Source organism: Nostoc sp. (assembly GCF_036917465.1).
Lineage (GTDB): Bacteria > Cyanobacteriota > Cyanobacteriia > Cyanobacteriales > Nostocaceae > Nostoc.
Genome location: NZ_JBALDL010000088.1, coordinates 1 through 56,729 on the forward strand (window position 1 = coordinate 1; position 56,729 = coordinate 56,729).

Consider the following 56,729-nt stretch of genomic DNA (forward strand, 5'->3'; position numbering starts at 1 on the left):
ATAGTGTTAAATTAGGGGGCATCGAACCCCCTAATTTAACCGTGCTTACATCCCCGCCCACGAGGGGACGGGGTTTTACACACGTTCAATAAAGTAGAAGTTGCCCGTAGCAGCCCTTGCCATCCCAATCAGTAAGTCTTCATTGAAACCCTGAGCAAAACCTAATGTAGTTGTGGTGATGCCTTCCTCTGCTTTTTGCGCTGATGTCGCCGTTAGTACCTTGGGGTCTTGAATGCCCATATTGGCGTGACCATCGGTAAGCAAAAGAACACGATTGATTTTTTGCGGATCTAGTCCTGCTTTGACGTGTTCGCAGCCTTTGAGCCATCCCCCCGATAAGTTGGTAATACCGCCTGCTCTGACTTTGCGGATTGAATTTTTTAGTGTGGCTTTGTTAGTCACAGCTTGCGGTGGTACAACGCTGTCCACTTCATCGTCGTAAACAACTACTGAGAGAATGTCATCAGGCTCAAGTTGATCTACCACAGACTCAGCAGCTTTGAGTGCATGATGTAAAGAAGCGCCTGCCATTGAGCCGGAACGGTCAATTACAAGAGAAAGGTTAAGGTTGCGTCGGGGAGATTCAGCTATGTCAGCACGAAAACGTAGCAGAATATTAGTCTTTAATGAAGATCCTGCGGGGAGAATAGCCTGGTCAAATTCGTAACTTGTCTTAATCATTTTTGATATTTCTCAAAATTGGTTGTTATAGGCTACAAGCCTTATGATGCTGGGATAAGAAGTACTTTCTTTAGTTTACCCAAAATTCATTTTATTCAGTACCGAAATAGAATTTAATGTAATATTTTATAGCTTTAATATTTCACTAGTGTTGGCAAAGCCCGTCATAGACATCGCTCTTTCGGGAAAAATTTGCGATCTACTGATTTTTCGCCAGTATTCAAAGGCGATCGCACTGGTCACAATTGCGAGAAACTGAAAGCAGATCAATTAGGAGAGGAGAACCTAATGAGTTGGACTAAAGTTCTTGCAGTTGAAGCGCTTTCCCCAGGTACGCGAGAAGTGGTGAAAGTTGGCAACCGGAAAATTCTACTTTTGAATCACGAAAATCAGCTTTATGCTGTAGATAATACCTGTCCCCACTTAAAATTACCTCTGAAAAGTGGCAAAATCAAAGATGGGGCAATTGTTTGTACCTTCCATCACAGTGCTTTTGACCTGCGAACTGGTGAGGTACAAGACTGGTGTTCTTGGCCACCTGGGGTAGGTAAAGTACTCTCATTGGTTTCACAACCAAAGGCGTTGCCAGTGTTTCCTCTTCGTGTGGAAAAAGGTAGTATCTGGGTTGATGTGCAAGAGGAATAGCACCATCTGTTGATTTAGTTATCAGTAGGCTACAAAATGTTACCTAAACTTTTTGCAGCATTTTGCCAATTCATTTTTGAGTGACAATGAAAAAATCGGAAACGGAGGATTGACAAAAAACAACCTCCGCTTCCATAGCCTTCTCAATGCCCCAATTAAATCTCAAGAATTTTATTACACCTTCATCAGATAGTTGTATCTGGCTCATTAGTCAGAAAAGCCCTAAATAATCAAAAATAAAGCAGCTTTGGCCTCTTCGTGCGAGATAATAAATATAAAATATGGCGATCGCAATCGATTTTGGTACTAGCAACACAGTCATTGCTCGTTGGAACCCTGTAACCCAGCAGCCAGAAACCCTGACTCTACCAGGTTTATCAATTAAACAAAGTCTCAATCCGCCACTGATTCCCAGCTTGGTTTATGTTGAAGACGCAAGCCAAAATAAAGTCTTAGTAGGGCAACAAGTACGCGATCGCGGTCTTGACCTCAAGGGCGAAACGCGATTTTTCCGCAGCTTCAAGCGGGGTATTGGTGCAGATATCCAAGGTTTCTTACCCGAACTCGATGGCAAAATTATCACCTTTGAGCAAGTAGGGCAATGGTTCCTCACCCAGGTGATTGAAGAACTAGCACCCCTGCAAGGTGGGTTAGATTCTCTCGTGTTAACCGTACCCGTAGACAGTTTTGAAGCCTATCGTCACTGGTTGGGAAAAGTTTGTCAAGCCCTCCCCGTTGAACAAGTGCGGATGCTGGATGAACCCACAGCCGCCGCCTTGGGTTATGGTTTAGCAGATCGAGAAAATCTCTTGGTGATTGACTTCGGCGGCGGTACTTTAGATTTGTCCCTTGTGCGGTTGGATCAAAGCGTGCAAGCAACCACAAAGCCCTTGGGATTTCTCCTTAAGTGGGGTAATAAGTCTTTGGCTGAAGATTCAAAACAAAAAGTCAAAACTGCCCGTGTGTTGGCGAAAGCTGGGCAAAATTTGGGTGGCACTGATATTGATAATTGGTTGGTAGATTACTTTGCCAAAACTCAAGAACTGGCAGTGAGTCCCTTGACAACACGATTAGCAGAACGGGTGAAAATTCAGCTATCAAGCCAAAACCAAGCTAGTGAAGTTTATTTTGATGATGAGACATTTGAAAGCTATGAATTAGAATTAAACCGCGATACTTTTGAAAATATCCTCAAAGAACACGCATTTTTTGAGTTATTGGATGAGTCAATGACGACACTGTTGCAGCAAGCAAAACGCCAAGGGATAGAACTTGCAGATATTAATGCAGTTTTGTTAGTTGGTGGGACAGTGCAATTACCAGCAGTGCAGACATGGATAAAACAGTATTTTGAGCCAGAAAAAATTCGTTGCGAACGTCCCTTTGAAGCGATCGCTCAAGGTGCATTACAGCTAGCTCAAGGCGTGCAAATCAAAGACTTTCTATACCATAGTTATGGTATCCGCTACTGGGATCGCCGCAACCAGCGTCACAAATGGCATTCTCTGATTAAAGCGGGACAAGCATACCCGATGAGTCAGCCAGTAGAATTAGTCTTAGGTGCTTCTTTAGAAAATCAGCCCAGTATTGAATTAATTATGGGAGAATTGGGAGCAGATACGGGTAGTACCGAAGTTTATTTTGATGGCGATCGCTTAATTACCCGTCGTCTAGATGGTAACGAAACCACCGTTAAACCTCTCAACGATCAAGAAGGTGCGAGGACAATTGCCCAACTGACACCAGCCGGATATCCTGGAAGCGATCGCATCAAAATTCTCTTTCAAGTTGATGAGCAACGCTTTTTACGAATTACCGTTGAAGACTTGTTAACCAATGACACGCTTTTGGAAAATCAACTCGTGGCACAATTGAGTTAGATACAATGCACATTATCAGTCGTAAAAAGCTGCGCAAATTTTGCCAAAAATATGCTGACTCTTGTGATGCGCTTAACAACTGGTACAAAGCTGCCAATAAAAGTACATGGAATAATCTTACCGAAGTGCAAGCCGTTTATCCTGAAGCAGAAGCTGTTGGGAATTTCACTGTTTTTAATATCAAAGGCAATAAATATCGTCTGATAGTTGATTTGGTTTACAGCGACCAAATAATTTATCTTAAATACATTTTTACGCAAGCAGAATACGATAAGGATAAATGGAAAAATGACCCTTACTTTTGACCGTGAAACTTATGCTAGTTTGCTTGCTCAATATCAACCCAAGGTTATAAAAACAGATGAGGAAAACGAGCAAGCTATTACCCTAGCAGAGGAACTGTCTCATCAAGTTAACCGAACTTTGGAAGAGTCGGCATTATTAGACCTCTTGATTGCTCTAATAGAAAAGTATGAGGATAAAAATTATCCAATGGGAGAATCAACCGCACACTCAATGCTGCTCCATCTAATCGAGGCTCAGAGCGTTAAAGAAGCTGACTTGGTAATAGTTCTCGGTTCAAGAGAGGTTGTTTTTCAAGTTATGAGTGGAAAACAAGAAATCACCCAGGAGATGGCCAAGATATTAGGTGACTTTTTTCACGTTGATAGTAGTTTGTTTGAGAATTAGGCTATGTCTACGACGGGCTACGCCTACGCAATCCTTCTCATTCCAGCCGAGTTATTTCTAGCCACCCATCTTTAACCATCCAAAAACTTGATTGACGGTTAATGCAAGTTCAATTTCTGGTAATACAGGCAAAAAATCTTCTCCCTGAAATAGCACTGGCTGTTGCTCTGGTAGAAATACCAAAATACTCAGATCATCAGGATCGAGGAACCATCCCAGACGACTACCATACTTTAAACAGTAGAGAATGTTCCCAATTACTTTGTTGGGTTTTTGTTCTGGCGAAAGAATCTCAATCGTCCAGTCTGGTGGAAGTTCAAAATTATCAGGTACTTCATTATCAACGGTGAACGGTATGCGTCCCCACTGAAATACAGCCACATCTGGTACTATTGAGCGTTCTCCAAAACTACAGCGTAATTCGGGAAACGCATAGGCAATCTTCTGATTCTCCGCAACTTCATTAACAACAGCACCAAGTTTGCCTTGCAAGCGGCTGTGTCTCCCTTTCGGCATTGGCTTAGGAATAATCTTACCGTTAACATATTCACTCGCAGGCTTTGTTTCTGGAAGCTTCAGAAACTCTTCCAGGGTAAGTAGTTGAGTAGTTGAGTAGCTCATGACTCCTGAATCCCTCGAAGATGTGTTTTTAGTCTAGCAGTATCTAGGGACAGGTGCATTCACAGAGTTAAAGCACCTATCCATAGATCAACGAAAGAATTGAGCAGTGATTAATTCATCATCACCATAATTCTTAATTACGTAAAGCCTGCGGCATGGCTTCTCTACGAGACGCTCCGCGAACGCTTAACGCGGAGCGTGCCGGAGGCTCTATTACGAATTATTTATGTATCACTACTAAAGTTCCATAGCTAGCCCAGTTGTAAACATTGTGTGCTTGCTTAACAGGTAAATTCACGCAACCGTGGCTAACTGGAGTGCCAAAACGATTATGCCAGTAAGCACCGTGGATGGCATAGCCTTCGTAAAAATACATTGTGTAAGGAACATCAGGAATATTGTAGCCCTTGCCTCGCATTCGGTGAGTGCGATACTTAGAATTAATCCGAAATCTACCTATGGGTGTGGGAGTCGATCGCTTCCCTCCAGAAATGCGGTATGAATAAACAAGTTTTTTACCTTCCCATGCACGTAAGCGTTGCTCTGACAGGTCAATTTCAATCCAGCGAGGTTGGGATGTTTGCCTGAGATTAGATTGAGTGATGCCATTTTCATCGACTGACGCAGCGATCGCTGTAGTAGAATGGCGATCGCCTGCTAACGGTGCTGACCACGAAAATAAAGTCACTACCACCAACGCCACGCTTGTACAAAAAGTTTTTGAAGAACGAATCCCACCACTGCGAATCCAGAATTGCATTATGCCTGACCTTCTAAAGTACGCAAAAATCATGAAGTGAAGGATTTACGCAATTCATCCGCTAATACTTTTCAAAACAAGTCCTAAACTAATCCGCATCTAATTAGTCATTGGTTATTTGTCATTCTTTAATGACTAAGAACAACCTTTACAAAAAAATCTGTAATTTAAATGCGTCAATGCAAATTTTTCCCTAATTAATATTTGCATTTGTAGTTTCACACAGGAATTGTCAGGATTTACGCTTATTTATTTGGGGCAAAGCGGATAATATCAAATTAGGAAAAGACTTTTCATCCTCAATCCCAAATCTAAAATCCAAACTTGGGATAAATACCCTCTTATATATTTTATTTCAAATCTATTAATTCCGACTCCGAAGATTCCCAGCATAAAATATTGCTGGGAGTCACTCAATTGTCTTGATTTCTTGTTATTAATGATTTTATCTAATTTGCCTTATGGTTGCTCCACCTACTATTTCTGGATGACTACTGGTGTTCCTATGGATGCCCACTCGAATAGCCATTTTGCATGTTTAGGTGAGAGATTCACACAGCCGTGGCTGACTGGAGTACCAAATCTTTTATGCCAGAAAGCACCGTGAATACCATAGTTACCTTGGTAATACATCACATAAGGAACCTTGTCAACGTTGTAGTCTTCTCCGCGCATCCGCGTAGTTTTGAACTTAGATTGAATTTTAAAAGTACCAACAAGAGTGGGAGTGGCCTTTTTACCAGAGGAAATTGCACTTCCATAAACCACTCTGTCACCTTCCCAAGCTATTAAGCGTTGCTTTGAAAGATCAATTTGAATCCAACGCTGATCTGATTGTTGTAATGTCTGGATTGTTTGTGCAATCACTTGCTCTTTGGAATTCGCCCAAACTTCACTTGTTCCAGTAGTAGTAAAAACACTTAAAGACAGTGCTGTACCAGTAAGGAGTATTTTTAAGCGACGCACCCATTCAGAATAAATAAGTCTGTTCATTTTAGATACACTCACACTCAAATCATCAGGTATTGAGAAACTTATCAGGTTTCACTTTTATTTCCTTATCCATTACTTTAATAGACGTTGATTTTTGATGATTTGATTCTAATTTAACCTAACTGTTGCATGAGTTTTTTTGCCCTAGATGCGATCGCTTGCCAATTTCCTTCTGTGACAAGCTTTTTGGGAAATAATTCACCGCTCAAACCGACAGCGATCGCTCCAGCTTGCAAAAATTCTTTGGCATTTTCTAGAGTCACGCCGCCAGTAGGAATTAAGGGAATCTGACTTAGCGGCCCTTGCAAACTTTTGATATAATCAGCCCCTCCCACTGCTTGTACGGGAAACACTTTTACACAACTAGCGCCCTGACTCCAAGCGGTAACAATTTCTGTAGGAGTCATAGCTCCTGGGATAATGGGTACATTTTTTTCTTGTGCTGCTTGAATCATTGCTGAGTCAACATGGGGTGTAAAGAGGAATTGCGCCCCAGATGCGATCGCTTCTTGTAGCTGTTCCACATTGAATAGCGTACCAGTACCAATAGTACAGGCTGGTAATTGTGAGCGTAGTTGACTGATTAGTTCCCCAGCGCGATCGCTATTCCAGGTAATCTCAACGATCTGCATTCCCCCAGATGCTACAGCTATTGCCATTTGATGCCCCACTTCAATTTTAGAAGCGCGGATAACTGCGATCGCTCTATGTCTTTGCAACTGTGATAACCAAATTTCATTAGGCATTTTAACTGGGAATTAGGGATTGAGGACAAGAGATTGAGGACTAGGGAATGAGAACTAGAGAATAGTGAAAATAAAGTTGCAGCAACTACGCCCATCGTAGACATCGGCTGATTTTACTTGTTTTACATTACTTTAGAGACAGTCTCTGAAAACTCAGCTTAATTCTTCTAGTAGAGGAGAGAGCTAATTAAAAAGACATATACTCCAACTACCAAGCAATAGTTTGATAGGCTCCTAGTTAAAGACCTACTAGGAGCTTTTTTTAACTGATTATCGTAAATATCAATAAACCTAGTTGCAATTAAACTATTCCTCATGGATATTAATGATTAATTCTGATGGTAGATGGAATTAAAAGATTAAGATTGGTAATATGTAGTTGTGAGTGAAAAACGTTTACCCAATTAATAACAATGAATATTCTTGCTTGGATTGTTTTAGGTCTAATTGCTGGTGCGATCGCTAAGGCTATCTACCCCGGTCATCAAGGCGGCGGAATCCTAGGAACTATCGTATTAGGAATCATCGGTGCTTTTGTTGGCGGTAGCTTAGGAGTATTTTTTAGTACAGGAACATTAAGTCTAGCAGCACCGAGTCTCAGCATTCCAGGTATTGCAGTAGCAGTCCTTGGTGCAATTGTTGCAGTTTTCTTGTGGAACTTAATAACCAACCGCAGTGCTGTATAAAAGCAAAATCGCGGATAATGACTGAAGGATATTTAGGAAATTGTTTTAACTATAGTGAATTAAATAAAAAATAGCGTTTGCCTTTTATTAAGGTGGCGCTATTTTTTTTATTATTTATAAAAATGGGTGGGGTTTTAATAGTGTAGTGTGCCATCGTTAAGTGTACATTTTATTACAAGTCTTAATTAGCTCTAAGAATTCCTATACCAGCTTCTCTTTCAATATAATCTGCTAAGTTGATAAAATCTTCACGCGGGTAACATCTTCCGCCAACCAAATCAAAAGCTAATCTACTTGCAGGATTTTCTGGGTTTTCAAGGATATGTATACCCCAGTAATAAAGGAGGTCGCTAGCGCGAATACAAACTTCTTCTGGATCTATACAATGAAACTTGTTATCTATTTTACTAATTTCTTTATAAGCATTATTATAAACTTCTTTCAGAAGTCTTAAACGTTTAATTCCAGGGTCTTTAAAATTGTTAACTAACACAAATAAATGAGCTAAATTATTTATTTCGCGTATCTCTCTAACAGTTTCTTGAATAACTTTACCATGTTTGCTTATCCCTAGTGGATTAAAAGTTGTTGGGATAATACAATAATCTAATCGCTGAACTAGATTTTTAGGATTACGTTCTAGTGCTGGTGAGCAATCACAAATTACTATTTGACAGTCACGGGCAGCATCTTCATTCCAATCATCTCCATCAAATACTTGAATAGTTGTACCTACACCTTTAGGATTAGGAACAAAAACACCATCACCTACTAATTTGTGCAGATTTTGTTCTGGATCTAAGTCCACAAGTGCCACATTAAATCCTTGCAGTGCTAATGCTCCTGCTAAATGCCCTGCTACCGTTGTTTTACCTACTCCACCTTTACAGGTAAAAACTCCAAAATAAACTTTTTTTGGCGTGTCTTCAGTAGTATCCTGATTATCTCCGTTAGCAATCACAGAACCGCCATCAATCGCAACCAGTTTATTTTCATGGGCAATCCCACAGCGAACTTTAGTATCTTTACCCCAGGTTCTGATTAATGCCAATGCTGGGCCGCCAAATCCTTTTGTAGTTATGAACCAACCAAAATTAAATTTTTTGCCTTCATCAGAATCTAAAAAGTCAGCAAACTTTAAAAGCTGGGGCGCTGTTACATTACCTTTTAGCCATTTAACCTGAATAACACCAACTAGGTTTCCTTTTTTGACCACTAAATCGTAGCCAGGTTGATTGGTTTTTGCAGTTTCAACTGTCCAACCTGCTTTATGGATCAGTTTTGCTACGTGCTGCTCAAATTCGGGAAAACTCTGGATGAATTGTGGCTCTAATAGTGATGACATAAACAGTTTTAAGTGTTTTTGTTCGATCCGGTAGTATCTAATACAGTATAATCTACCAAAATAAATCCTGTCCGTATAGTTAATTTAGTAACATCAATCACTATAGCAATCCTATCTGATTTCTGAAAATTCGCAGTGTCCAGATCCCCGACTTCTCAAAGAAGTCGGGGATCTAACTTTCACGAGTGATTTAGGACTGCTATATCTTCCCGTGTATCAAAGAAATGCAACATACTCTGAAATAAAATAACAACAAAGCTGCCTCTGATTTAAGTGAGTATAAATACGCTACGATATAGAGCTTTCATGAAATTTTAAAAAAGTTGCCCTAGTAGCTACATACAAAGCAACGATGTTTGGTTAAGCTGTAAGCGCTATCATATAGATTTATTGAACGTCTTATGCATTGGTTGTTATCTGGGCCGTTGAGTACAGAAAAATTGACGGTTAACATTGCAGGTTTACCTGTATCGTTACAAGGTAAGAAGCTGGTGCAGTTATCAGATTTTCACTACGATGGTTTGCGGCTGTCGGAAGAAATGCTAGAAAAAGCGATCGCAGTTACTAACGAAGCTAAACCAGATTTAATTTTATTAACTGGCGACTACGTAACTGACGATCCGACACCGATTCATCAACTGATACTTCGACTCAAACATTTGCAAAGTCGCAGTGGTATCTATGCGGCTCTTGGCAATCATGATATACATTACAAAAATGCAAAATCAGAAATTACAGATGCCCTTACTAGCATTGGCATCCACGTCCTTTGGAACGAAATTGCCTACCCACTAGGAAAAGAATTGCCACTCGTTGGACTGGCGGATAGTTGGTCACGGGAATTCAATCCTTTACCAGTCATGAATCAACTAAACCCCGACACACCCTGTATTGTATTATCCCACAACCCAGATACTGCGGAGACGCTGCAAGCATGGCGAGTTGATTTACAATTATCTGGTCATACTCACGGTGGTCAAATCGTGATTCCTGGACTTGGCCCGGCGGCGTTGATTTACAGCAAGATTGCAAAAAACATACCCTTAGCAGTGCGCCGTCGAGTGCCATTTTTGGAAGTAAATGTTTCTGTAGTCAAGCATTGGGAATGGGCACAGGGTTTTCATCGGATCGGAAAAAATCAGATGTATGTCAATCGTGGTTTGGGAACTTATCTCCCCGGACGGTTATTTTGCCGTCCAGAAGTTACTATAATTACGCTACAAAGTGAGTAAGTGATTCAAATTTAAAAATAAAAAACTGAATCACAGCAGGTATTCTGGCTAACGAGTACCTGCAAACTAAAGCAAAGTCTTCTTTGTTTATCTTTAGGATTTAAGCTAATTAATTTTTTTGGAGCTTATGACATAAATTATTGCACTTTAACAAGTTACATTTTTATTTTTGGTAAGCTGTAAGCGCTGGTATGAGGAGTATTGCTTGCCTTATGCATTGGTTGTTTACAGGACATTTAAGAGTAGATAAAATCACGGTTAAGATTGCAGAACTTCCAGCATCTTTACAAGGTACAACGCTAGTGCAGTTGTCAGATTTTCACTACGATGGTTTGCGGTTGTCGGAAGAGATGTTAGAAAAAGCGATCGCACTTACTAACGAAGCTGAACCGGATTTAATTCTATTAACTGGTGACTACGTAACTGACGATCCGACACCGATTCACCAATTGGTGCATCGACTCAAACATCTGCAAAGTCGCTGTGGTATCTACGCTGTACTGGGTAATCACGATATCTATTACAGCCATTCAAAAGCAGAAGTTACACAGGCGTTAACTAGCATTGGGGTGCATGTACTTTGGAATGAAATCGCCTATCCATTCGGAAAAGAATTACCATTGGTAGGACTAGCTGATTATTGGTCACAGGAATTTTACCCTGCACCAGTCATGAATCAACTAGATTCTGTTACACCCCGCATTGTTTTATCCCATAACCCAGATACAGCGAAGATACTACAACAATGGCGCGTAGATTTGCAATTATCTGGTCATACCCACGGCGGCCACATTGTAATTCCTGGCATTGGCCCTGTAGTTTTCTATTATAAAAAGTTACTCAAACAAATTCCCAAAAAATTACGGCGTTGGGTAACATTTTTTCTAGGAGACTGTTCTAAAGTTGTGCGATATTGGGAGTGGGCGCAAGGGTTTCACAAGGTGCAAGAAAATCAACTATATGTCAACCGGGGTTTAGGAACTTATAAGCCAGGACGTTTATTTTGCCCGCCAGAAGTGACTGTAATTACCTTAATTGGTCATTAGTTATTAGTCATTGGTCATTGGTCATTGGTCTAAATAAATGACAAATGACACTCAAAGCAGAAACCGCCAGAAGCTACGATGGATAAATATCAGCAGCTTGAGGCGGTTTATTGAAGATTGGAGAATTCAGAAGTAAGTAACTCAACTAAGGTGGATAGTATTCGCAATCGCTCTACTCAGAATTGCACATCCCAACATTCTAACTAGGCAGGCATTTTCTGGCTGTGCGTCTTAAAACCTCCAAAACAACTCATTGAACTAAAGGCAAAATTCATTGAATGGATGCCACAATTAAAAGAGCGATCGCAATATTATTAGAGCAGAAGGCACAGGCTCTAATATGAAAGTTTTTGTTAACTTTTAACCTATTTGTACCTTGCTCTTAATCTAGCATCATGTTTATTCAGTTCAATCCATCTTTACGAAACTTAAACTTTTTCGACCTGGTGTTCTAGTAGAAGGGAAAACTCTTTGTGCCAGTGACGATACAATAAAATTCATTGTCTTGCTGCCAACTTTTTTCGTCCTATGCTGCCAGTCATCTATTCCGACGAATTTTTAGATCACAAGACTGGAAAATACCATCCCGAAAAACCAGAACGTTTAAGTGCGATCGCTACTGCCCTAAAAGCAGCTACATTTGCAGATAAAATTGATTGGCGATCGCCCACACCAACATCAGAACAGCCAGCGCTGATGTCTATGTTGGTTAAAGCCCATAGCCCAGCCTACATCAAAAAAATTTGGCAAATCGCTTCTAGTGGCGGCGGCCCTTTGGATGGAGATACGCCAGTTTCCCCGCGTAGTTATGATGTGGCATTGCTAGCAGTCAGTGCATGGTTGGACGGTGTTGAGGCTGTATTAGAGTCGGCTAATCCAGCTTTTGTACTAGCACGTCCCCCAGGGCACCATGCAGAAAGTGATGCTGGGATGGGCTTTTGTCTATTTTCTAATGCTGCGATCGCCGCTTTCTTTGCCCTCGAACAACCCGGAATTAATCGTGTCGCCATCCTCGATTGGGATGTACATCACGGTAATGGTACACAAGCGATCGTTGAAAGTGAAGCACGCATCGCCTACTGTTCCCTACATCAATATCCATGCTACCCCGGTACTGGGAGAGCAACAGAACGCGGCTTTCATAATAATGTATTAAATTTACCAGTACGCCCTGGTAGCGATATTGCCGAATATCAGCCACTTTTTGAAAAACAGGTAGTACCGTTTTTAGCTAACTTTCAGGCGGATTTGCTGATTGTGAGTGCTGGTTATGATGGCAATGCCGCAGATCCTTTAGCAAGTATCAATTTACAGCCAGAAGACTACGCTTTATTTACTGATTATTGTTTAGGACTAACTCGGAAAATTCTGTTTGGCTTAGAAGGTGGTTACGATTTTCACACTCTTTCTCAATCAGTTGTAGGAACCATTGAGCGCTGTTTACTTTAACAATTGAAACTCAAAAACAGGTTTAATCATTGTTTATGCCCTTGTTTTTTATTTTTCTTTAGACTTGTATCGATACTAGGACTAGCCCTTTCAAGGTGGGTAAAATTTTTGGACAATAATTACTCTTTTCTCTGTGTTGCGCCAGGTGCTACAACGGGGGAAACCCCCGCAACGCACTGGCGGTTCCCCGACTTGTTCGCGCAGCGTCTCCGACAGGAGAAGCAACTGGCGCAACACAGAGAGGAAAGCAGAGATTTTATGAGTCACCTTGAAAGGGCTAGTCTTAGATACTTGACTATATTTATCATTACTGGATAAAAATAGAAATAGAAGAGGCAAATATTTAGTGAGCAGAGGGAAAGTTGCATAAGTCTTTCCACTCTACCAAATGTCCAATGACATTTTTTATCAAGTTCATCGAATCTTCAGAAATAAAAATTTTGAACAGTGTTCTGAAAGAGCTAAAGTTTTGTTAAGATGCAATTGCTAGTAGTTTCTCAGCGAAATTCACCTATCTGGGTGTGGAGAAATAAAAAGCACTAGCAGCACAAAATTCAAAAGGTGAAGCAATGACCACCTACATTTTTTTCGATGAAGCCCTAAGGATGCTAACTAACGCCTATTTGATATCAGTAGTATTGTTAATAGCAGCTTCTGGTATAGGTTTGGCGGTAATTGAAACAATAGAAAAGACAGGAGAACGCTGAGTTTACAAATGGCATTATAGTTTTTGCCAAAAACCATTGGGTGCAGGTGTTCGCTGTTGAGAAATCCTGGGAATACTAAAGCATGAAAGTTTCATAACGTTACAGTCTTACCTGTAAATTTACCAAACACACAGGTAACAGTAACGCTATTGAGACTCTAACCAAGGAGTCACTATAATGAGTCTACTCGACGCTGTTTTGGGTACAGAAAACCAAACCCAAGCGGCACTCAATCCAGCAGAAGCGTTTGCTGTCATTGTTTTGATGGCAACAGCGTCAGACGGTTATCTTTGTGTTGAGCAGGAAAATTATATCACTCTTGTGCTGTCTGGGATGAAACTTTTTCAAGGTTATCCCCATGAGATGATTCATAGACTGTTTGACAAAATCTTAGGCATTCTCCAGGGAGATGGTTTTAATGCCTTATTCGATGCAGCAAAAGATTCTCTATCTCAAGATTTGCGGGAAGCTGCCTTTGCAGTAGCCACTGATTTCGTCTTAGCTGAAGGTATCATAACTGAAGAAGAAAAAAACTTCTTAAACGATCTATATCAAGCTTTAGGCATTTCTAGTGAGAAGGCAATGCAAATTCTGCAAGTAATCTTAATTAAAAATCAGGCATAGGGCGATAAAATATATGCTTAATTAAACTATACAAATAGCTTATAAAGAAATCATGCCAAAGGAGTTAAGCTTCTTTGGCACTATTTTTAGTGTTGTTATAACTAGGCTTTGATTGGTAACTTTTTCGAGAAGTCGCAAATTTAGGACTTATAGTATTTTAGATTGAGAATTATTTGTGTTAAGGATTCTGTGATTCTATCTGTCGCAATTATTTTTCAAATTGGGATTACGCGCAAAATATCCACTAAGCGCTTAAAAAGTTGGGTTTTAATTTTCAGGTTTTTAGTGCATAAATCATGAAATTTTGTTGTTCAATGCAGTATTATGTCAGAAATTTAAATTGTAAATTACTTATGCATTGTTCTGCTACCCTAACCCAACTAGTTGAAGTTCTTTTGGCTAGTCCGATAAACTTATCTGAAACTGCTTTAATACAAGTAAGTAGTGGTATACAAACAGATAGCCGTAGCCTAAAACCGGGTGAAGTATTTTTAGCTTTGCGAGGCGATAAATTTGATGGACATGAATTTGTGCCAATTGCGATCGCAAAGGGTGCAATAGCTGCAATTGTAGATTTTGAATACGAAAATCCCGGTTTACCGGTATTACAGGTAAAAGACACCCTCAAGGCATATCAGCAAATTGCTAGATGGTGGCGCGATCGCTTTAATATTCCTGTAATTGGCGTAACTGGTTCGGTGGGTAAAACTACAACCAAAGAATTGATCGCCGCAGTTTTAGGAACAAAGGGACGAGTTCACAAAACTTATGGAAATTACAACAACGAAATTGGTGTCCCGAAAACTCTCCTAGAACTTGGTGCAGAAAATGACTATGCCGTGATTGAAATGGCGATGCGGGGTAGGGGACAAATTGCCGAACTAACCCAAATAGCGCGTCCAACAATTGGAGTAATTACCAATGTGGGGACGGCACATATTGAATTACTGGGTTCGGAAGAAGCGATCGCTGAGGCAAAATGTGAGTTATTAGTCGAAATGTCTGCCGATAGTGTGGCAATTCTCAACCACGACAATCCTTTATTAATGGCCACGGCAGCGAAAGTGTGGCACGGAGAAGTTTTAACTTACGGCTTTTCTGGTGGAGATATTCAAGGACAGTTAATTGATAACGAAAGGGTGGAAGTTGCAGGAATCCAACTGCCTTTACCTTTAGCCGGTCGTCACAATGCGACTAATTTTTTGGCAGCTTTAGCAGTAGCAAAGGTGTTGGGGATCGATTGGGCAAGCCTCAAAGCAGGTGTGATGGTGGATATGCCCACAGGAAGATCGCAGCGATTTAACTTAGCTAATGATGTGGTAATCTTAGATGAAACTTATAATGCTGCACCAGAAGCTATGATGGCAGCGTTGCAATTATTGGCAGATACACCCGGAAAGCGGAAGATTGCCGTATTGGGTGCGATGAAAGAATTAGGGGAGCGATCGCAGCAGTTGCACCAGCGAGTGGGAGAAACAGTACGAAAGTTGAATTTAGACGGTTTGTTGGTTTTGGTAGATGGAGAAGATGCCGAAGCGATCGCTCAAAGTGCCGAAGGTATCCCATCAGAGTGCTTTGCAACTCATACCGATTTGGTGGCTAGGTTAAAGACATTTGTGCAAACAGGCGATCGTTTATTGTTCAAAGCCGCCCATTCTGTGGGGCTAGATCGGGTTGTCAATCAGTTACGTGCAGAATTTCCTAAATGAATCTACCGCTAGAAACCGAACGTCTCATATTGCGAGACTTTGTAGAATCAGATTGGCCAACAGTTCATCAATATGCTAGCGATCGTGAAGTTGTGCGTTATTTGACTTTTGGCCTTAATAGCAAAGAGGATACCAAAAACTTTTTGCAAAGGGAGATTTAATTGCAAGGAGAAGAACCCCGTCAACATTTTGCCTTACCAGTGACTTTAAAAGCCCAAAAACAATTAATTGGTATCTGTCGCATATCCGTTAAGAATGCTGATAATAAAACAGGCTCTATTGGATACTGTTTTACTAAGAAATATTGGGGATACGGATATGCAACAGAAGCTGTAAAAGCGTTTGTATCATTTGGTTTTAAGGAGTCAGGCTTACATCGCATCTTTGCAACTTGTCACCCAGAAAACATTGCTTCAGTGCGAGTTTTGCAAAAAATCGGAATGCAGCAGGAAGGATATTTGCGAAAACACCATTGGATAAAGGGAGAATGGCGAGATTCTTGGCTATATGCCATCCTTGAGCATGAATGGAGAAGTCTAGATTTCAGACGTTGTTGGAAAAAGTAGGGCTGTTACTGTAACGTCTTTGAAAAAGAATTGCTGCCAAATTAGTCACCAAACACGTGATTGCTAACCACAGCAAGATGTAAGTAGGAGCCATCACCACGCCAATCATGAACCAAGTGTATACGTGCAATATCATTATAGAAGCGAAAAAGCTAGCAATTCCAGCAGATTGCCACACTTGATCCGATGGGCGACGCAAGGCTACCAGACCAATTGTTAAAATTGTGACAAGTAAATTTGCTGGTACGAGAAACGCACAAATACCTATGCAGTTGCCACGAGAAAACTCTACTAAGGTGTTAAAATCGAGCATTAATTTTGTGGGATAGATGTTAGCTTTTTAAGAATTTAATTTATTTTAAAATAACTAAATTTACATTAACAGATGAGTGAGTACTCACATTGCAAACATAACATAAATTAAAATATTGAGTCGCGTTTTGATACTACTCAATAGTTAGTTAATTATAAAGATTTTGGATAAGTAGGGTGGAAAACATCCACCCTGGCTGAATTAACCGGGTAAAATCACGGTATCGATAACGTGTACTACGCCATTATCAGCTTCGATATCTGCTGCTAAAACTGTGGCATTTTTAACTTCAAAACCATCTGAAGAATGAATTTTTATAGGTGAACCTTCTACAGAATTAACCGTGCCGAGTTCTGCTAAATCAGCCTGTAGCAGCTTACCTGGAACGACATGATACTTTAAAATCCGCGTTAGCTGGGGAATATTCTGTAACAAAGTTTGGATAGTTCCCGGTGGTAACTTGGCAAAAGCATCGTCATTTGGTGCAAAGACAGTAAAGGGGCCAGGACTTTTTAATGTTTCTACTAAACCAGCAGCTTGTACAGCCGCTACTAGTGTTTTGAAAGATTCAGATGTAACAGCAATATCGACAATATCAGACATATATTTTACCTAAATTTCTGCAAAAGATTTTAAAGGATGATAAACCTATTTGAAGTTTTATTAAACAAAATAAATTTAAAATCAGGCGTTGAATAAACTTGACGTAGACGCATACTTCATAGTCAGACATCACCTTAGAGGTTGTTTGAACAAGTATTTCACTGTGATTTTAGGCACTTTTAGATCCCCCCTAACCCCCCTTTTTAAGGGGGGAACCGGAATCGAAGTCCCCCTTTATAAGGGGAGCCACTGCTCCACTTGGGGTCTCCCCAAGTGGAGCATGTGGCGTGGATTTAGAGGGATCTAGAACTTTTTATACCGATAATACGACTTTTCAAACATCCTCTTATGATGTTTATATAAAAATTCCTATTTGGTTAAACACCTGATCCATGAAGTGGCAGCAGGGGATTATTAGCGATCGCTGCATTCAAACAATGCTCGATTATCCTAACCAGATGAAGCCTTACCGCCCAGCATAAAAATTGACTATACGAAGTAGTCTAGGATAAAACTCATCACTTCGCAAGTCAAGTACGGATGTTTGACAAACACGCCTTTGCTAGCCCTCTATCAAGGAAACTGAGCTTCTAACTCTAACTGTTTTCTATCTCTTCATCAGCAGTACTAAGTAAATTTGGGTAGTATAAATAATAAAAGTTTGCCTTTCCTTGTTATTCAATGTGAAGCGAATAATCTTACTAAATCCTTGCCTACAGTAAGTTTCATACAAAATAACAAAATAGTATTTATCCCATTCTAGTGTAGCTGATGACACCATTACGAAAATGAGTTACAACTGAGCAGTTATTGACTTGGAAAGTGAACATCTAGTCAAAACACACGAGAACTATTTGTTGGGAAAAATTCTTTTCATCCAAAGGCAGTACTTGCAGCCGGGGTTATTCAAGCCCTGGGTACTCTGTGATTTTCATATCCGCATCAACAAACAGTAATATTTTTAGGAGACACTAACTCATGGACTATCAAAGCCTTTTAAACAAAAATTCCTCTCGCCGTGCGCTAATAGTGAGTGGGGCAGTCGGTGGTATGGCGACTGCATTGGGTTTGCCGATGATTGCCCAAAAAGCTGAGGCTCGGACAACAACTTCTGGGCGAAACGATGCAAAAGTTCTGAACCATGCTCTTTATTACGAACATCAGGCGATTTGGGCTTATGGCGCTGCTGCTGGCAAGCTAACTAGTAGTGAGGTTGGTAAAACTGTTTTGGCTTTAGCGCTCCGCAACCAAGCCGATCATAAAAACCATCGGGATGCTCTAGCAGCTACTATCACCAGTTTGGGTGGAACTCCAGTAAAAGCACAATCTAGCTATGATCTTTCATCATACATCAAAAAGGGTGAGGGAAACTTGGATAGCGATGTGAATATTGCCAAGCTGGCTTTAGCTTTGGAGACTGATGCTGCGATCGCCTATAGCCAAGAAATTGCTAAGTTGAAAACTCCAAAATTGATTACTATCGGGGCGAGTATCGGCTCTACTGAAACTGCTCATGCTGCGGCTATTCGTGCTACTTTCAAAGCCCTTGGAGTAAATGTCGAAATTGTACCAGCGCCTTTTCTTAGCATTGAAAATCGTGAAGCCTGGGTGTTGAAAGTATAGATGGGGAGCAGAGGGGAAATTGCAGTAAATCTTTCCCTTTTGCCCCTCTGCCTCTTATGCCCAATACCGATTAATTACGATCGCCTTTCCAGTTTGCTAGATCGGTTAAAGAGCGATCGCGGTAACGTCCATAACGCTCCGGTTTACTTTTGATTTTCATTCCTAAATCAGGAAAAATCCCAAAATTGGGCGGCATTGGTTGGAAATGCTTCGGCGAAGCAGAACTAATAAATTCCAATAACGCACCCATCATGGTTGTTGGTGGTAAAACCAAAGTTTCTTTACCCAAAGCTAGCCGTGCTGCATTAATTCCCGCCAAGCAGCCACCCGCAGCCGCAGCAGTGTAGCCTTCAGTACCAATCAACTGTCCAGCAGCTAACAATGTCGGACGTTCTTTAAATTGCAGAGTTGGATGCATTAGCTGAGGAGCATTAATAAAAGTATTCCGGTGCATCACTCCCAGGCGGACAAACTCCGCCTTTTCTAAACTAGGAATTAGCTGAAATATCCGCTTTTGCTCACCCCAACGCAGATTAGTTTGAAATCCTACCATATTCCACAGTTGACCGGCTTTGTCTTCTTGTCGCAACTGCACCACAGCGTAAGGACGTTCCTCTGTGCGAGTATCTGACAATCCCACTGGCTTTAGGGGGCCGTAGCGCATGGTATCTTCCCCGCGCTGTGCTAATTCTTCAATAGGTAAACAGGCTTCAAAAAATTTCGCCGTTTCCCGTTCAAAACCTTTGAGTTCTGTTTGTTCCGCTTTGCAAAGTTCTTCCCGAAAGTGCAAATACTGCTCTTTATTCATTGGGCAGTTGAGATAAGCGGCTTCACCTTTGTCATAACGTGATGCCATAAAAGCAACATCCCGATTAATCGATTCTCCCACAATAATCGGACTAGCTGCATCGAAAAAGCTGAGGTATTCCATCCCCGTAAAGCGCTGCAAATCTTCGGCTAAGTCGGGACTCGTTAAAGGCCCAGTTGCCAAAACCACAATTCCTTCGGGAATGGCAGATACTTCACCCCGACGAAATTCAATTAAAGGATGGCTGGCTAAAGTTTGAGTCAAGTCTTGGCCAAATTGTCCCCTATCGACCGCTAGCGCCCCACCCGCAGGTACGGCGTGTTCATCAGCTTTGGAAATGACGATAGAACCAAGTTGACGTAATTCTTCGTGCAATAAACCCGCCGCGCGATCGCTTGCCATTGCTCCAAAGGAATTACTACACACTAATTCTGCCAAATGTTCTGTATGATGAGCAGGGCTGAAGCGTTTTGGACGCATTTCATGGAGAATTACCGGCACTCCAGCTTGGGCTATTTGCCAAGCTGCTTCAGTTCCAGCTAGTCCACCTCCAATTACTTGTATCGGTTGTTGTTCCATAGTTCAATTTTTAGTTCCTAATATTATAAGTATTTATCAGATCGTAGAAGTAAAAATAAATAAAAGAGATAAACTTATGATTACTTCTATAAATAGAACATCAGCGATTATAAAATATCTGTATCAATTCCTTTTGTTTTGAGTTTAGCTAGCAATTCTTGATAGCGATCGCGCTCTTTTTCTAATTCTTCTAAAGCCGCTTCCTTTGCTTGGCGTTCCTGTTCTGCACGTTGGCGCTCTTGTTTCCGCAATTGGTCAATTTCTACAGGACTCAAAAACTTTTGCCCAGAAGGGGAAAAAATTTCCAGCGTATCTGATGTTAGTTGAAAACGGATTCCCAAACGCGGACTTACCCAGCCATTCATCTCTTCGATAACTTCAAAACTATCCCCAGAAAGGAGCAAGCCATTTAAATCGTTTTTTTCTGGATCGTAAATATAATATTCTTCTACACCGTAACGCTGGTAAAACTGCAATTAAACCTAGTGCTAGCAGTTTAGGTACAGCTTCTAACTTTGCCTCAAAACGACCTTCTTGTTTACCTTCTTGTTTAGCTTCTTGATAAACCCGTGTTTGCTTCAACTCACTTAATCCAAACATCGCCTCTATCTCCTCTCGACTTATGTTAGGCAATTTATAAACTAGGATTGTCTCTATTAATTCTAGTAATTGTTTTTGTGGCAGTTGCAAATTTACCGCTTGTTTTGTACGGTTAATTAGTTCTCTTGCGGTAGTAATAGTTGTATCTTCATTTTCAATTACTAATTTGATGGTAGCAATACCTATTGGTAGTGATGCAGCTTCGCCTAGTTCGTCCAAGTAAATTATACTAATACGTTCGCTGTTGAAGAATTCGTGGCAATCTTGTCGTTCACCAGTATCTATATTTCTTCTGGGATAAATCACCACTCCCCGCCAAGAATTTTTTGATTTATTTTGGCGCAAATAGAGAAATGTTTCTGAAACTAGGCGCAAATAAATATCTGAGTCTGGTTGAAATTGAACTTCAACGAAATAAATCGGATCTGCTTCGTCTTGAGTGGGAAGAAATACACCATCTATTCTAAAGGCAGTTTGTTTGATTTCAACTGAAGAGAATTGATAAGTATTTGCAGTCTCAGGAGGATTGCCAATTAGTTCAAAGAAGATACTGGGGAATTCTTGAAATAACCGATAAAAGATGCTGTCAGTTTTCACTCGGGATGTTGTAGCACAATTTTGAACTTCAGCAATTTTATAATGTGCTGCTCTCTGATTGCATAAATTATCCCCGATGGAAACTAGCTATTCGGCAACTTCTTGCATTTTTTGATAATAAATTCCATGCTTAGGGAAATTTGCGATCGCGCACTTCCACGGCATAATCTTGCACAGCTTTGGTAATCGTCTCTCGCAAGTTGGTGTAAACCTTGGCAAATGGTGGATGCTTTTCGGCAAGTCCGAGTACATCAGAGGTAACTAAAACTTGTCCATCGCAGTGGGTTCCTGCACCGATACCAATTGTCGGAATCGTAAGTTTTTGTGTAATCTGCATTGCCAAATCTGCGGGAATATGCTCTAAAACTAGAGAAAATACACCTGCTTGTTCAAGAGCGATCGCTTCAAGTAAAATCCTCTCACCAGCTTCTTGAGTTTTCCCTTGTTGTCGCAAACCCAGTTGATGTACTGATTGTGGTGTCAAACCTACATGACCCATTACTGGAATTCCAGCTTGAACCAGACGAGCAATAGTTTCTGCGATCGCAGGATAACCACCTTCCAATTTTACCGCTTGAGCGCCCGTTTCTTTCAGTACCCGCCCAGCTGAGTGCATTGCTTGCTGGAGACTCTCTTGATACGTCAAAAATGGTAAATCTACAACTACTAATGCTCGTTTCACCCCACGACGCACAGATTTGGCGTGGTAGATCATCTCATCTAAAGTTATTGGCAGTGTTGTTTCATACCCTAAAACTACTGCCATAGAGTCACCCACAAGGATTAAGTCTACACCAGCTGCATCGATGAGTTGAGCGATCGCATAATCCCAGGCGGTCAATGCCACAATTGAACGTCCCTGTTGTTTCCATTGAATTAATTGCTGGGTAGTGATTGCCATTGCCAATTTTAGATTTTGGATTTTGGATTTTGGATTTTTTGTCCTTTGTCATTAGTCATTTGCTAAGGACAGAAGACAAAGGACAAATGACTAATTATTTAACAGCGCGACTGAAAGCAATATGGGTTTTTGCACTGTCCGTTTTAGGCATTAACCAAGCTAGACCTTCACTAGTGCCAATCCATAGTTTATTGCTGATGTCAGGTACAAGGGCAAGAACCCGACTAGAAGGAAGTCCAGCAACTTCTGCATCTAACACAGCGCCTGTATTTGGATTTAATCGTAACAAACCATTGCTAGTCCCGACCCAGACACTACCATCTTTAGCAAAACGTATTGCTGTCACATCACGCCCACGCAAACGAGTTACAGACCGTAACACGACACCAGTTTTTGGGTTAATAACTAGTAAATTATTCGGCATTCCCGCCCAAATTAATCCTTCTGGACTGATAGCTAAAGCTTGGACAGTTGTCCCTGGCAAATCGACAATCCGCTTCATAATGCCAGCACTAGCCGTATTTACCCGCACCAATCCATCAAGAGTACCAACCCACAGTTGACCTTCAGCATCTAAAGTTAGGGTGTTGGCGCTGACACCAGGCAGATTTTTTACTGTTGTCATAATCAAACCTTGGTCGGGACTAATTAGGGCTAAACCACTATCAGTTCCAGTCCACAAATAACCCCGTTTGTCAAGTAACAATGACAAAACCCGTTTAGAAGGCAAAAATAAATTCTGCGCCGTAATTTCGCTGGTGCGAGGGTCTACTCGAACTAGTCCGCCATAACTTCCCACCCACACACGTCCTACTTTGTCTTGGGCTAAAGCACCAATGGCAACATTCGGTAAGCTAACGCGAGAAATAATCTTGCCAGTTTTAGGATCAATTCGTGATAATCCCCGCCAAGAACCTACCCAAAGATTGCCTGTAAAATCTGCCAGTAAGTTACCGACACGATAATCGGTTTCTGGTGAATTTTCTTGCACTCTCCGCTCATCGGGCAAAGATTCTACTCGCTTTGGCGGTGCAGAAGGTGGGTAAGCGGGGGTTAAATCAGATGATTTAATATCAGGAGTTTTTTGTGCCCATCCCTTACCTGGCACAGCTATCAACCCCAGCAACATAGAAGTAATCAATAAACTAGTACGCTTGCAAAACAATACCACGGTGACATTTCCTTTAGAGACATTACCCATAGCCGTTACCTAAACTGGCTTTGGGTTAATTTCAGTGTTCCCCTAGCTGAGATTTTTTAAACATTGGGAATTGGAAATTGGGCATTGAGAATTTATACTGAGCGTTCGCGTAGCGTCTCTACGAGAAGCCGTTGGCGCAGCCTCTTGTAGAGAAGTGAAGTATTGAGGATAGGGCATCGGGAGTACTGAGTCAGGAATTCTCTCCTCTCTCTTCTCCTGATCTCCCCATGCCCCATGCCCAATCTCCCATTAATGACACTTTGTAAAGCATTTGTAACAAAAAGTTTAAATCTTTATGTAATAACAAAATTAAATAGATAAGTTAAAAACTTTCAAAGAATAACTTATCGAATTCTTGATATATTGTGAAACAAGTTACAAATTACGTGGTGTGCAATTTTTTATCTTTCGCTCACCACTCTGCTAAATCTCTGTCAAGTAAATTCTTTTATGGTATCTTTTCCATCAACGGAGAAGATAAAAGGAGTGTAGAGGCGGGAATGCGTGCCAGCCAGCCCAATTCCCTGAATACCTCCATTTGTAGGGAAATTATCTAAATGCTAACCGCGAAAAGCGGAAGTTTTGGTGAAATTGAGAAGGTTTAGTTGGGTGCAAAGAAGAGGTAAAAAATAATTTTGATTTGTAACAAGAGGAAACAGTAGAAGCGCTAGGTCGTGTACCCCTAGAAGAGGATAACACTGGTGACGAGCGCTACCACCGCTACCAAAGTGTCCGCCGCAAAAAAACTGCTACCTTTTGCCAAAGACAACCCCTAACAAAAATTTTTCCTGAATCTTCCTCTCACTTAAGGGAGGAAAGAACCAGGTGGGGGGAAGTTGCACAAAACATGATTTGATAATTAACAAGAGTGATTTCAGGGAAGGATAAAATATGTCTTACGCTCAAACGAAGACTCAGAGCAAATCTGGGTATAAAGCCGGGGTTCAAGATTACAGACTAACTTATTACACACCCGATTACACACCAAAAGATACCGATCTTCTAGCTGCGTTCCGCATGACACCCCAGCCTGGTGTTCCTCCCGAAGAAGCTGGTGCGGCTGTAGCGGCTGAATCTTCCACAGGTACTTGGACAACTGTGTGGACAGATTTGCTCACCGACCTCGATCGCTACAAGGGTCGTTGCTACGATATCGAACCAGTTCCCGGTGAAGACAACCAGTACATCTGCTACGTTGCCTATCCTTTGGACTTGTTTGAAGAAGGCTCTGTAACCAACGTATTGACCTCAATTGTTGGTAACGTATTTGGTTTCAAAGCTCTACGGGCACTGCGTCTAGAAGACATCCGTTTCCCAGTAGCTTACATCAAGACCTTCCAAGGGCCTCCTCACGGTATCCAAGTTGAGCGTGACAAGTTAAACAAATACGGTCGTCCTTTACTGGGTTGTACCATTAAGCCCAAATTGGGTCTTTCCGCTAAGAACTACGGACGCGCTGTATACGAGTGCTTACGCGGTGGTTTAGACTTCACCAAAGACGACGAAAACATCAACTCCGCACCATTCCAAAGATGGCGCGATCGCTTCTTGTTCGTTTCTGAAGCTATCAGCAAAGCCCAAGCTGAAACAGGTGAAATCAAAGGTCACTACCTCAACGTCACCGCCCCCACCTGTGAACAAATGTTGCAACGGGCTGAGTTCGCTAAAGAACTCAAACAGCCCATCATCATGCATGACTACCTCACCGCAGGCTTCACGGCGAACACAACATTGTCTCGTTGGTGCCGCGACAACGGTATCTTGCTCCACATTCACCGGGCTATGCACGCTGTAATTGACCGTCAAAAGAACCACGGTATCCACTTCCGTGTATTGGCTAAAGCCCTGCGGTTGTCTGGTGGCGACCACATCCACACCGGCACCGTAGTTGGTAAGTTGGAAGGTGAGCGTGGCATCACAATGGGCTTCGTTGACCTATTGCGTGAAAACTACATTGAGCAAGACAAGTCTCGTGGTATTTATTTTACCCAAGACTGGGCTTCTCTACCTGGTGTAATGGCAGTTGCTTCTGGTGGTATCCACGTATGGCACATGCCCGCGCTGGTAGAAATCTTTGGTGATGACTCCGTACTACAATTCGGTGGTGGTACTCTAGGACACCCTTGGGGTAACGCTCCTGGTGCTACAGCGAACCGTGTCGCCTTGGAAGCTGTTATTCAAGCTCGTAACGAAGGCCGCAACTTGGCTCGTGAAGGTAACGATATCATCCGCGAAGCAGCCAAGTGGTCTCCTGAACTAGCTGTTGCTTGCGAACTGTGGAAAGAAATCAAGTTCGAGTTTGAAGCAATGGATACCGTCTGATCTTGAAGTTAAAAGTTAAAAGGTAAAAGGTACTTTTTACTTTTTACTTTTTACTTTTTACTTATTTGGGGCTGGGGTCAAGCATGAATCTTAAGCAAATTGCGAAGGACACAGCCAAGACTCTCCAAAGCTACCTGACTTATCAGGCTCTGAGGACGGTATTGGCACAGCTAGGCGAAACGAATCCTCCATTAGAACTTTGGTTGCATAATTTTTCGTCTGGCAAAATTCAAGATGGTGAGTCATACATTGAGCAACTGTTGCGAGAAAAACCAGATTTGGCTTTGCGAATCATGACTGTCAGAGAACATATTGCGGAAGAAATAATCGAATTTTTACCGGAAATGGTTTGCACTGGCATTCAGCAAGCCAACATGGAACAGCGTCGCCAGCATTTAGAACGCATCACACGAATAGACACATCTAACCCCAGTCTACAACCAGAACAGCAAGCAACTTCAGATCCGAATTTGGATAACTTATCCAATTAGTTCGGTCAACCTAGTAGTAAAAATCGCAACCCATTATCAAAAGCTATGCAAACTTTACCAAAAGAGCGTCGTTACGAAACCCTTTCTTATCTGCCCCCCCTGACTGATGCTCAAATTGCCAAGCAGATTCAGTACATTTTGAATCAAGGTTACATTCCAGCAATCGAGTTCAATGAAACTTCTGAGCCAACAGAATTATATTGGACAATGTGGAAGTTGCCTTTGTTCGGTGCTAAATCCACTCAAGAAGTACTGAGCGAAGTTCAAGGATGCCGTTCTCAATTCAACACCAGCTATATCCGTGTTGTGGGTTTTGATAACATCAAGCAGTGCCAAATTCTCAGCTTTCTTGTTCACAAACCTAACAAAGCTAACAGATACTAAAGCAAGCGTTGCTCTAAGTAATTAGTTTAACCGCATAGGAGAGGTGGAATTATCTGCCTCTCCTATTTACTAGGTTTGTTTTGAAACGCAGAGGGACGCAAAGGGAAACGCAGAGAATAACTCAGCGCCCCTTTGTGTAAACCTCTGCTTTTTTTAAAATATAATAAATGGAATTACAGCATCTGCCGGAAGTAAGAATTTGTTTTGTTGGTGATTCTTTTGTTAATGGTACTGGCGATTCAGAATGTCTTGGTTGGACAGGGAGAGTATGTGCTAATGCTAATAAAAGAGGTTATGACATTACTTACTATAATTTAGGAATTAGGCGCGATACTAGTACTGATATAGCAAACCGTTGGTTACAAGAAGTATCACTGCGATCGCCCAATGAATATGATGGCAGAGTTGTGTTTTCTTTTGGATTGAATGACACAACACTAGAAAATGGTAAAACTCGCGTGGATTTGGCAGATTCACTCAAAAATGCCTATGAAATTTTAAGTGAAGCTCAAAAGTTATATCCTGTTTTGATGGTTGGGCCAGCACCATACGCAGAACAACAAGATAGTCAAAGAAGAAACAGAAATACTGATTTATCTAAGCAGTTTGCTTTAATTTGCAATGAATTGAATATACCTTATTTAGACGTTTTTCCAATATTAGAAAAATCAAACATTTGGATAGATGAAGCAAGAGCTAATGATGGCGTTCATCCTCAAGCAGGCGGTTATGCAGAATTTGCCCAAATAGTAGAAAATTGGGACGGTTGGTTAAATTGGTTTATTCTGACTTAATCAAGCATTCAAAGTTAGGATAGTAGTGACACCTAATTTTTATATCCAAAGGTGGTAATTATGCAACAAATTACTCTAACGGAAGCATCTCAAAATTTACCCGGCTTAATTGAAGCAGCACTTAGTGGTGAGGAAATCATTATTATCAAAGATAATCAACCTTTGGTGAAGTTAACTCCTGTGTCACCAGTTCAACATCGCCGTCAACCTGGAACCGCAAAGGGTTTAATTACAATCTCTGAGGGCTTTGATGAACCACTCGAAGATTTTAAGGAATATATGGAATGATATTGCTGCTCGATACACATACTTTTATTTGGTATGTGACGGATAATTCAAGACTGAGTAATCAAGTACTAGAGTTAATCAATGATGAGAATAATGAAATCTTGCTAAGTATAGCTAGTCTATGGGAAATCGCTATTAAGCAGAATTTAGGAAAGCTTAGTTTTAATCAGCCATTGGAAATATTCATTACACAGCAACTCAAACTCAACGATTTTAGGTTACTCGATATCAAAATTAGCCACGTTGCTGTTGTTGCCACACTACCTTTACATCACCGCGATCCATTCGACCGAATTTTAATTGCACAATCGATAGTTGGAAATATACCTATACTGAGTGCTGATAAAATTTTTGATGCATATCCAATTGAGCGTTTGTGGTAAGTAGCGCTCCTTTTCTACCAAAAGATAAATAAACAGTCATCACCAAAAAAACTTAACATTACTTTAAGCAGTGCTAGGCAAAGATAATTATTATGGGTTACTACATCGCTCCCCGCTTTCTGGACAAACTGGCTGTTCACATCACTAAAAACTTTCTAAAGCTTCCTGGCGTGCGAGTTCCCGTGATTTTAGGTATTCACGGACGCAAAGGTGAAGGTAAAACATTTCAATGTCAATTAGTCTTCGAGAAAATGGGTATCGAAGTGACTAACATCTCTGGCGGCGAATTGGAAAGTCCAGATGCGGGAGATCCGGCGCGGTTGATTCGGTTGCGCTATCGGGAAACAGCAGAACTGATCAAAGTACGCGGCAAAATGTGTGTACTGATGATTAACGATTTAGATGCGGGTGCTGGACGCTTTGATGAAGGCACTCAATATACTGTAAATACGCAGTTGGTGAATGCCACACTGATGAATATTGCTGATAATCCCACAGATGTGCAGTTGCCTGGAAGCTATGATTCCACGCCTTTACATCGTGTGCCGATTATTGTCACAGGTAATGATTTTTCTACTCTCTATGCACCGTTAATTCGGGATGGACGGATGGAGAAATTTTACTGGGAGCCAGACAGAGACGACAAAGTGGGAATTGTCAAGGGAATTTTTGAAGCGGATGGACTGTCACAGAAAGAAGTTGAACAGCTAGTTGATACTTTTGTCAATCAGTCAATTGACTTTTTTAGCGCTTTGCGATCGCGCATTTATGACGAACAAATCCGCAACTACATCCATAAAGTCGGTTTTGAGCGGGTATCTTTGAGTGTGGTTAACAGCACTGAAGGGCCACCAGAATTTAAAAAGCCAGATTTCAGACTGTCTCACTTAATTGAGTCTGGTAACTTCCTGGTTGGTGAACAAAAACGGGTGGAAAATTCCCACTTGGTTGATGATTACAATCGACTCAATCGAGGTAGAAATTCTCAATCTGCACCACCTGCTGCTGTAACACCAATTAATCAGCCGTCAAGCAATAGTGCAACTCAAGAAGCAAAAACTAATGGATTCCAGAAACAGGAAGCATTAAGTAGCCATTTAACCATAGATACACAAGCTCAAATTAGGCAATTATTGTCTCAAGGTTACAAAATTAGCATTGAACACGTGGATGAGCGCCGCTTCCGCATGGGTTCATGGCAAACCTGTGTTCATAGCCACATAGATGCAGAGTCTGATGCAATATCAAATTTGGAAGCAACTTTGGCAGAATATAGCGGCGAGTATGTGCGCTTGGTAGGTATCGATCCGAAAGCCAAGCGACGGGTGGTGGAGACGATTATTCAGCGTCCAGATGGGAAAAATTAGGGATAGATAAGTAAACAACCCTCACCTGCCTAGCGGCTGAGGTGGGGGCTTTCAGAAGCCCTAGAAATATCAAATAAATTTAGCTGCACGGACTCAGGATTTTTCCTAACACGCACATCTAACTTACAAGACAGTCCCGAACCACGAGGCTGGTTTACAACAGCCCCAATTGCAGAAATATTCTTCGCCTCGTTCAAATCAGCATCACCAGCCCATCCACAATGACCGCACACAAAGTTTTTGCCACAACTGCTTGCATATTCACCTCTAACCGGATGAATATGCAAGCAGTTGTGGCACGTTAATTTGATAGCTGAATCCTTACCTTTTAACTACAGGTAGCAGCTGAAGCCGAGTTAACCTTTGTTAAATCGCCAGTGAATACTGCTGTGTATATATAAGGTGATGAACCAGTGCAAGTCATGGAATTTGTATTAGCGCGTCGAGGAGTCCACCATGACTTTGCTTGCACAGTCAAATTTGTGCCATTCCATGATAAGGTTTGGACAACTAAAGAGTTTGTATTTCCATTATCTGCCTTTTTAGCAGATAGAAATGTGGCATAGTTAACCTCACCATTGGCTGGATTAATCCGGGCTATAACTGCGACTTTTGGCCCGCCTCCGCTACCATAGCTAGACAACCAACGCCCAGTTGCAAAGCGGCGAAAATCACTACCAGTTTGACTGCCGGTGGAAGAGTAAACGCCATATAAAACATCATCCCCATTCCAATACAATCCGTAACCTGTACCGTCATCATTCGTTGTTTCGTAATCAGTCCGACACCAGGATTTGATACCACTATTGAAACGAATTGTTACAGGGTTTTTGTTATTAGATGAAACTTGCTGATAACCAATGTAAAAGGCTGTATTCCCATTAACTACTCTAGGGCCATTTTTAGCTTTGATTGTCGCTTCACTATCATTGCAACTGAATGTCACACCACTACCAATAGATGAATTTACCGTTTGGGCAAAAGCTGGAGGGGTTTTTTGTGTGATGATTAAATCAGTCGCTAGTAATGCAGAGAAGGAGAAAACTGCCAAATACTTCTGCAATTTTGGAGAATAAATCATGGTATAAACTTGCCGATAAACTGTAAGGGAAAAACACCGTATTACTATAAACTCTAACGAGAGTTTATACAAGCAAAATTATTGAAAGTCGCAGATTGCAACATTTTTAATATCACGAAAAAGGATATTAGGCTACAAAATGCATAAGCTAATATGCATGGCATTGCATGGTATTAACTGTATAAAAACCTTTCTTATCAAAGAATATCCAGTGAATAGATTGATTCTGAATTCAGGAAGACGTTGGCGGACTCGCTTACGCTATTAAAATCAAGATGCTCTCTACGAAAAGCTACGCGAGTGTCTTATTCGCACTTGCGTTACGTAATGAAAACCAACAAACCTATGACTTACGAAGAGTGCAAAAACTCAGTTTATTCAAGCGATTTTTCGATCAGAATTAATTATGAATTTTGACGAATAACACCAATATTGCTGTTTAATAAATTGCGATGTCTACGAGGGGCTACGCCTATGCACCAGTTAGCAACAAATAGTTGTAATGAACAAATTGTTAGAAGCTTGAATGCATATTTTAATCAATTGTTTTCTTTGCTTCGGATCTCAATTAATACGGTTCAGTTAAGGTTAAAACTCTGTTACCAAAGTCAACTTTTTAACGTAGACGCAAAGCGGCTTCCCGCAGGTACCGCCTTCTCTGCAAGACACTACGTGAACGCGCAGCGTCTCCGACAGAAGAAGCAACTGGCGCGACGCAGAGAGAAGAAAGAGATGTTTAAGTAAACCGTATTGGGATCTCAATTCAGCTTTTCCTAGAACATAGATATATTTCTTAGAGAGGGTTCTAGAGTTAGTCTGGCTTAGTAAAGCTGTTTTTTGGTTCAGTAAAATTCGTGAATAATTTTATTTTTATGAAACTAATACATACATCTAAGTAATTTATCTTAATTCAGATGCAGCATCTGGTTTTTTGGATGATTCCCTTAACGTTAGTGATTCATCATAATGGCTTCTAATGTAGGCGTATAGACGCATAGTGGTTTGTCATCATCATCTACGAGATGGAACTTCAATATGGAAGAAAACCAGCGTTAAAGGCAGTATTTATACTGAATGAGATAGTATTTTAATGATAAGTCTTAAAAATAAGACTTACGCGTTGACATAAAATACTAAATATGAATCTTTTGAAAAGCTTCTCTTAATTAGATTTTTTTAGCAAATAAATGCTGCTTTACCACATCTAAACGTGAACAATTCCAATAATCGATATGGGAGACAATCAAACCATCAGAATTAAGACCTAATTCACTCCAACCAGGAATAGAAATTCGTGGCTTCCAGGGAAGAGGAGTATTCCAACTGAGTGTCCACTCAGTTTTTATTGTGTCTTCTAAACGTTGAATATTATGTAAGTCCATCTTGGTATCTAAAAACCAAGTTTTGATAAAATTAATCATTTCTTTGTAACGTTTAACGCCACTAAATTTATTCAGTGGATCTTGAAAATAAACATCTGGAGCGTAAATAGTGTAAGTTTGATTTACTGGGAATCTTTGATAGTCTTCTTTGAGGATTTCAATGATATCCATAATAAATAGATATATATGTAAATTATTTTAATATCTAAACGAGCCTGGAGCGATGTCTACGACGGGCTGCGCCAACGCAGCAACAGCCGATGTGCCAAATAATTCTGTTAAGGTATGCGCAATTTATTCAAGTGTCATAAGCCTTTGTTTATAACATATAGCTTCTAGATTAGCGCCGAGATGCATCAGCTTATTCACAAAAACTCTGTGGTGCTGCTGCAAAACTTCCGGTTGTCAAAAAGTTTCATTTCCCTTGAACACGCAGTGAGGGCATACAGCTAAGTGTACGCCCCCACAAATAATGTATTCCACTAAATTGAAATATTTTATTTAGATCATCGAATTGCTCAAAAACACGATACCGATCGCACAGAAAGCGAAGCCAGCAATGGTAATTTTCCAGGGTAAAGTTTGGTTGATTTCTCCCATACCCATTGCACCACCAATTTCTCTAGCACTCATGGCAACCGCAAACAGAGTCAATGTCATACCTAGTATATAGGCAACGAGTGGCAGCATTCCTGCCCCAATAATAGATTCAGCAACAGTGTAACCCTGAAATAAACCAGCACTGATGCCCATGAGAGCAAGTACTACAAAGTTTGGTTGATTTGGCATCATCAACATAGTACTAAAAACGATGGTAGAAATGGCGATCGCTATTTCTGCACCTGGGAAATTTAACTTGAATATATGAATTACAATGCCCAAGATTGCTGCTAAGACAAAACATCCAGCGATCGCAGCGCCACGAACAAACATCGATGAGAGTAAGCCAATAGCAATAATACCCACTAAACAATTCAAGCCAATTACTGGATCTGCTAATCCCCAGATAAAGCCTTCCCAGCAGTTAGAGATGGTATGGTTAAGTGGTGTTCCACTCAATGAACTCAGTAAGCTAATTATAATTAAGGCTGCGATCGCTCCAATATGGCGATCCATTAACTTCGAGGTATAAAATTCTGGTGAAGCACGGAATTGCGATAATTTAGTTTTGAACATCACTATATGCCAAATTAGTTTTTTCGGTAATTTATACTACCCACCTACCCCAAAAAACTAACGTGGTAATTACACCATCTTGTACTAGCTTTATGAAGTTATACAAAGCCACGGTTACTGAAAAGTATAACGGGCGGCGTAGCCTCTTGTAGAAAAGCTCGTCCTGATATCGCTACTAAAATTATCAACATTTGATATTCAATGAAGGTATCTAATCGACTGCAAATGTAGTTTCAAAATATAGCTGTAATTTCCTTTTGTTTTAGTATTTTCTCTCAGATATAATGCTCTCGTTTACCTAACCTAAAACTTATCTTAATTGAACTTTCTTAAAAAGAAGATTAATCTATAAAGTACCTTCATTGGAAGAGAGAATGAAATTCATTAAATTTCAACTACTTAGTGTTGCTCTCATCTTCTTTGTATGGATTAGTCCACTACACGCTAGTCCAATAGCTCAATTACCAACCTCTTTACTTCCAGTTTCACAACAGGAAACAACATCTCTAAAAAATTCACAGGATGTATTGACTGTTGCAACTTTTAATGTCGAGAATTTAGACCCGAAAGATCAACGCTTTGATAATATTGCCAAAATTATTGGCAATAATTTGAACGCACCAGATGTCATCAGTTTGGTTGAAGTTCAAGATAACAACGGGCCAGTTGATGATGACGTTGTGGATGCAAACGAGACTTACCAAAAACTGATTGCTGCGCTCAAAAATATTGATAGTCCAGCATACGACTTTGTTGAGATTGCGCCCAGCGACGACCAAGATGGTGGAGAACCTGGAGGTAATATCCGTGTCGGTTTATTGTTTCAACCCAGCCGGATAACTCTAGCCAAAGCGCCCCAAAAAGGCGGTTCATCAGATGCTGTGGCTATTACTCAAGGTGCAAATGGTCTTGACCTCTCGCTCAACCCAGGTCGGATCGATCCTACGAATAGTGCTTTTGAGGCAAGCCGTAAACCACTGGCGACAGAATTTATTTTTAATGGTCAAAAAGTGTTTATCATTGCTAATCACTTTGTTTCTAAAAAAGGAGGTTCGCCTACCGATGTGAAACGAGTGAAACAAGCCGAAATCGTTAATGAATTCGTAGGACAAATACTAGAAGCTGACCCGCAAGCCAAAGTAATTGTACTGGGTGACTTAAACGATTTACCAGATTCTCTACCTCTGAAAACTTTGAAAGGTAACATTCTTGAGAATCTGACAGATAGTTTACCTGCTAGCGATCGCTTTAGTTTCAAATTCAAGGGAAATCTTGAACTCATTGACCATTTGTTGATCAGTCAAAATCTTTCTCGTGTTGCTCAACCGAAAGTTGACATTGTGCATGTCAACGTTGGCTTTAGTAAGCCTGTCAGCGACCACGATCCTGTGATTGCAGCATTTACATTACCTGCTAACCAGTCCACCTCTAACACAACTCCTCCCGTTACCCAATCCACTCCCGGAAGTGATTCGGCAATTATATTGCCTCAATTATCCAAAGTCGCTCTAGTTGAAGAACTAGCTAAAGAGTATACGCCTAGCAAAACTTTGAACTACGATCGCGCCAGAGACGAAATGTTTGGCATTGTTGACAATAAAGCAGGGATTGTGACAGATATCTATGCTAGTTACCAAATTCGTCTAAATGGTAATGGCGATCCTAGTCAGGAAGCTGACAAGTTAGGACTGAATACCGAACACGTTTGGCCACAAAGTAAAGGGGCTGACAACGGTAATGCCAAAAGTGACCTGCACCATTTATTTCCGGCACGCGAAGATATTAATAGTGAGCGAGGAAATAAACCCTTCGACGATATAGCCGACACCAAGACTAAAAAATGGTATCGAAATGATAGCGTTCAATCTACAATTCCTAGTAGGGCAATTGACGAGTTTAGCGAATTAGGATCTGCTAAATTTGAGCCTAGAGAAAAAGTAAAAGGGGATATAGCTAGAGCAGTGTTCTACTTTTACACTATTTATCGGAATCAAGCTGAGAAAGTAGACCGAAATTACTTTCAGAATCAGCGTCAGACTTTGTGTAAATGGAATCAGCAAGACCTACCTGATATTACTGAAATAGAACGCAGTCGTGCGATCGCTAAATTTCAAGGTAATGATAATCCATTTGTGCTAGATGTCACATTAGCAGAACGGGCATACTGTAATTCTTAAAACAGTAATGTTTGAGATACCCGCAGATCCCCGACTTCTTTAAGAAGTCGGGGATCTTATTTCTTGGCGTTAAACAGACTTTATCTGAATTGGAATCTGGATGATGAACTCTGTCCCTTGAAGCGGTGCAGAAATACACTTTATTTGACCACCATGCTTGTTGATAATTTGGTAGCTAATCGACATCCCTAAACCTGTACCTGAACCAATAGGTTTAGTTGTAAAAAATGGATTAAAAATTTTTTGCTTTATTTCTTCTGTCATTCCACAGCCATTATCAGCAATCGTAATTATTACTTGATTCGTGTCTGAAACCTCAGTGCAAATACGAATCTGAGGAGCGTAAACTTTCAGTTCTTGGTTGCCAGTTATTTTTACATTTGCCACTGATAGATTACACCCAGTTTTTGATTCTTTCAAAGTATCAATAGAATTATTCAAGATATTCAAAAATACTTGATTGAGTTGTCCAGGATAACACTCGACTTTAGGTAAATTGCCGTATTGTTTTATAATTTTAATATCTGGATAATTTCCTTCGGCTTCCAAGCGATTTTGCAAAATTAAGAGAGTGCTATCAATACCTTCGTGAATATCAACTTCTTTTTTTTCCGCTTCATCTAGCCGTGAGAAGTTACGCAAGGATAAAACTAGCTTGGAAATGCGCTTGGCTCCCATTTTTATGGAAGACAATATTTTCGGTAAGTCTTCTTGAATAAAATTAATGTCAATTTCTTCAATATAATCTTTAATTTTTAATTGTAGATGGCAATCGCATTCTTGATAAAGTGTAATCAAATTGAATAAATTTTTAGTATATTCATTGACAATAAGGATATTTCCGTCAATAACATTCATCGGATTATTAATTTCATGGGCAATACCCGCAACTAATTGCCCCAATGAAGACATTTTTTCAGTTTGAATCAGTTGAGCTTGCGTATTTTCAAGTTCCTTTAAAGTCAGTTTTAGTTGAGAATTAGCTGCTTCTAGTTGTGCTGGACTTGGCAAAGCTATAGCCTGGGGGATGATGGGTAAAAGTGCGATCGCTGTATATAGTGAAATAATCGCCGTAATAAATTTAATGAAAGTGGACAGCCAGTAAGTTGGATGCCAAAGCGTCCATACATCCATCAGATGGGTTGTACCACAAGAGACGATAAAAGCTCCAAATAATAAAAGTATCCATTTAAAGGGGAAATCCTTTCGCTTGTGGACAAAGTAAACAAGGGCAATGGGAATAGAATAATACACCAAAGCAATCAAAGAATCTGAGATGATATTAAGCCAAACTAAGCTCGGCTTCCAGAGGTAACAATGTCCATGTGGAATAAATGAGCTATCAGTCAAAAAATTTTGCAAAAATTCCAGCATAAATCATCAAGCGTGTATATTTTGTCAAGTATTAAATGAAAAATTATACACGTTTGATAAAAAATTGTCCTTAACAAAAAAGAATTCAGGAGTCGTGAGAATGTTGCACTAAGCTAAAAATCTTTTAATTTACATTCTCAAAAAAGTGAATCTCTTGTGGGGTGGGCATCTTGCCCGCCCTAGTTGTGCAAATAAAATGCGCGACAGCTTAGTGCAGTAATTCCTCAACTTGATGCTGACTCCACAAAGTTCTGTATAAACCCTGTTGTTGTAAAAGTTCTAAGTGATTTCCAATCTGAACAATTTTTCCCTTTTCCATCACAAAAATTCTGTCTGCTGCTGCCGCCGCCGATAATTGATGGGTAATAAAAATTACTGTTTTGCGTTCAGTACCACCGGAAAGATTTTTGAGGATTTGTGTGGCTGTTTGATTATCTACACTAGAGAGAGCATCATCCAAAATTAACACTGGAGCATTAACCAGCATCGCCCTAGCCAAAGCAGTCCGTTGTCGTTGACCGCCAGAAAGAGTAATACCGCGTTCACCAACAAGAGTCTCATATTGCAGGGGAAAATTATGAATTTCTGATTCAATTTGGGCAAGTTTAGCAACAGATTCTATCTGTTCTTGTTCGCTAATTGGATCGCCATAGCGGATATTATTTTTGATTGTAGTGCTAAATAGAAAACTATCTTGAGGAACATAGGCGATCGCACCTCGTAAAGAAGCCAAAGCTATTTTAGTAATATCCAGTCCATCTAAAAACAATTGTCCTGATTCAATATCCAACAAGCGCGGTAAAGCATTGGCTAAAGTGGATTTACCTGAACCAATTGCCCCAACAATGGCCACGGTTTCTCCCGGAGCAATTGTAAAGTTAACGTTTTCTAAAGCTGGCGTATTGGAACCAGGGTAAATGTAGGTGAGATTTTTAGCTGTCACTTCCCCTTGAAGTTCAGCCACTGGTAGACGTATGGCATCATCTGCATCTTGAATTTTTGGTGTGACAGAGAGAATAGATTCTAGACGATCTATACTAACTTCACCCCGTTGGTAGGCGGTAATTGTGAATCCCAAAAGGGCTGTGGGGAAAACTAGACGCTCTACATAAATTAACAGTGCTAAAAAGTCGCCAACCTGAAGCGTTCCAGAAGACATCCGCGCCGCCCCTAGCCAGATAATTACTAGCGAACTGACATTAGCTAGCCCACCAATTAATGGAAAAAGTGTATTTCGGAGTTTTGCTAGTTCCAGGTTAGCAGTCAATAATTGTTGATTTTTCTTAGAGAAGGCTCGACGCTCGTTAGCTTCTTGAGCATAGATTTTAATTAAAGCAATGCCACTAATATCTTCCTGGATGAGTTCGCTGATGTCAGAAAGTTGCTCTTGGACTTCTGCTTGTTGTTTGCGTAAGCGATTGCTAAATAAACTCACCAACAAGAGCATAAAAGGGTAAACTGCCAGAGATGCTAGTGTCATATCCACACTAATCGTCAGCATTACTGGCAGTGTCAGGGCGTAGGCAAACACCGTATTTGCCAAACTCAAAACGGCAAAACCCAATAACCGTTTGATATTGTCCACATCACTGGTAGCCCGATTAATTAAATCGCCAGCAGTATTACTGGCAAAATAAGCCGGCTCCAGCTTGAGTAAATGTTCAAAAATCCGTTGTTTAAGATCAAATTCTACCTGACGACCGACTCCAAATAACCAAATGCGTGATGCCATCCGCATTAGCCACATCGCCGAACTGAGCAGTACAATTACTACTACATAATGTATTATTTCGTTCCAGTTGAAGGTTGTCGAGAGTTTATCAACACCAGCACGAATCAACCAAGGGATATAAACGCCCAGTGCATTCACAGACAACAAAGCCAGAATGCCTAATGATGCTTCCCGCCAATGGGGTCGTAGGTAAGCAATGAGTTTACCGATTCGTCGAGATTTTGCCATTAAAGCAATTTTGCAACTTTATCATCCTAGATTAACTGCTAGTCGAAGCAGGCAGCTATGTAGAGGGAATATCGCTTGTGAAATTAACAACAAAGAATTCAGGAGTCAGGAGCCAGAATACCCTTTCAAGGAAGCAACCTACAGAATTTAATTCTGTGCAACTGCCGTTAGCGCTGCGCTTAGGGACGAGCATCACCCGTTCGCTCTTAGCTTTCCCATAGAGTAGAGTGATGAATAAACGGCTTTAAGTCCCCACTAATAGCGCAGCGTAAAGCCTGCGGCATAACTGCGCTTAGAACAAGTCAGAGGCTTGTTCTTCGCTATCGAGCGTCTTGCATTTTGAATCCTGTATTCTGACTTCTGACTTCTCTCTTACTTTATTACCGTTGAACACGCATGAACCTATAAATTTCAACGAGATAACTTTCCCAAGTTTTTGTTGTAAATTGCAACGTTTCCGAATTTGGTACAAAGTCTTCAAGCCGTAAACCTCGGCTGCGAATATCTTGAAGATTTCCTTGTAATAGGTAGGGAGGCACTCTCAGATTATAAGAAAGAATGCCATCCCCCCTGACATCTGAAATGTTTGCCGTGGTAGTTGGTTGCCCTAATGCCACCAGTGTCCCGGATGTTGGTGCAGCAGTTGCTACATAAGTTCCACCTGTCATTGCTAGAGGTGCCCTATAGAGGAAATAGGCTACTGCTGGTGTACTTGCCAACAGCAAAATCGTTAATGCCCAACCTATCAAGTATCCTCCCGGTTTTTCTATTCCGCCTCCTTTTATTTTTTGAGCTGCCAAAATCATCAGTAAAACAGAGGCTCCTAGAGGTCTAAGTGGAAAAGACAGCATTCTCCACAACGACGCTACAGCTGGTTCACTGGGGTTAAGAAATGATAGGGCTACGATTATCAAGATCACAACTAGGATTAATCGCCCTACAAAAGTTCCAGAAGGATAAAATCGCTGGAACAGAGAATATACGATAGTGCCAATCAGCAGCCACAGCAGTACTCGGCTTAACAATAGAAACATAGATTAACTCTCAAATTTTCTGGTGCAGTGAGCCAGTGTGGTGTTAAGACAGTCCACCTTGCTAGGGGTTTCCACGCCATTGCTTCTCTGAACAGAAAAAGAAGTGGCTCCCCAGAACGAACTGTCCTGCATGGTTTCCCTGTATAAAACAACTAGTGGCTCCTTCGATGCAACGCTAGAAGCGTCACCCGTAAGGGTCAACCTAGAGGTTTCGGGAAATGGATTTATTTTATTGTCAAATTGTAATCGTACTGTTTGACTCAAAATACCTCAAACCTCACACCCAAAGACTACCGTCGTAGTGATTTTAGTTCAAATTTTTAACACTGCGTCTATTATTTATAATTTTCCAGAAGAGTAATCTGGTACCGATAAACTAAATTAATTGAGTAATCGACTCAAAAGGATAAAACTATGTCGCTTGGAAAGCCTAGCATTTTAGTAACAGGGGGAGCTGGATACATTGGTTCCCATACGGTGCTTGCTTTGAAGCAAGCGGGTTATAACGTTGTGATACTTGATAATCTGGTCTATGGGCATCGTGACCTAGTAGAGAAGGTTTTACAGGTAGAACTGATAGTAGGGGATACAGGCGATCGCGCTTTGCTAGATCATCTATTTAAAACCCGCGATATTACTGCTGTGATGCACTTTTCTGCCTACGCCTACGTAGGAGAATCGGTGAGTGACCCAGCTAAATATTACCGCAATAACGTCCTTGGTACTTTCACGCTGTTAGAAGCGATGCTGACGGCATCTGTAAAGAAATTTGTCTTTTCTTCTACATGTGCTACCTACGGTGTACCTGAATTTGTACCGATTCCAGAAAACCATCCCCAAAATCCGATTAATCCTTATGGCGCTACAAAGTTAATGGTAGAGCGGATTCTTGCTGATTTTGATGTTGCTTATGGTTTTAAATCAGTGCGTTTCCGCTATTTTAATGCTGCTGGTGCTAATCCCAATGGCTTACTCGGTGAAGATCACAACCCAGAAACCCATTTGATTCCCTTGGTGCTGATGGCAGCTTTAGGCAAACGAAAATCTATTTCAATTTTCGGCACTGATTACCCCACGCCCGATGGTACTTGTATTCGTGATTATATTCATGTTAATGACTTAGCAGATGCTCATATTTTGGGATTGGAATATTTATTAAAAGGTGGCGATAGCGAAGTTTTTAATTTGGGCAATGGTAGCGGCTTCTCCGTCAGAGAAGTAATTGCAGCCGCCGAACAGGTGACAGGAACTTCGATACCAGTAGAAGAACGCTCACGCCGTCCTGGAGATCCGCCAATTCTTATTGGCACTAGTGAGAAAGCCAGAACAATCTTAGGCTGGCAACCTCAATATCCATCCATTGAGGATATTGTCACTCATGCGTGGCAGTGGCATAAAAAGCGACATCTGTAAAAGAAGAATTCAGCATAAATCAGTGGGGGAATTGCTGCCCCCATTGCTTGTATAAGTAATTAGATTACCAAGAAGATAGGCTAAAAGCCTAGATCAGAAATTATCTGAAAGCACTTACATAAAGAATCGCTTAAAATTAAGGCGTAAAAGCGATCACAAAAAATCTGCGGGATGAAGTACCTCAATATTCAAGATACAGAAGTACCTTCACAGCGCTACTTCATGAGGTGACAGCAACTCAAACTGAAGTTGTGGTTACTCGTGATGGCATTCTAGTTGCCCGCATTGTGCCTTGGCAAGCAAAACAAACTTCTACTCATCACTATCCATTGCGCGGAATGCCGATTGTGATTGCAGAAGATTTTGACGAATCTATGCCCGAACTTTGGGAAACTTTGGGCGAATGATTTTGTTAGATACTCATGTTTGGCTCTGGTTACTCCACGATCCAAGTCAGTTATCGAGTCAAGCCCAAGCCGCAATCGATTTAGAGGATGTTTTAAAAGTCCTCTAGTCGGTAGCCAAACGTTTTAGACCCCCTAAATCCACGCCACTTGCTTCACTTGGGGAGACCCCAAGTGAAGCAAGTGGCTCCCCTTAAAAAGGGGGACTTTCAGAGACTTTGCCCCCCTTTTTAAGGGGGGTTGGGGGGATCAGCAAGTGCCTAAAATTACAGCCAACCACTTTTAAAACATCCTCTTAGAAGAACCACAAAGTGGGTTGCTGGTGTCTGCTATTTCAGTACGGGAAATTGCAATCAAATTCAGCTTTGGAAAACTAACCTTACCGTTGCCGATTGATGAATGGTATCCTTTGGCGCGAACACACTCAGGTATTGTCATAGAGCCTTTGAATCCTCTAAATGCGATCGCCAGTACATAGCTACCGGACAATTTTCATAAAGATCAGGCAGACAGAATTATAGTTGCGATCGCTAGGCGATATGGAATTCCTCTGGGAACTTGCGATGCAAAGATTCTCAATTACCGTCATGTACAAACTATCTGGTGAACTGACTTACAGAAAGGGAGGCACAAAATAATGTCTCCCTACTCTCCTACTCCCTACTCCCCACCCCCTCTCATACTTCGCAGTACGACAACTAAGATGCCGATAAATCCGAGGATGGGAAGTGCGATCGCCCAAAATGGTAATTTCTGAGAATCACCCTCTACTAAATCACCATTGCTATTGACATCTCGCAGGTTTTGTGAGTTCTGTGTTGATCCACTTGCCACAGTAACTTCAAATTTGAATTGAAAGGGTTTGAATCTTGCCCCAGAGACTGGTTTACCATTTAGTTGCAACTCATAAATCCCCGGCTTGGGAAAGGTAATTTCAGCACCTGGAATACCTTGATAACGTTCAGCTGCCACAGGTTCTAACTGTGGTTCTAGCAGTGGTGGCTCTCCGGCTGCATAAGGTTCGGCATAAACAGCTAACCGACAATTACACTGTGACAGAGGAATCACCTTTCCACCTTTGCGGGTAAGTGCAAACCAGGTTTGGGAGGGTTCTCCAGCGCGGGGATTATCATTTGGTTCAATGTGGAGAGTGCTACCAACATCTCCAGCGACTTCCACCTTATGAGCAGATGCCGGGGAAAGATTAGCTATCGATATAACTAAGCAACTCAGGAATAATAAATACTTTATTTTTCCTTGATGCCAGGATTTGCCTTTGTGTAGGTAATGCCTCTGTTTTTGACTCGTTGGGATTGAGCCAGAAAATAAGGATGATTTACCGCGATTTGGTTGGGGGAACATAAAACTTTTCTACGGCTAACTTTGACCAAAAAAAGCGCGAACGTACTAGCAATACACCGAGAGTAACAATTCCCATCAGTACTACCGCTAACTTATTTCCCCAAGTTGATTGCCAAGAACCCAAATAATGGGAACCAATCAACACAGCATGAATGGCACTCAAGAGCAAGGCTGGCACACCCAATAGATGAATCTGTCGCCAACGCTTGCCCAAAGATTTCTGCAACGATTCCCAACTCGTTAAAGCGGCGGGGGACATTAATATCAATGCTACAGCACCCGCAGCCATACCCCATTGAAATTCTGGCGGCATAAAAGAAAAGGCGGCAAAATTCCATTGCAATGAGTGTTCTATCATGTGGGCGGTGTGAACCACAGAAAGCACAAAAGAACCCACTCCCAAGGCGCGGCGGTAACGCAGTGGTGAAGGCCACAACCCACTAATAGGACGCGCAATTAACGCCAAAATTAAGCAGATTAACGCCGCGTGTCCGGTGTAATCTACCATCGTGTCACCAGTCCGCAATAAGGTAATAATACCAATGGTGAGTGTTACCCAACCGCCTAATCGAAATAACTGACTGCGCCTGTCTTTACTTACCAATGATGTGGAAACGCCTACACCTAGCATCGTGGGTAGGGTTCCTAGTCCAAAAGCCAGCATGGTTGCCCCACCCATCCATAAATTGCCAGTTTCAGCAGCTTTTATTTGGGCAGCATATAGGAAACCACAGGGCATTAAACCCCAAGTCATCCCCAAAAGCATTGGTGTCCACCATTTGGTTTTAAAGGAAAGCTTAACCATTCCTGCGCTGAGGCGATCGTGTAAACTACCTTGCAACAAGGGGTGTAACACGGGAATGCGTGGCAGCAAATCGGGTTTTATTTGTCCTAAGCCAAACCAAATCAGCATTACACCAGTTATAATTGCCATCCAGCGCCGGAAATCGCTGCCAATACCTGCTAGCTGTCCACCTTGCAGGAATACCGAACCTAATGCCCCAATGCCAGCACCGACTAGAGCATAGCTCAACATCCGCCCCAGGTTTAGCAGGATATGAAATTTTAATTGCTGTTGCCAAGTGTCGGACTTTTCTAAGGTTGATGTCCGTCCCAAAGAGACTGTTTGTGGAATTTTCGGTTGATGAGACAGGGAAAACGCCACTGTCAGAGGGCCACACATCCCAAAGCAATGTCCAAAACTGCCTAGGAACCCCAGGATTGCGATCAGCAATAAATCTACCATACAAAAAGTCCTGAGTACTGAGTCATGAGTCCTGAGTGTCAGAATAAAGATTTTGAAGAATTAAGAAGAAATTGTTTTCTCTTCCTTTTTGCTCAGTATTCAGTACTCAGCACTCCTCTAGTGCGGCACTGTAAGCGAAGTTGCACTCTCTGTCAAAAGACGAACTGTCAAACTTGATGTTTACTTTAAGGAATTAGTTCTTTTGTACTGGTATAAGATATAAAGGTATTAATCATAAGTAAATACCTGCCTTTAATTAATATTTGTGGAATGGCTATAGTTTTTTCCTCTTATTCACATCGGGATGAAACTCTGCGCGATGAGATGGAAGTTCATCTTACTATGTTAAAAAGGCAAGGTTTAATTGAGACGTGGCATGATCGGCGAATAACTGCTGGTGAGGAATTCGATAAGGCTATAAGCAAAAACTTGGAAGAAGCAGACATCATTCTTTTATTAGTCAGTTCAGATTTTCTAGCTTCCGATTATTGTTATGGCATTGAGATGCAACGTGCGATGGAAAAGCATGAGCAAAGAGAATCCCACATTATACCAGTCATCCTGCGTTCATGCGATTGGCCCAGTGCGCCATTTGGCGAGTTCTTAGTCACGCCAACTGATGGCAAGCCTATCAAAAAATTCCCCGATGAAGACGATGCTTTTCTTGAAGTAGTCAACGCTGTAAAAGCGACAATTACTCGCTTACAACTCCGTCAGAATACCACCCCACCAAGCATAAGTTACAGTTCTGCTGTAAAACTACAAATTTTGGATATACCAAGATCGAGCAATCTCCGTATTCGCAAAACATTCTCGGATCGGGAGAGGGATCAATTTGTGGAGGAATTGTTTGAATACATAGCCAACTTTTTTGATAATTCACTTGTTGAACTATCCAACCGAAATCCAGAAGTGAGTAGACATTTTAACCGTATAGATACAAATCATTTTTCGGCTATTGTCTACATTGCGGGAAAGAAAGCTACTCAATGTCGAATTTGGATAAGAGGAAGTAGCCATCTTTATGGAAACGATGTTGCATATTCCTCAAATGCTTCAGGAAGTGACAATAGTATTAATGAATCCATGTCTATAGTTGATGATGGATACGCTCTTTTTCTGCAACCCTTGGGAATGGCTTCCTTTCCAAGGGTTGCAGAATGTGAAGAAATTATTGTCTCAACAAGGAGCCTCTGAGTACTTTTGGGAGATTTTGCTAAGACCATTGCATAAGACTCAAGATGAGCGTTCTGTCATAAGGGTCAATCTGTAAAGTAAAAGAAACCTCTTGCACAAATAATTTATAGTATAATAACTGATTAACCAAAGACTAACTGAGGATTACCATCAACATTTCTATCTTCTAACTTCTAACCACAACTTTTGAGTTTATCATGCAAACCTTGAGACTTCGTAAGATTAAAAACAAATTGATACCATCTTTTCAAAGTCTAAAGTTTAGACATAGTAAGAATGGGGTACTTTTAGTTACGAAACATTCTCGTAATCCTCAAACGACACCTTCCAAGTCTGGATTTGAAAAGGCTATGGAAGCTTATCAAAAAGTAAGCAGTAAGTATAAGAATGCACTTCGTGAGCTAGCTAAGTGAATGATATCTTTTGGTTAAGTGAGGCAGTCATTAAAGCTATGCACGCAGAACAACTAGCAGAACACGGCGGACTTCGAGGTATAAGAGATAGAAATCTGCTTTTAGCTAGTTTAGATAGACCTAAAAATTTATTTACTTATGGTGAACCTACACCAACTGTTTTTGAGTTAGCTGCTGCTTATGCTTTTGCCTTTGTAAAAAATCATGCATTTATAGATGGTAACAAAAGGGTAGCTTTCGTTTCGATGGCTACCTTTCTGATATTGAACGGGTATTCTTTAGAAGTGCCAGAAAAAGAAGTTGTATTAATTATAAAAAGACTTTCAACTGATCAGGAGACTCAAGAGTCGATAGCAGATTGGATTAAAGAAAATTGTATTAAAATAGACAATTAAACTTATTGCAAAGTGACTTTGCAGGTTTATTTAAGAATTTATGGAACCAAAATATTAAACCCTTCCTAGCAATCTGGGAAAGTTATGCCTGTGAATTCGCGCTACTTATAAGTCAGGAAGCCAAGGATAAATCAGATGAAAAAATGGATTTGGCTGATGCTGTTGGTGTTGATGGCAGTTGCTGTCGTGGGTAGTAGAGGTAGCACGTTTTTTGAACAGCGTTCGTCACGGGCAATTGTTGAGCGCATTCCAGTGAAAACACCCCAACCACAGCCAGAGTCAAAGGAACTTGACAGTGCGCCACAAGTGTCTACTGACAGGCTGTTAGCCCATATCCAAAAGTTAAATTTTCAGCGCTACACGACAAAAGAGCGATCGCTTACTCGCACTTATATCACAACTGAACTCACAAAATTCGGCTGGAAACCTAAATTAGAAAAGTTCTCTGAGGGTGTGAATATTTTTGCTGAACGCCCAGGAACTGACAAAGCCGCTAAAGCAATTCTGGTAGCAGCGCATTACGATACTGTTGCTTTATCCCCCGGTGCCGATGATAATGCCAGTGGTGTAACTGTAGTGTTGGAAATTTCACGGTTACTCGGTTCCCGTCCCACACCACGGACGTTACAACTAGCTTTTTTTGACAAAGAAGAAGCAGGACTTTTAGGTAGTCAGGCTTTTGCGAGCAAAACAGCACGCTTACAAAATTTAGGCGGAGCGATCATTATGGATATGGTTGGTTATGCTTGTTACACTGTTGGGTGTCAGAAATACCCTGCCGGATTGCCTGTTACACCACCTAGCGACAAGGGTGACTTTTTGGCAGTAGTTGGTGATATAGAACATTTGCCTTTACTGAATGCCTTTCAAAGCTCACAGATGCTCCCCTCAACCGCCCTGAATAAACAGGAATCAAATCTTCCAGCAGTTTTGACAGTACCAATTCCTTTTAAAGGTTTACTCACACCCGATACCCTACGCAGCGATCATGCACCATTTTGGTATCAGGGTGTGGGTGCTGTGCTAGTGACAGATACCGCAAATTTACGGACTCCGCACTATCATCAACCTAGCGATATTCCAGCGACTATCGAGCGATCGTTTTTTACAGGAGCAGCACAGATTGTAGTTAATACAACCAATGCTTTGTTGCAGAAAAATGAGGCTTTGGAAACTCAACCACCAAGCTAGGAAAATTGGAAAATGTGTTAGATAAATTACCATTTCAAATATGAAGCTTCAATTCCTTGCTCACGGCGAATTTTGCCATCTTTTTCAAACCATGCAATTACTTGTGGCGCTGTCAAATCTTCAATAGCAACACCATATTCTTGGGCAATATGCTTCAAAAGTTTCAGTGATGAAATTGTTAATCTTGTTAAAAACTTTTCTGGGGAAGACAACAAAGCCGCATCTACTTTTGCTGACTCTTCCAGCGTTAAAAATTGTGCTGATGGTTGCTGTGTTGGTACATCCATAACGCGATCTCAAATTTAGTTGATTATTGGGAATTGGGAATTGGGCATGGGGCATGGGGCATGGGGCATGGGGCATTGGGTGTTAGAAAACGACAAATGACTAATGACGAATTTGCACCAAATAGCCACAACGATGTTCGCCATCAATAATCCAGTGGGTGCGTTCTACGGTACAATCAGGTAAGACGGCTGCAAACATTTCTAATTCGTGACCACAAATGCTGGGGAAAGACTCGGCAACGTTGGAAATAGCGCAGTTATGCTCCATTAAGATAAAGCGATCGCACTCAAAGCTGTCATTGACATCAACCGGGTGATATTCTGCCATGAAGCCTTCCGCTTTTCTCAACTCTACTAAGTTGGCTACACGTTCTCGCAGTGAACCGTTACCGACGCGATCGCGGTATTCTAAAGCTTTGCGCTGCCACTGTTTCTCTAAAATCGATTTAAATTGGTCATGTCCTACCGTTTCGGCTAAGGTGTCTAGCAGCGAAACCGCAAAATTTCCGTGGCCATCACCAAAGCGATCGCTCATGGTTCGATGCAAGCGATCGCGTCCTTGACGACTCAGTTGATAAAGGTGCTGCGGCCGCCCCATACCCGCCGCCTGCATTGATGTCGAATACAAAACTAGCTCCTCCGTCTCCAAGTCCTTGAGGTGGCGACGAATCGCTTGGGGGGTAACGTCTAAAACTTCAGCTAGCTCCAAAGCCGTTGCTTTTTCGTGTCTGTGCAGATACTCAAGGATATCTTGCTTGGTTGAGGACTGGTGGGTAGTCGCCATCTTATGGTTGGTGCGAGGCGTTCAGCGAACGTTCCAAAAATTTCTTTGAAAATTTGACTTTGACAACATTGTTGTTGTTAATCTAGCGTAAAATGAAGATAGGTTAAACAACAAAGCTGTTGTTTTAGTCTCCACCACTATTCTAGCAGCCGTGTAACCATTGCGTAACCTGATATGGGAATCGACTAAAGATAAAGTCCGTCTCCAATCCTAAAAGAGTTCAGAACACGAGAGATTATTACTGATGAGTGCCACTGTCAAAACCTTAGTCAACCAACCCTACAAGTACGGCTTTATTACTGATATTGAAGCCGACACTATTCCGCGTGGACTAGATGAGGACGTTGTTCGCTTGATCTCCTCTAAGAAGAACGAGCCACAGTTCATGCTGGACTTTCGCCTCCGGGCTTATCGCCAGTGGCAAAAAATGACGGAACCAACTTGGCCGAATGTCAAGTATCCGCCAATAAATTATCAGGATATCATTTATTACTCAGCGCCAAAACGTAAGAAAGAAAAACTAAACAGCTTGGACGAAGTTGATCCAACCCTTTTAGAAACTTTCGAGAAGTTAGGCATTTCCCTATCTGAACAGAAGCGATTGGCAAATGTCGCCGTCGATGCGATTTTCGATAGCGTCTCTGTCGCTACTACATTTAAAGAAAAGCTAGCGGAAGATGGCGTTATTTTCTGCTCCTTTTCAGAAGCGATGCAAGAACACCCAGAACTAATCAAAAAATACCTGGGTAGCGTTGTTCCTATCGCTGATAATTATTTTGCCGCCTTGAACGCCGCCGTATTTAGCGATGGTTCTTTTGTCTATATTCCTAAAGGCGTAAAATGCCCAATGGAACTGTCTACCTACTTCCGCATCAACTCTGGTGATACGGGACAATTTGAGCGGACTTTGATTGTCGCTGAAGAAGGTAGTTATGTTTCTTACCTTGAAGGTTGTACCGCACCGATGTATGACAGCAACCAGTTACACGCCGCCGTCGTGGAACTCGTCGCCCTTGATAACGCTGAAATAAAATACTCTACCGTGCAAAACTGGTACGCCGGAGATGCTAACGGTAAAGGCGGTATTTACAACTTTGTCACCAAGCGCGGTTTGTGTCAGGGTGTAAATTCCAAGATTTCCTGGACTCAAGTAGAAACAGGTTCGGCAATTACTTGGAAATATCCTAGCTGTGTGTTGGTGGGTGATAACTCTGTGGGTGAGTTTTACTCGGTAGCGCTGACAAATCATAAGCAGCAAGCCGATACTGGCAGCAAGATGATTCACGTAGGTAAGAATACTCGTAGTACAATTATTTCTAAGGGAATCTCCGCAGGTAATTCTAGTAATAGTTACCGGGGTTTGGTGAAAGTTAACCCGACAGCGAAAGGGGCAAGAAATTATTCTCAGTGTGACTCGATGCTAATTGGGGATAATGCCCATGCGAATACTTTCCCTTATATTCAGGTGCAAAATAACGGTGCGAAGGTGGAGCATGAAGCTTCTACTTCTAAGATTGGGGAAGATCAGTTATTTTACTTTGCTCAACGGGGTATTTCTTCTGAAGATGCTATTTCGATGATGATTAGCGGCTTCTGTAAGGATGTTTTCAATCAGCTACCGATGGAGTTTGCTGTGGAAGCTGATAAGTTGTTGAGTTTGAAGTTGGAAGGCAGTGTTGGATAAATGGAAGCAAGGATAAACACAGGGACATCGGCTTTCTGTGTTTATCTTTTGGAAGAATGACGAACCGCAGAGGCGCAGAGAGCGCAGAGAGAGAAGAGAGAAGATGATTATTGAAAATAGTGAAGTTGTGCTGTCGGTTAGGAATCTGACGGCTAATGTTGATGGGACACCGATTCTTAAGGGTGTGAATCTGGAGGTGCGATCGGGTGAGATTCATGCGATTATGGGGCCGAATGGTTCTGGTAAGAGTACTTTTTCTAAGGTGTTGGCTGGGCATCCGGCGTATGAGGTGACTGGCGGTGAGGTGATTTTCCAGGGGCAAAATTTACTGGAGTTGGAACCGGAGGAACGCGCTAGAAGTGGTGTGTTTTTGGCGTTTCAGTATCCGTTAGAAATTCCGGGTGTAAGCAATTTGGATTTCTTGCGGGTGGCGTACAATTCTCGTCGCAAGGCGCAAGGTTTAGAGGAAATAGACGCTTTTGATTTTGACGATTTGATTGAGGAAAAGCTGGATGTGGTGAAGATGAATCCCAGTTTTCTCAGTCGGAGTTTGAATGAAGGCTTTTCTGGTGGCGAGAAGAAGCGGAATGAAATTCTGCAAATGGCACTGCTGGAACCGAAACTAGGAATTTTGGATGAGACTGATTCGGGTTTGGATATTGACGCGCTCAGAATTGTGGCGAATGGGGTAAATCAACTGGCAACTCCAGAAAATTCGACAATTTTGATTACTCACTACCAACGGTTACTCGATTATATTGTGCCTGATTTTGTGCATGTGATGGCACAGGGGCAGATTATTACCAGTGGTGGTAAAGAACTGGCGTTGGAATTAGAGTCTCGCGGTTATGACTGGGTACTGGCAGAATTCGCAGCTGCTGAGGTGGGTGTGTAATGAGTATTCAAGTATCTCCTAGTGCAATACCTAATTCCAATGTAGTTAGTTTGGCATCGATGTTAGATAGAGATGATTATCTGACTGGGTTGTTAAATCAAGTAACGGCAACGAAAACAGAAGGTTGGTTGCAGGAATTACGCCAAAGTGCTGCTAATTGGGTACGCCACTCGATTATCCCCACTACCCGCGAGGAAGAATGGCGGTTTACTGATTTGTCGTCTCTGCGAAAGGTGCAATTTAATGTAGAGACGCGAAAATTCGCGTCTTTGCAATTTGATATTTTGCCAGAGGCGGCTAATAGTCGTTTGGTTTTTGTTAATGGCGTTTTTGCGCCGGAGTTATCCGCAGTTTCAGATTTACCATCTGGAATTGTGGTGAGTAATTTGGCTGGTTTGTCTGCGGTTGAGCAGGAGGGTGTACGGCAGTATTTAGCTCAAGCGGAGGGAGCGCAGGAAGTTTTTACTGCTCTCAATACGGCTGGAATAACTGATGCTGCTGTGGTGTGGGTAAAGAAGAATGTGGTGGTTGAAACGCTAATTCATTTGGTGTTTGTTGCGGTTGCGGGGGAGACTGCGACGATTTCACAGCCGCGTTGTTTGGTGGTGGCGGAAAGTGGTTCTCAGGTGAGGTTGGTTGAGGAGTATACGAACCGCCAAGCCGCCAAGAGCGCGGAGGACGGAGTATATTTTACTAATGCGGTTACGGAAATTTGGGTTGGTGACAATGCCCAAGTGAGTCACACTAGGGTTGAGCGAGAAGGTGCAGAGGCTTTTCATATTGGGAAGACTGCGATCGCACAAGCTCGTGATAGTCGATATACTTGTCATGCCATAACTTTAGGTGCTAAGTTGTCGCGGCATAATTTGGAAGTTTTGCAAACTGGTGAGCAGACGGAAACTACTCTCAATGGGTTGACGGTAATTTCTGGTAAACAGTTGTCTGATACTCACAGTGCGATCGCACTTAACTATCCTCATGGTACAACTGACCAATTGCATAAATGTATTGTAGGCGATCGCGCTCATGCGGTGTTCAATGGTAAAGTTCTTGTACCCAAACCAGCACAGTTGACAAATGCAGCCCAGTTGAATCGTAATTTGCTACTATCATCGAAAGCCAGAATTGATACCAAACCCCAATTAGAAATTACAGCAGATAATGTCAAATGCGCTCACGGTGCTACCGTTAGCCAATTGGAAGATGACGAAATATTCTATCTGCAAAGTCGGGGAATTGATGAAAACGATGCTCGGAAGTTGTTAATTAACGCCTTCGCTGCTGAAGTTATCAACAAAATACCAGTTTCTTCTCTGCGAGAAATCCTTTTAAACACAGTGAATAATCTCAAGTCCCTGACTAATGAGTAATAACGTAATCTACCAATGACTTTTACTCCTACCAAAACCCTTGCTGATAAAGTTCGCGCTGACTTCCCGATATTGCATCAGGAAGTCAACGGTAAACCTCTGGTTTATCTTGATAATGCGGCGACATCGCAAAAGCCTTTGTTTGTATTAAATACCCTACGGGATTATTACGAGCAATATAATGCTAACGTGCATCGCGGTGCCCATACCCTGAGTGCTAAAGCTACCGATGCTTATGAAGGTACTAGAGATAAAATTGCCAAGTTCATCAATGCGGCATCGCGTCAGGAAATTGTCTACACCCGTAACGCAACCGAGGCGATTAACTTAGTAGCCTACAGTTGGGGAATGAATAATTTACAGCCGGGGGATGAAATTATTCTCTCGGTGATGGAACACCACAGTAATATTGTACCTTGGCAATTGGTGGCGCAAAAGACGGGTGCAGTCCTGAAATTTGTGGAATTGACACCAGAAGAAACTTTTGATTTTGAGCAGTTCAAAACGCTGATTTCTGACAAAACTAAGTTGGTGTCAGTGGTGCATATTTCTAATACTTTGGGTTGCATAAATCCAGTGGCAGAAATTGCTGCGATCGCACACAAATATGGTGCTAAATTCTTAGTTGATGCTTGCCAGAGTGTTCCCCACTATCCTGTTGATGTGCAGAAGATAGATTGTGATTGGTTGGTAGCATCTGGTCATAAAATGTGCGCTCCAACTGGGATAGGATTTCTGTATGGCAAGTTAGAATTGTTAGAATCAATGCCACCATTTTTTGGTGGTGGTGAGATGATTGCAGAGGTGTATTTAGACCATTCCACCTACGCAGAATTACCCCATAAATTTGAAGCTGGTACACCTGCAATTGGAGAAGCGATCGCACTTGGTGCTGCGATCGATTATCTTAGCAGTATCGGCATGGATAAAATCCACGCCTACGAAGCAGAATTAACAGCTTATTTGTTCCAACAATTAGAGCAAATTCCCCAAATTAGAATTTACGGCCCCAAACCAAATGCAAAAGGTGAAGGGAGAGCCGCTCTTGCATCATTCACAGCCGGAGAAGTCCACGCTAACGACTTATCTACATTATTAGATCAAGAAGGCGTTGCCATCCGTTCTGGACACCATTGTACTCAACCATTACACCGCTACTTAGGTCTTGCCGCAACCGCACGAGCAAGTCTATCTTTCTACAACACCCGCGAAGAAATTGATATTTTCATCAAAGCACTGAAAGAAACTCTGGACTTTTTTGCAGGTTTCCTTGCTTAAAGTTACAAAATATTCAGAAACTAATTGTGCCAAATATCAGCAACATATCTTGCTAATAATTGGCACAATTTAATTATCTGGATTATTTACAGGAGAAACTAAAGTGTCATACAGTGACTTTACTTTAGACAGAGTTAGAAAAACTTTTGGTCTAACTATTTCTGATAAAGTTGATATATTTGCATCTGTACATGAAGTAGAGTGTCCACCATTACTTGAAGAACTATTGCGGGAAAATGTACCTTTAGCCCTTGCTAGTAATACAGAAAAATCTCGTTCAGAGATGATTATTGCACCTATTTTAATTGCTGTAAGAAAATATTTAAATAATCAAATAAGTTTATTTTCTGGTATTGATTTTACAGTTGATTCAGCACAAGGTTTAAATGGAAATTGCGATTTTATTATTAGCCGTTCACCAGAACTATTAATTCTCAATGCACCAGTTATCACAATTGTAGAAGCTAAAAAAGAAAATATCAACGCAGGATTAGGTCAGTGTGTCGCCGAGATGTTAGCAGCTAAATTGTTTAATGAACGTGAGGGTAATAACATTCAGACAATTTATGGAACTGTCACCACTGGAACTAACTGGAAGTTTTTGAGACTCATTGGGCAAGTGATTGAAATCGACTTGAGCGAGTATTATATTAATGACATAGGTAAAATTATCGGGATTTTATCTAATATCCTGACAGAAGAAGTATTTTAATATGCTTGTCAAGTCAACGCTTGCGGAACAAAGAACAGTCCTACACAACGTTAGCTGGGAAACCTTTGAAGCCTTACTGAGAGATACAGGTGAGCATAGAGGTTCTCGGTTTGCTTACGACTGCGGTATTTTAGAAATTATGACCCCACTTTTTGAACACGAAAACCCCAAAAGTAATTTTGGGAATTTTATTATTGCTTTAGCTGAAGAATTAGGAATTGAAGTGAGAAGTGCTGGTTCAACAACATTGAAGCGGAAAATATCAAAGCGGGGAATAGAACCAGATACTTGCTACTATATCCAAAATGAACTAGCTATTAGAGGTAAGGAAACTTTAGATTTAGAAAATGATCCTCCACCTGACTTAGCAATTGAGATTGACATTACCAGCAGTTCAGTTAACAAATTGGGGATTTATTCAGCGTTGGGTGTAACTGAACTTTGGAGATATGATGGGCAAAATTTAAAGTTTTATCAGTTAATAGAGGGGCAATATGCCGAGTGTAAGTTTAGTATTGCCTTTCCTATAGTATCGGTGAGTGAGATAAGCAGATTTATTGAGCAGAGTAAAAGTATGGGAGAAATTGCTTTGCTCAAATCATTTCGCGCTTGGGTGAGGGAGAAGATAGGATAATGGGGTCGGCAATGCAACCTTTTTGAGGAATAATTTAGTGTATCTTGCTCACAAATAATTCTATATCTTCTAAAGCTTGTGAGTAATTACTAATAGGAAGTTTAACATCACTGCTATCTGGCATTATATATTTAGACTGTTTGGGAAGCATAGACATAGGAATTCCAAGAGACGATGATACTTTACCTGATGTGTGGAAATCTTTTATGTCTGAAAAATAATAGTTTTCCCATTCCTTGCTAGAAGTTGGGGTATATTGACAAGGTGCAAATAATGAAGGCAATTTATTAAATTGCTCGTAGCAAAAATCAATTAGTTCTGTTCTTATAGAATAAAATGCTGTTGCAACTCCATCCTTAATTGTATAGTTATTAAAAACAAACTCGTAAATTACTGGCAATTTCAGTTTAAAGTGTTCTACTTGATTATTAAAAGTAATTATTCCATCAGCATACTGTCTTAAAGCAGCAGAAGGATATTTACCAAAAAGTAGCATAAAAAGACTTTTTATGCCTTCAAGAGAGCTAAAATCTGCCATCATTGGAACCACAATTTTATCTGAAGAAACTAGAGCCATTTGTGTATATATAGAAAAGCTGGGATTGCAATCTATAAAAACAACCATATCTTTATAAGTTTCACTATTATACTCATAGTCACATAACCTTCTTATAGCGGTCATGTATTCTGACCATGCCTTTATATTTGCTGGATTAATGACTGCATAGTTTAAAGCTAATGAAAGAGACTCTAAAAAAGAATCACCAGCTATTAAATATAAATTTTGCGAGATATGTTGATTGTAACGGTACACTTGAATCTGAAATGAACTATTAGGTTTTCGGAAGTTTGAGTTTCCCTTTAAAAGCCAATCTATAAACCCAACTATATTTTTTCTAGTAGCTGAAGATTGTAGCTTCTGATTTATTTGGTATCCTATTTTACCTCCTCCAAGCAAAAATTGAGAGATATTTGCTTGAGGACACATATCAATAACTAAAACTTGGGTTTTTGGGTTTTTTTCAGCATAAAGTGTTGCAGCGTTAGAACAAAGCGTTGTTTTCCCAACACCGCCTTTATTGTTGTAAAAGGCATAAATACTAATGCTCCTAGGTAAGTTCCTCAAATAAAAATGGTGAAATTAGCTAAGTACAAAATAGCATATAGTACAGACGAGCGCATTGCTTTTACTAAAACGCGATCGCACCCCACAAAATCAACTCAAAGAATCTGGATCTATCCCCAACCTTCGCAATTCTTGCGCCAGCCTGTCGGCGCGTTGTTCGGCAGCGATCGCCCGGTTCATCGTCAGAATCTGGCAGATCCTCGGCGGAGGGTAAGCAGTGCAATGGGTTGTAATTTAACATGGTCGGTGCGATCGCAAACTTATAATATTGATGATATCTATCCACCTCTGACTTTTTATTGCGATAATTCCCAAGGGGGATGCGCTCTCCACTGGTTAGTCAAAGGGGGATAGATGACACTCAAGCGGTTGGTTTTAATTTTTGTGCTAACGCCGATAGCAGTTCTGTTGGCAGTTTCGGCTTTATTCGGTAGTTGGCAAGAACCTCAATTTCAAAGTCGCCTGGAACTATACCAAACCAATATTGCTCTACAAGCCCAAGCTTGGCAATCTGAAGATA

At 41.2% G+C, this 56,729-nt stretch carries 60 protein-coding genes and 1 pseudogene (1 of these 61 running past the window's edge); 36 read left to right on the forward strand and 25 right to left on the reverse strand.

The annotated features are described in order from the left end of the window. Positions 1–75 precede the first annotated feature (75 nt). Positions 76–681 (reverse strand): vWA domain-containing protein, encoded by a 606-nt coding sequence (locus V7K38_RS23165; RefSeq protein WP_334861059.1) that lies wholly within the window; start codon positions 679–681, stop codon positions 76–78. A gap of 288 nt (positions 682–969) precedes the next feature. Between V7K38_RS23165 and V7K38_RS23170 the strand changes: the two genes are divergently transcribed. The 4 genes from V7K38_RS23170 to V7K38_RS23185 all read left to right on the forward strand — a co-directional run bounded on the left by V7K38_RS23170 (position 970) and on the right by V7K38_RS23185 (position 3,896). Beyond that, positions 970–1,326, forward strand: coding sequence for a Rieske (2Fe-2S) protein (locus tag V7K38_RS23170; RefSeq protein ID WP_334861061.1), 357 nt, complete (start codon positions 970–972; stop codon positions 1,324–1,326). 281 nt (positions 1,327–1,607) lie between these two features. After that, positions 1,608–3,206 carry an Hsp70 family protein gene (locus tag V7K38_RS23175; RefSeq protein ID WP_334861063.1) on the forward strand — a complete coding sequence of 533 codons (1,599 nt, stop codon included), beginning with the start codon at positions 1,608–1,610 and terminating at the stop codon, positions 3,204–3,206. A 5-nt stretch (positions 3,207–3,211) separates the two neighbouring features. Beyond that, positions 3,212–3,511: a type II toxin-antitoxin system HigB family toxin gene (locus tag V7K38_RS23180; protein ID WP_334861065.1), complete on the forward strand. Its 300-nt coding sequence runs from the start codon at positions 3,212–3,214 to the stop codon at positions 3,509–3,511. Beyond that, positions 3,495–3,896 (forward strand): helix-turn-helix domain-containing protein, encoded by a 402-nt coding sequence (locus tag V7K38_RS23185; protein ID WP_334861067.1) that lies wholly within the window; start codon positions 3,495–3,497, stop codon positions 3,894–3,896. Before V7K38_RS23180 ends, V7K38_RS23185 begins: the two co-directional genes overlap by 17 nt. A 57-nt stretch (positions 3,897–3,953) precedes the next feature. Here the strand turns inward: V7K38_RS23185 and V7K38_RS23190 are convergent, their stop codons facing one another. From V7K38_RS23190 to V7K38_RS23205, 4 genes are all read right to left on the reverse strand, one after another. Next, positions 3,954–4,517 (reverse strand): Uma2 family endonuclease, encoded by a 564-nt coding sequence (locus V7K38_RS23190; protein ID WP_334861069.1) that lies wholly within the window; start codon positions 4,515–4,517, stop codon positions 3,954–3,956. Positions 4,518–4,737: 220 nt separating this feature from the next. Then, the gene (locus tag V7K38_RS23195) at positions 4,738–5,277 is read right to left on the reverse strand and encodes a L,D-transpeptidase (RefSeq protein WP_334861071.1); all 540 of its coding nucleotides are present in this window, start codon (positions 5,275–5,277) and stop codon (positions 4,738–4,740) included. A gap of 477 nt (positions 5,278–5,754) precedes the next feature. Then, positions 5,755–6,270, reverse strand: a complete 516-nt coding sequence (locus tag V7K38_RS23200; RefSeq protein WP_334861073.1) for a L,D-transpeptidase — start codon at positions 6,268–6,270, stop codon at positions 5,755–5,757. 113 nt (positions 6,271–6,383) lie between these two features. Further along, positions 6,384–7,016 (reverse strand): bifunctional 4-hydroxy-2-oxoglutarate aldolase/2-dehydro-3-deoxy-phosphogluconate aldolase, encoded by a 633-nt coding sequence (locus V7K38_RS23205; RefSeq protein WP_334861075.1) that lies wholly within the window; start codon positions 7,014–7,016, stop codon positions 6,384–6,386. Positions 7,017–7,429: 413 nt separating this feature from the next. On the opposite strand from V7K38_RS23205, the gene V7K38_RS23210 reads away from it, so the two are divergent. Then, positions 7,430–7,702: a GlsB/YeaQ/YmgE family stress response membrane protein gene (locus tag V7K38_RS23210; RefSeq protein WP_334831663.1), complete on the forward strand. Its 273-nt coding sequence runs from the start codon at positions 7,430–7,432 to the stop codon at positions 7,700–7,702. Positions 7,703–7,883: 181 nt separating this feature from the next. Here the strand turns inward: V7K38_RS23210 and V7K38_RS23215 are convergent, their stop codons facing one another. Next, the gene (locus tag V7K38_RS23215) at positions 7,884–9,047 is read right to left on the reverse strand and encodes a nucleotide-binding protein (protein WP_334861077.1); all 1,164 of its coding nucleotides are present in this window, start codon (positions 9,045–9,047) and stop codon (positions 7,884–7,886) included. Between the two features lie 401 nt (positions 9,048–9,448). Here V7K38_RS23215 and V7K38_RS23220 point away from each other — a divergent pair, with 401 nt between their 5' ends. The 7 genes and pseudogenes from V7K38_RS23220 to V7K38_RS23250 all read left to right on the forward strand — a co-directional run bounded on the left by V7K38_RS23220 (position 9,449) and on the right by V7K38_RS23250 (position 16,380). After that, on the forward strand, positions 9,449–10,279 hold the full coding sequence (locus tag V7K38_RS23220) for a metallophosphoesterase (protein WP_334861079.1): 831 nt from the start codon (positions 9,449–9,451) through the stop codon (positions 10,277–10,279). A 212-nt stretch (positions 10,280–10,491) separates the two neighbouring features. After that, positions 10,492–11,325: a metallophosphoesterase gene (locus tag V7K38_RS23225; protein WP_334861081.1), complete on the forward strand. Its 834-nt coding sequence runs from the start codon at positions 10,492–10,494 to the stop codon at positions 11,323–11,325. A 528-nt stretch (positions 11,326–11,853) separates the two neighbouring features. Next, complete coding sequence (locus V7K38_RS23230; protein ID WP_334861083.1) at positions 11,854–12,774, forward strand: histone deacetylase family protein; 921 nt, start codon at positions 11,854–11,856, stop codon at positions 12,772–12,774. A 569-nt stretch (positions 12,775–13,343) separates the two neighbouring features. After that, positions 13,344–13,481 (forward strand): hypothetical protein, encoded by a 138-nt coding sequence (locus V7K38_RS23235; protein ID WP_292746374.1) that lies wholly within the window; start codon positions 13,344–13,346, stop codon positions 13,479–13,481. A 177-nt stretch (positions 13,482–13,658) separates the two neighbouring features. Then, positions 13,659–14,105 carry a tellurite resistance TerB family protein gene (locus V7K38_RS23240; RefSeq protein ID WP_334861089.1) on the forward strand — a complete coding sequence of 149 codons (447 nt, stop codon included), beginning with the start codon at positions 13,659–13,661 and terminating at the stop codon, positions 14,103–14,105. Between the two features lie 353 nt (positions 14,106–14,458). Beyond that, positions 14,459–15,814: a UDP-N-acetylmuramoyl-tripeptide--D-alanyl-D-alanine ligase gene (locus tag V7K38_RS23245; protein WP_334861092.1), complete on the forward strand. Its 1,356-nt coding sequence runs from the start codon at positions 14,459–14,461 to the stop codon at positions 15,812–15,814. Beyond that, positions 15,811–16,380, forward strand: a pseudogene (locus V7K38_RS23250) (GNAT family N-acetyltransferase). Before V7K38_RS23245 ends, V7K38_RS23250 begins: the two are co-directional and overlap by 4 nt. On the opposite strand, the gene V7K38_RS23255 reads toward V7K38_RS23250, so the two are convergent. Then, entirely contained in the window at positions 16,358–16,693 is a 336-nt protein-coding gene (locus tag V7K38_RS23255) for a hypothetical protein (RefSeq protein WP_334861094.1), read from the reverse strand. The pseudogene V7K38_RS23250 and the gene V7K38_RS23255 sit on opposite strands and share 23 nt — an antisense overlap. 201 nt (positions 16,694–16,894) lie before the next feature. Next, the gene (locus tag V7K38_RS23260) at positions 16,895–17,296 is read right to left on the reverse strand and encodes a fasciclin domain-containing protein (protein ID WP_334861096.1); all 402 of its coding nucleotides are present in this window, start codon (positions 17,294–17,296) and stop codon (positions 16,895–16,897) included. Positions 17,297–18,274: 978 nt separating this feature from the next. Here V7K38_RS23260 and V7K38_RS23265 point away from each other — a divergent pair. Then, positions 18,275–18,919, forward strand: coding sequence for a ferritin-like domain-containing protein (locus V7K38_RS23265; RefSeq protein ID WP_334861098.1), 645 nt, complete (start codon positions 18,275–18,277; stop codon positions 18,917–18,919). Between the two features lie 70 nt (positions 18,920–18,989). Here the strand turns inward: V7K38_RS23265 and trmFO are convergent, their stop codons facing one another. The 5 genes from trmFO to V7K38_RS23290 all read right to left on the reverse strand — a co-directional run bounded on the left by trmFO (position 18,990) and on the right by V7K38_RS23290 (position 23,605). Further along, positions 18,990–20,306 (reverse strand): FADH(2)-oxidizing methylenetetrahydrofolate--tRNA-(uracil(54)-C(5))-methyltransferase TrmFO, encoded by a 1,317-nt coding sequence (gene trmFO / locus V7K38_RS23270; protein WP_334861100.1) that lies wholly within the window; start codon positions 20,304–20,306, stop codon positions 18,990–18,992. Between the two features lie 107 nt (positions 20,307–20,413). Further along, entirely contained in the window at positions 20,414–20,710 is a 297-nt protein-coding gene (locus V7K38_RS23275) for a hypothetical protein (RefSeq protein ID WP_334861102.1), read from the reverse strand. Beyond that, positions 20,691–21,503, reverse strand: coding sequence for an Rpn family recombination-promoting nuclease/putative transposase (locus tag V7K38_RS23280; RefSeq protein WP_334861104.1), 813 nt, complete (start codon positions 21,501–21,503; stop codon positions 20,691–20,693). The genes V7K38_RS23275 and V7K38_RS23280 overlap by 20 nt, the downstream gene beginning before the upstream one ends. 130 nt (positions 21,504–21,633) lie before the next feature. Further along, complete coding sequence (gene panB / locus V7K38_RS23285) at positions 21,634–22,404, reverse strand: 3-methyl-2-oxobutanoate hydroxymethyltransferase (RefSeq protein WP_334861106.1); 771 nt, start codon at positions 22,402–22,404, stop codon at positions 21,634–21,636. A gap of 94 nt (positions 22,405–22,498) precedes the next feature. Beyond that, a complete protein-coding gene (locus V7K38_RS23290; RefSeq protein ID WP_334861108.1) occupies positions 22,499–23,605 on the reverse strand; it encodes a ligand-binding sensor domain-containing protein in 1,107 nt (368 codons plus the stop codon). A gap of 891 nt (positions 23,606–24,496) precedes the next feature. Between V7K38_RS23290 and V7K38_RS23295 the strand changes: the two genes are divergently transcribed. The 7 genes from V7K38_RS23295 (at position 24,497) to V7K38_RS23325 (ending at position 29,634) form a co-directional block, all read left to right on the forward strand. Next, a complete protein-coding gene (locus tag V7K38_RS23295; protein WP_334861110.1) occupies positions 24,497–25,927 on the forward strand; it encodes a form I ribulose bisphosphate carboxylase large subunit in 1,431 nt (476 codons plus the stop codon). 83 nt (positions 25,928–26,010) lie between these two features. Further along, complete coding sequence (gene rcbX / locus V7K38_RS23300) at positions 26,011–26,418, forward strand: RuBisCO chaperone RbcX (RefSeq protein WP_334861113.1); 408 nt, start codon at positions 26,011–26,013, stop codon at positions 26,416–26,418. Positions 26,419–26,463: 45 nt separating this feature from the next. Then, the gene (locus V7K38_RS23305) at positions 26,464–26,802 is read left to right on the forward strand and encodes a ribulose bisphosphate carboxylase small subunit (RefSeq protein WP_094327886.1); all 339 of its coding nucleotides are present in this window, start codon (positions 26,464–26,466) and stop codon (positions 26,800–26,802) included. Between the two features lie 167 nt (positions 26,803–26,969). Beyond that, the gene (locus tag V7K38_RS23310; RefSeq protein WP_334861115.1) at positions 26,970–27,596 is read left to right on the forward strand and encodes a GDSL-type esterase/lipase family protein; all 627 of its coding nucleotides are present in this window, start codon (positions 26,970–26,972) and stop codon (positions 27,594–27,596) included. Positions 27,597–27,656: 60 nt separating this feature from the next. Then, on the forward strand, positions 27,657–27,884 hold the full coding sequence (locus V7K38_RS23315) for a type II toxin-antitoxin system Phd/YefM family antitoxin (protein ID WP_334861117.1): 228 nt from the start codon (positions 27,657–27,659) through the stop codon (positions 27,882–27,884). Continuing rightward, a complete protein-coding gene (locus V7K38_RS23320; RefSeq protein WP_334861119.1) occupies positions 27,881–28,267 on the forward strand; it encodes a type II toxin-antitoxin system VapC family toxin in 387 nt (128 codons plus the stop codon). The genes V7K38_RS23315 and V7K38_RS23320 overlap by 4 nt, the downstream gene beginning before the upstream one ends. Before the next feature lie 92 nt (positions 28,268–28,359). Then, positions 28,360–29,634, forward strand: a complete 1,275-nt coding sequence (locus tag V7K38_RS23325) for a ribulose bisphosphate carboxylase small subunit (RefSeq protein ID WP_334861121.1) — start codon at positions 28,360–28,362, stop codon at positions 29,632–29,634. 29 nt (positions 29,635–29,663) lie between these two features. Here the strand turns inward: V7K38_RS23325 and V7K38_RS23330 are convergent, their stop codons facing one another. From V7K38_RS23330 to V7K38_RS23345, 4 genes are all read right to left on the reverse strand, one after another. Continuing rightward, a complete protein-coding gene (locus V7K38_RS23330; protein WP_334861123.1) occupies positions 29,664–29,921 on the reverse strand; it encodes a hypothetical protein in 258 nt (85 codons plus the stop codon). Between the two features lie 41 nt (positions 29,922–29,962). Beyond that, on the reverse strand, positions 29,963–30,715 hold the full coding sequence (locus V7K38_RS23335; protein WP_334861125.1) for a hypothetical protein: 753 nt from the start codon (positions 30,713–30,715) through the stop codon (positions 29,963–29,965). Positions 30,716–31,881: 1,166 nt separating this feature from the next. Then, on the reverse strand, positions 31,882–32,268 hold the full coding sequence (locus V7K38_RS23340) for a DUF2358 domain-containing protein (RefSeq protein WP_334861127.1): 387 nt from the start codon (positions 32,266–32,268) through the stop codon (positions 31,882–31,884). A 330-nt stretch (positions 32,269–32,598) separates the two neighbouring features. Further along, entirely contained in the window at positions 32,599–33,273 is a 675-nt protein-coding gene (locus V7K38_RS23345; protein ID WP_334861129.1) for a HupE/UreJ family protein, read from the reverse strand. 374 nt (positions 33,274–33,647) lie between these two features. Here V7K38_RS23345 and V7K38_RS23350 point away from each other — a divergent pair, with 374 nt between their 5' ends. After that, a complete protein-coding gene (locus tag V7K38_RS23350) occupies positions 33,648–35,450 on the forward strand; it encodes an endonuclease (RefSeq protein ID WP_334861130.1) in 1,803 nt (600 codons plus the stop codon). Between the two features lie 69 nt (positions 35,451–35,519). Here the strand turns inward: V7K38_RS23350 and V7K38_RS23355 are convergent, their stop codons facing one another. The 3 genes from V7K38_RS23355 to V7K38_RS23365 all read right to left on the reverse strand — a co-directional run bounded on the left by V7K38_RS23355 (position 35,520) and on the right by V7K38_RS23365 (position 39,818). Beyond that, a complete protein-coding gene (locus V7K38_RS23355; RefSeq protein WP_334861132.1) occupies positions 35,520–36,800 on the reverse strand; it encodes a sensor histidine kinase in 1,281 nt (426 codons plus the stop codon). A gap of 232 nt (positions 36,801–37,032) precedes the next feature. Beyond that, the gene (locus V7K38_RS23360) at positions 37,033–38,784 is read right to left on the reverse strand and encodes an ABC transporter ATP-binding protein (RefSeq protein ID WP_334861134.1); all 1,752 of its coding nucleotides are present in this window, start codon (positions 38,782–38,784) and stop codon (positions 37,033–37,035) included. A gap of 380 nt (positions 38,785–39,164) precedes the next feature. Further along, positions 39,165–39,818, reverse strand: coding sequence for a hypothetical protein (locus V7K38_RS23365; RefSeq protein WP_334861136.1), 654 nt, complete (start codon positions 39,816–39,818; stop codon positions 39,165–39,167). A gap of 414 nt (positions 39,819–40,232) precedes the next feature. Between V7K38_RS23365 and galE the strand changes: the two genes are divergently transcribed. The 3 genes from galE (at position 40,233) to V7K38_RS23380 (ending at position 42,113) form a co-directional block, all read left to right on the forward strand. Beyond that, positions 40,233–41,231: a UDP-glucose 4-epimerase GalE gene (gene galE / locus V7K38_RS23370; protein ID WP_334861138.1), complete on the forward strand. Its 999-nt coding sequence runs from the start codon at positions 40,233–40,235 to the stop codon at positions 41,229–41,231. Between the two features lie 227 nt (positions 41,232–41,458). Then, positions 41,459–41,638, forward strand: a complete 180-nt coding sequence (locus V7K38_RS23375) for a type II toxin-antitoxin system Phd/YefM family antitoxin (RefSeq protein ID WP_334861140.1) — start codon at positions 41,459–41,461, stop codon at positions 41,636–41,638. A 319-nt stretch (positions 41,639–41,957) separates the two neighbouring features. Next, the gene (locus tag V7K38_RS23380) at positions 41,958–42,113 is read left to right on the forward strand and encodes a hypothetical protein (protein ID WP_334861142.1); all 156 of its coding nucleotides are present in this window, start codon (positions 41,958–41,960) and stop codon (positions 42,111–42,113) included. 182 nt (positions 42,114–42,295) lie between these two features. On the opposite strand, the gene V7K38_RS23385 is transcribed toward V7K38_RS23380, so the two are convergent. Next, positions 42,296–42,997, reverse strand: coding sequence for a hypothetical protein (locus V7K38_RS23385; RefSeq protein WP_334861144.1), 702 nt, complete (start codon positions 42,995–42,997; stop codon positions 42,296–42,298). Next, positions 42,972–44,243 (reverse strand): urease accessory protein UreH domain-containing protein, encoded by a 1,272-nt coding sequence (locus V7K38_RS23390; RefSeq protein ID WP_334861146.1) that lies wholly within the window; start codon positions 44,241–44,243, stop codon positions 42,972–42,974. The genes V7K38_RS23385 and V7K38_RS23390 overlap by 26 nt, the downstream gene beginning before the upstream one ends. A gap of 270 nt (positions 44,244–44,513) precedes the next feature. Between V7K38_RS23390 and V7K38_RS23395 the strand changes: the two genes are divergently transcribed. The 4 genes from V7K38_RS23395 (at position 44,514) to V7K38_RS23410 (ending at position 47,439) form a co-directional block, all read left to right on the forward strand. Further along, positions 44,514–45,440: a toll/interleukin-1 receptor domain-containing protein gene (locus V7K38_RS23395; RefSeq protein WP_334861148.1), complete on the forward strand. Its 927-nt coding sequence runs from the start codon at positions 44,514–44,516 to the stop codon at positions 45,438–45,440. A 409-nt stretch (positions 45,441–45,849) separates the two neighbouring features. Beyond that, positions 45,850–46,248 carry a type II toxin-antitoxin system death-on-curing family toxin gene (locus tag V7K38_RS23400; protein WP_334861150.1) on the forward strand — a complete coding sequence of 133 codons (399 nt, stop codon included), beginning with the start codon at positions 45,850–45,852 and terminating at the stop codon, positions 46,246–46,248. Positions 46,249–46,253: 5 nt separating this feature from the next. Next, positions 46,254–46,442 (forward strand): hypothetical protein, encoded by a 189-nt coding sequence (locus V7K38_RS23405; RefSeq protein WP_334861152.1) that lies wholly within the window; start codon positions 46,254–46,256, stop codon positions 46,440–46,442. Beyond that, positions 46,384–47,439: a M28 family peptidase gene (locus tag V7K38_RS23410; protein WP_334861154.1), complete on the forward strand. Its 1,056-nt coding sequence runs from the start codon at positions 46,384–46,386 to the stop codon at positions 47,437–47,439. The genes V7K38_RS23405 and V7K38_RS23410 overlap by 59 nt, the downstream gene beginning before the upstream one ends. Before the next feature lie 26 nt (positions 47,440–47,465). Here the strand turns inward: V7K38_RS23410 and V7K38_RS23415 are convergent, their stop codons facing one another. Further along, positions 47,466–47,726: a hypothetical protein gene (locus V7K38_RS23415; RefSeq protein ID WP_104898857.1), complete on the reverse strand. Its 261-nt coding sequence runs from the start codon at positions 47,724–47,726 to the stop codon at positions 47,466–47,468. Positions 47,727–47,826: 100 nt separating this feature from the next. Next, a complete protein-coding gene (sufR, locus tag V7K38_RS23420) occupies positions 47,827–48,510 on the reverse strand; it encodes an iron-sulfur cluster biosynthesis transcriptional regulator SufR (protein ID WP_334861157.1) in 684 nt (227 codons plus the stop codon). Positions 48,511–48,754: 244 nt separating this feature from the next. On the opposite strand from sufR, the gene sufB reads away from it, so the two are divergent. From sufB to V7K38_RS23450, 6 genes are all read left to right on the forward strand, one after another. Continuing rightward, on the forward strand, positions 48,755–50,194 hold the full coding sequence (gene sufB / locus V7K38_RS23425; protein ID WP_334861159.1) for a Fe-S cluster assembly protein SufB: 1,440 nt from the start codon (positions 48,755–48,757) through the stop codon (positions 50,192–50,194). 103 nt (positions 50,195–50,297) lie between these two features. Next, a complete protein-coding gene (gene sufC, locus V7K38_RS23430; RefSeq protein WP_334861161.1) occupies positions 50,298–51,089 on the forward strand; it encodes a Fe-S cluster assembly ATPase SufC in 792 nt (263 codons plus the stop codon). After that, a complete protein-coding gene (gene sufD, locus V7K38_RS23435; RefSeq protein WP_334861163.1) occupies positions 51,089–52,459 on the forward strand; it encodes a Fe-S cluster assembly protein SufD in 1,371 nt (456 codons plus the stop codon). Before sufC ends, sufD begins: the two co-directional genes overlap by 1 nt. Before the next feature lie 15 nt (positions 52,460–52,474). Continuing rightward, on the forward strand, positions 52,475–53,737 hold the full coding sequence (locus tag V7K38_RS23440) for a cysteine desulfurase (protein WP_334861165.1): 1,263 nt from the start codon (positions 52,475–52,477) through the stop codon (positions 53,735–53,737). A 103-nt stretch (positions 53,738–53,840) separates the two neighbouring features. Continuing rightward, positions 53,841–54,449, forward strand: a complete 609-nt coding sequence (locus V7K38_RS23445; RefSeq protein WP_334861167.1) for a hypothetical protein — start codon at positions 53,841–53,843, stop codon at positions 54,447–54,449. 1 nt (position 54,450) lies between these two features. Further along, complete coding sequence (locus V7K38_RS23450) at positions 54,451–55,083, forward strand: Uma2 family endonuclease (protein ID WP_334861169.1); 633 nt, start codon at positions 54,451–54,453, stop codon at positions 55,081–55,083. 34 nt (positions 55,084–55,117) lie between these two features. Here the strand turns inward: V7K38_RS23450 and V7K38_RS23455 are convergent, their stop codons facing one another. Continuing rightward, on the reverse strand, positions 55,118–56,209 hold the full coding sequence (locus V7K38_RS23455) for a ParA family protein (protein ID WP_334861171.1): 1,092 nt from the start codon (positions 56,207–56,209) through the stop codon (positions 55,118–55,120). A gap of 6 nt (positions 56,210–56,215) precedes the next feature. Here V7K38_RS23455 and V7K38_RS23460 point away from each other — a divergent pair, with 6 nt between their 5' ends. Further along, positions 56,216–56,563, forward strand: coding sequence for a hypothetical protein (locus V7K38_RS23460; RefSeq protein WP_334861215.1), 348 nt, complete (start codon positions 56,216–56,218; stop codon positions 56,561–56,563). Next, on the forward strand, positions 56,564–56,729 hold the start of the coding sequence (locus V7K38_RS23465) for a CPBP family intramembrane glutamic endopeptidase (RefSeq protein WP_334861173.1). 1,409 nt of this gene lie beyond the right edge of the window; the window shows 166 of its 1,575 coding nt (coding positions 1–166); the start codon lies at positions 56,564–56,566; its stop codon lies off the right edge, out of view. It abuts the gene before it with no gap.

Excerpts from the sequence above, each read along its gene's own strand:
- V7K38_RS23165 (WP_334861059.1), bottom strand. The coding sequence starts at position 681 with ATGATTAAGACAAGTTACGAATTTGACCAGGCTATTCTCCCCGCAGGA.
- V7K38_RS23170 (WP_334861061.1), top strand. The coding sequence starts at position 970 with ATGAGTTGGACTAAAGTTCTTGCAGTTGAAGCGCTTTCCCCAGGTACG.
- V7K38_RS23175 (WP_334861063.1), top strand. The coding sequence starts at position 1,608 with ATGGCGATCGCAATCGATTTTGGTACTAGCAACACAGTCATTGCTCGT.
- V7K38_RS23180 (WP_334861065.1), top strand. The coding sequence starts at position 3,212 with ATGCACATTATCAGTCGTAAAAAGCTGCGCAAATTTTGCCAAAAATAT.
- V7K38_RS23185 (WP_334861067.1), top strand. The coding sequence starts at position 3,495 with ATGACCCTTACTTTTGACCGTGAAACTTATGCTAGTTTGCTTGCTCAA.
- V7K38_RS23190 (WP_334861069.1), bottom strand. The coding sequence starts at position 4,517 with ATGAGCTACTCAACTACTCAACTACTTACCCTGGAAGAGTTTCTGAAG.
- V7K38_RS23195 (WP_334861071.1), bottom strand. The coding sequence starts at position 5,277 with ATGCAATTCTGGATTCGCAGTGGTGGGATTCGTTCTTCAAAAACTTTT.
- V7K38_RS23200 (WP_334861073.1), bottom strand. The coding sequence starts at position 6,270 with ATGAACAGACTTATTTATTCTGAATGGGTGCGTCGCTTAAAAATACTC.
- V7K38_RS23205 (WP_334861075.1), bottom strand. The coding sequence starts at position 7,016 with ATGCCTAATGAAATTTGGTTATCACAGTTGCAAAGACATAGAGCGATC.
- V7K38_RS23210 (WP_334831663.1), top strand. The coding sequence starts at position 7,430 with ATGAATATTCTTGCTTGGATTGTTTTAGGTCTAATTGCTGGTGCGATC.
- V7K38_RS23215 (WP_334861077.1), bottom strand. The coding sequence starts at position 9,047 with ATGTCATCACTATTAGAGCCACAATTCATCCAGAGTTTTCCCGAATTT.
- V7K38_RS23220 (WP_334861079.1), top strand. The coding sequence starts at position 9,449 with ATGCATTGGTTGTTATCTGGGCCGTTGAGTACAGAAAAATTGACGGTT.
- V7K38_RS23225 (WP_334861081.1), top strand. The coding sequence starts at position 10,492 with ATGCATTGGTTGTTTACAGGACATTTAAGAGTAGATAAAATCACGGTT.
- V7K38_RS23230 (WP_334861083.1), top strand. The coding sequence starts at position 11,854 with ATGCTGCCAGTCATCTATTCCGACGAATTTTTAGATCACAAGACTGGA.
- V7K38_RS23235 (WP_292746374.1), top strand. The coding sequence starts at position 13,344 with ATGACCACCTACATTTTTTTCGATGAAGCCCTAAGGATGCTAACTAAC.
- V7K38_RS23240 (WP_334861089.1), top strand. The coding sequence starts at position 13,659 with ATGAGTCTACTCGACGCTGTTTTGGGTACAGAAAACCAAACCCAAGCG.
- V7K38_RS23245 (WP_334861092.1), top strand. The coding sequence starts at position 14,459 with ATGCATTGTTCTGCTACCCTAACCCAACTAGTTGAAGTTCTTTTGGCT.
- V7K38_RS23255 (WP_334861094.1), bottom strand. The coding sequence starts at position 16,693 with ATGCTCGATTTTAACACCTTAGTAGAGTTTTCTCGTGGCAACTGCATA.
- V7K38_RS23260 (WP_334861096.1), bottom strand. The coding sequence starts at position 17,296 with ATGTCTGATATTGTCGATATTGCTGTTACATCTGAATCTTTCAAAACA.
- V7K38_RS23265 (WP_334861098.1), top strand. The coding sequence starts at position 18,275 with ATGGACTATCAAAGCCTTTTAAACAAAAATTCCTCTCGCCGTGCGCTA.
- trmFO (WP_334861100.1), bottom strand. The coding sequence starts at position 20,306 with ATGGAACAACAACCGATACAAGTAATTGGAGGTGGACTAGCTGGAACT.
- panB (WP_334861106.1), bottom strand. The coding sequence starts at position 22,404 with ATGGCAATCACTACCCAGCAATTAATTCAATGGAAACAACAGGGACGT.
- V7K38_RS23290 (WP_334861108.1), bottom strand. The coding sequence starts at position 23,605 with ATGGGTAATGTCTCTAAAGGAAATGTCACCGTGGTATTGTTTTGCAAG.
- V7K38_RS23295 (WP_334861110.1), top strand. The coding sequence starts at position 24,497 with ATGTCTTACGCTCAAACGAAGACTCAGAGCAAATCTGGGTATAAAGCC.
- rcbX (WP_334861113.1), top strand. The coding sequence starts at position 26,011 with ATGAATCTTAAGCAAATTGCGAAGGACACAGCCAAGACTCTCCAAAGC.
- V7K38_RS23305 (WP_094327886.1), top strand. The coding sequence starts at position 26,464 with ATGCAAACTTTACCAAAAGAGCGTCGTTACGAAACCCTTTCTTATCTG.
- V7K38_RS23310 (WP_334861115.1), top strand. The coding sequence starts at position 26,970 with ATGGAATTACAGCATCTGCCGGAAGTAAGAATTTGTTTTGTTGGTGAT.
- V7K38_RS23315 (WP_334861117.1), top strand. The coding sequence starts at position 27,657 with ATGCAACAAATTACTCTAACGGAAGCATCTCAAAATTTACCCGGCTTA.
- V7K38_RS23320 (WP_334861119.1), top strand. The coding sequence starts at position 27,881 with ATGATATTGCTGCTCGATACACATACTTTTATTTGGTATGTGACGGAT.
- V7K38_RS23325 (WP_334861121.1), top strand. The coding sequence starts at position 28,360 with ATGGGTTACTACATCGCTCCCCGCTTTCTGGACAAACTGGCTGTTCAC.
- V7K38_RS23335 (WP_334861125.1), bottom strand. The coding sequence starts at position 30,715 with ATGATTTATTCTCCAAAATTGCAGAAGTATTTGGCAGTTTTCTCCTTC.
- V7K38_RS23340 (WP_334861127.1), bottom strand. The coding sequence starts at position 32,268 with ATGGATATCATTGAAATCCTCAAAGAAGACTATCAAAGATTCCCAGTA.
- V7K38_RS23345 (WP_334861129.1), bottom strand. The coding sequence starts at position 33,273 with ATGTTCAAAACTAAATTATCGCAATTCCGTGCTTCACCAGAATTTTAT.
- V7K38_RS23350 (WP_334861130.1), top strand. The coding sequence starts at position 33,648 with ATGAAATTCATTAAATTTCAACTACTTAGTGTTGCTCTCATCTTCTTT.
- V7K38_RS23360 (WP_334861134.1), bottom strand. The coding sequence starts at position 38,784 with ATGGCAAAATCTCGACGAATCGGTAAACTCATTGCTTACCTACGACCC.
- V7K38_RS23365 (WP_334861136.1), bottom strand. The coding sequence starts at position 39,818 with ATGTTTCTATTGTTAAGCCGAGTACTGCTGTGGCTGCTGATTGGCACT.
- galE (WP_334861138.1), top strand. The coding sequence starts at position 40,233 with ATGTCGCTTGGAAAGCCTAGCATTTTAGTAACAGGGGGAGCTGGATAC.
- V7K38_RS23385 (WP_334861144.1), bottom strand. The coding sequence starts at position 42,997 with ATGTTCCCCCAACCAAATCGCGGTAAATCATCCTTATTTTCTGGCTCA.
- V7K38_RS23390 (WP_334861146.1), bottom strand. The coding sequence starts at position 44,243 with ATGGTAGATTTATTGCTGATCGCAATCCTGGGGTTCCTAGGCAGTTTT.
- V7K38_RS23395 (WP_334861148.1), top strand. The coding sequence starts at position 44,514 with ATGGCTATAGTTTTTTCCTCTTATTCACATCGGGATGAAACTCTGCGC.
- V7K38_RS23410 (WP_334861154.1), top strand. The coding sequence starts at position 46,384 with ATGAAAAAATGGATTTGGCTGATGCTGTTGGTGTTGATGGCAGTTGCT.
- V7K38_RS23415 (WP_104898857.1), bottom strand. The coding sequence starts at position 47,726 with ATGGATGTACCAACACAGCAACCATCAGCACAATTTTTAACGCTGGAA.
- sufR (WP_334861157.1), bottom strand. The coding sequence starts at position 48,510 with ATGGCGACTACCCACCAGTCCTCAACCAAGCAAGATATCCTTGAGTAT.
- sufB (WP_334861159.1), top strand. The coding sequence starts at position 48,755 with ATGAGTGCCACTGTCAAAACCTTAGTCAACCAACCCTACAAGTACGGC.
- sufC (WP_334861161.1), top strand. The coding sequence starts at position 50,298 with ATGATTATTGAAAATAGTGAAGTTGTGCTGTCGGTTAGGAATCTGACG.
- sufD (WP_334861163.1), top strand. The coding sequence starts at position 51,089 with ATGAGTATTCAAGTATCTCCTAGTGCAATACCTAATTCCAATGTAGTT.
- V7K38_RS23440 (WP_334861165.1), top strand. The coding sequence starts at position 52,475 with ATGACTTTTACTCCTACCAAAACCCTTGCTGATAAAGTTCGCGCTGAC.
- V7K38_RS23450 (WP_334861169.1), top strand. The coding sequence starts at position 54,451 with ATGCTTGTCAAGTCAACGCTTGCGGAACAAAGAACAGTCCTACACAAC.
- V7K38_RS23460 (WP_334861215.1), top strand. The coding sequence starts at position 56,216 with ATGGTGAAATTAGCTAAGTACAAAATAGCATATAGTACAGACGAGCGC.